Source organism: Pseudomonas sp. FP818, assembly GCF_030687335.1.
Lineage (GTDB): Bacteria > Pseudomonadota > Gammaproteobacteria > Pseudomonadales > Pseudomonadaceae > Aquipseudomonas > Aquipseudomonas shahriarae.
In genome coordinates this window covers 4,155,073-4,212,743 of record NZ_CP117427.1, presented here as the reverse complement: position 1 = coordinate 4,212,743, position 57,671 = coordinate 4,155,073, and the positions used below count along the sequence as shown (strand labels likewise).

The following is a 57,671-nucleotide window of genomic DNA, read 5'->3' as shown; positions in this document are numbered from 1 at the left end:
AAGGCGATCAAGGCCGGCGATGTGGATCTGCTGGTGCGCGCGCTGTCCATGGGCAAGTTGCACCACGCGATGATGGGGACGGCGGCGGTGGCGATTGGCACGGCGGCGGCGATTTCCGGAACCCTGGTCAACCTCGCGGCGGGCGGTGTGGAACGCAACGCCGTGCGCTTCGGGCATCCGTCCGGCACCTTGCGCGTGGGCGCCGAAGCCAGCCAGGTCAACGGCGAATGGGTGGTAAAGAAAGCCATCATGAGCCGCAGTGCGCGGGTCTTGATGGAAGGCTACGTGCGCGTGCCCGGCGACGCATTCTAAAGCTCTGCGCCGGCCCCGATATGTGAGCGGGCTTGTGTGGGAGCGGGCTTGCCCGCGAGAGCGGCGTGTCAGTCACGCAGATACCAACTGATCCAGCGCTATCGCGGGCAAGCCCGCTCCCACAAGGGGGCGGCGGCCTCTGGATTTATGTACGAGAGCAGGCATTCAGACCTGCCACAAACCACCCACCCTGAGCCTGAGGAAGGAACACACCCAACCCATTTTGGAGTACTGCCATGAGCGCCAACGTCGACCAGAACAACCGCCCCGACTACGACCCGGTTTTGCAGGACATTGCCGATTACGTCCTCAACTACCGCATCGACTCCCCGGATGCCCTGGACACCGCCCGCAACTGCCTGATGGACACCCTCGGTTGTGGCCTGCTGGCCCTGCGTTTTCCCGAGTGCACCAAGCATTTGGGACCGATTGTCGAAGGCACAGTGGTGCCGTTCGGTGCGCGGGTGCCGGGTACGTCCTATCGCCTGGACCCGGTCAAGGCCGCGTGGGACATCGGCTGCATCGTGCGTTGGCTCGATTACAACGACACCTGGCTCGCCGCCGAATGGGGCCATCCTTCGGATAACCTCGGTGGCATTCTCGCCGTCGCTGATCACCTGTCGCAAAAACGCGTGGCCCATGGCGAGGCGCCGCTGACCGTGCGCGCGGTGCTGGAAGCGATGATCATGGCCCACGAAATCCAGGGTGTGATTGCCCTGGAAAACTCCTTCAACCGCGTCGGTCTTGACCATGTGCTGTTGGTGAAAGTGGCCTCCACTGCGGTCTGTGCCAAGTTGATGGGGGCCAACCGCGAACAGATGCTGTCGGCACTGTCTCATGCCTTTGTCGATGGTCAGGCCTTGCGGACCTACCGGCATGCGCCAAACGCCGGGTCACGCAAATCCTGGGCGGCGGGGGATGCATCCAGTCGTGGTGTACGTCTGGCGGATATCGCTCTGCGTGGCGAGATGGGCATCCCCGGCGTGCTGAGCGCACCGCAGTGGGGCTTCTACGACGTGTTGTTCAGTCACACCAACAAGGACCTGGCCCTCAAGCCTGAGGACAAGCGCGCATTCAGTTTGCCCCAGCCCTATGGCACTTATGTGATGGAAAACGTGCTGTTCAAGATCAGCTTTCCTGCAGAGTTCCACGCCCAGACCGCCTGTGAAGCTGCTGTCACCTTGCACCCGCAGGTCAGGCACCGCTTGCACGAGATCGAGCGCATCGTGATCACCACCCACGAGTCGGCCATTCGCATCATTTCCAAGGTCGGCCCACTGGCCAATGCGGCCGACCGCGACCATTGCCTGCAATACATGACAGCCGTGCCCCTGGCGTTTGGCAACCTGGTCGCCGAGCAGTACGAAGATGAGTTCCATACAGCGCACCCGATCATTGATGAGTTGCGCGGCAAAATGGAAATCGTCGAAGATCCACGCTACAGCCGCGAGTACCTGGAAGCGGACAAGCGTTCCATTGCCAACGCGGTGCAGGTGTTCTTCACCGATGGTTCGAGCACCGAGCAGGTCGCGGTGGAATACCCGATTGGCCATCGTCGGCGCCGGGCGGATGGCATTCCTTTGCTGGAAGACAAGTTCAAGGCCAACCTGGGGACACGCTTCCCCGCGCAGCGCAGCGCCGAGATTTTTGCACTGTGCAAGGATCAGGCACGGCTTGAAGCGACGCCGGTGAACCGGTTTGTGGATTTGTGGGTGATATGAGGGCGTCGGGCGGCGAGTTGTGAAGTGGACATACTTTGCTATTCGTACGCCCGACATCGCCGGAACCTTATTCCGATAATGACCAATCAGATAGCCAGATGACCTGTTTTTGCCGGGGCATCCGGGATGCAATGCCCGTGAATCAACTACCTGAATCTGAGAGGTCCACTATGACGAGCGTAAGTCATTCGCAGTACGCACCCAGCCAGCCCTATGAAATGCCTCCCAAACCAGCGTCCGTGCAGAACGAAGGCCGTGCTGAAACGGATGCCCCGCCCGGCGCGCAAGCAGATTCAACTCCACCCCGCCCACCGATGACTGCGCAGCAGCGTGGGCAGTTTGCGGCACATAAAGGCCTGGTCAATGCACCGTCATCCAATGCCAGTACTAACTCGCCTCAACTGGCGCAGCTCTCCCAGGAAAACAACCAGCTGCGTGACAGTCTTAACCAGTTGGTTGCCCACTTCACGCCGATAATCACTGAGCTTGAACAGCAGATAGCAAACCTGGGGCAGCAAGCCGGCATGATGGAGAGCCCTGCAAAAGGGGGCGCCCCATCGAAACAAGATGCCAGTGGCCGCGCAGAAGCAGGGCAGGGCAAAGTGCCGCCTGAAGCCAGTGCTCGCGCAGACAACAACACGCCGGTGTCGGGGTCGGAGGCACCTCGTAGCCTCGAGCAGCTGACTGCTGAAAATGACCAACTGCGCGAGACGATTGAGCGCCTGCAAACCCAGTTCACGGCGGTGGTAACTAAGCTGCAAGAGCAGATCCAGGCGTTGACCCAGAAAATGGGGGGGGCAGATGCCTCCGCAAACGAAGCCCCTGCCGCAGGTCCGAAGACTGACAGCAATGCCCCGTCGGCCCCCACATCGGCTGAGCAAGCGCCCGGTGCCAAGGACGCTCCAGCAGCGGCTCAGCCCCATGAGCCAACGCCACCGGCGAACCGCAGCGCTGACGATCTCATGCGCGACAACCAGCAACTGCGCGCACGTATAGATCAAATGATGACTGAGTTCACCCAGGTGATTACCCAACTGCAACAGCAAGTCCAGCAATTGAGTGCCCAGATCAAAGCCCAGGCGAAGTAAAGGCAAGCGTGCCAATAGGGGCGTTTACCCCCCCCCGTTGGCAGCTTGACGCTTCACTCGAACCGCAAGATCACCCGCCGGTTGTGCTTGCTTTTTTTCTCGATTTTCTCGCAGAACACCCGGCCGATTTCTTCGGTGTTGACCACATGGGTGCCGCCACACGGCTGGATATCAATGCCGGCAATTTCAATCACCCGCACCGCGCCCTGGATCACCGGGGGCGCGACCGCCTGGGTGCGGGTGATCTGCAACAGGGTGGAGTATTCGGACGCCGGCATCGACAGCGACTTGACCTCATGGGCCTGCTCGATCAAGGCATTGAGGTCGCGGGTGATGCTCTCCTTGTCCAGGGTCATTTCCGGTAGGTCGAAATCCAGGCGGCCCTTGTCGGCGCTGATGCTGCAACCGGTCACCGGCGCGTCGATGATCGAGCACAGCAGATGCAGGCAGGTGTGCATCTTCATGTGCTGGTAGCGCCGTTCCCAGTCCAGGCCGGCGTCTACCTGTGCGCCTGCGCGCAATGACTCGGGGCAGTGGTCCACTTGATGCCAGATGATCGAGCGCAGTACCGGGTCGCGCACAGTCCCGGTCACGTTGACTCGGCTGCCGTCCGCCAGAGTGAAGTAACCGGTGTCTCCGGGCTGGCCACCCCCGGTGGGGTAGAACAGGGTGTGCTCCAGGGCCACGCCCTGTTCGCTGACGGCAATCACGCGGGCGCTGAAGGCGTTCTGGTAAGGCGCGCTGTCAAACAGCGCCAGGGTTTCCATAGTGTGTACGGACATGTTCATCCTCCAACGATCAGTGGGCTGGTTTGCAGCAGGCGCCGCACCATTGCGCTCAACCCGGGTGGGGAGAGCAGGGTGACTTCGAACTTCGCCCCGCACACCTTCAGGTTCAGGGGCAGGCGCGGGGGATAGGTGGGGGCCTGCAGCGTACGCAGGCGAAACTGCAGGTGATGACGCTCCTTGACCGTGGGCTCCAGCACCACGCCGGACAATGGATGGAAGTCGGCATCCAGCAGCGTGACCCGGTGGCTGATGTCGACTTCACCGACCACATGCAGGCGCTCGTCGAGGGCAAAGGCTCCGAGGTAGTTGCTGGCGTCCGATTCGTCGTTTTTCTGCAACTGGATCTGGTTGACCACCTTGACCTTGGTGCCTGCGGGCACGTCCTGGGTGATGACACAGGAGGGGCTGATAAACACGTTGTCGCCGATCAGCACATACCCGAGCACCCTGGCGCCTGCGCCGACTTCCACGTTATTGCCCAGGCGCGGGTGGCGCTTGCCGTCCGGGTTGTTGGCGATGCCCCGGGCGCCCAGGGTCACGCCACACAGGATGTAGCAGTCATTGCCGATCTCGCAGGTTTCGCCGATTACCGTGCCAAAGCCATGATCCAGCACAAAGCGCCGGCCAATGCGGGCGGCCGGGTGGATTTCGGCGCCGGACAGGAGCTTGCCCTGGTTGCTCAAAGTCAGCGCAATGGCGCAGAACTGGCCGTGGGCCGGGTCGGGAAGGTTCCAGACACAATGCGCCAGCCGGTAATACAGCACGGCCTTGAACGAGGCGTAGGACTCCAGGATCAGTTCACCCCGGCCGCGGGACGCCGGATCGCGCCAGGCGTAGGCGATCAGGTCCTCGGCCACTTCCTGCGCCGCTGGCTGGATCAACTCCGCCAGGTGTGGCTGCAACTGTGCCATCTGCGCTGGCGACAGGGTGGCGATGAGGTGGGTCAGCAACTCATCGTGCAGCTGTTGCATGTCGATAAAGCCTCCCATGGAAGGCACCCCCGTAATTGTCGTTATTCGAAACAGGGCAGATAACTGTCGGCGCTGTCGTACACCATGGTCAGGACGACGGTGTCGGTGGGCAGTTCCGGGGCGAGCTTGGCGATGGCCACCATATTGGCGGCCGACGACAGTCCCAGGCTGATGGCGTCGGTACGCATGATGCGCTTCATCATTTCCAGGCAGTCGAGGCGCGAGACCTTGAGCATGCCGTCCAGCACATTCAGGTTGAGAATGCTCGGGATCAAGCCGATGGACAGGCCCTGGATATGGTGCGGCGCATGGCGGTCGCTGAGCAGGTCGCACTCCTCGGGTTCTACACCCATCACGCGGATCTGCGGCCAGGCGGCCTTGAGGGTTTCACCGATCCCGGTGATATGGCCCCCGGTGCCGATACCGCTGACGAAGTAGTCGACCTGGCGCTCGCCAAAGGCGCGGATGATTTCCGGGGCGGTGGTGTCGCGATGGGTCTGGGGGTTGGCGCCGTTGCGTTGCTGGTTGAGCATGACGAAGCTGGGGTTTTCCAGCTGCAGCTCCATGCACTTTTCGCCATGGGAGTTATTGCCCAGGCGGCTGTCCGACAGCACCACCTTGGCCCCATACAGGCGCAGCAGCTTTTGCTTTTCGGGGCTGTAGTTGTCGGGAATCACCAGCACCACTTTGTAGCCCAGCACATTGCCGGCCATCACCAGGCCGATGCCAGTGTTGCCCCCGCTGGGTTCGATGATGGTTTGCCCTGAGTTACGAATCAGGATGCCCCGGCGCTCGGCGTCGAGGATCATGCCCAGGGCAATCCGTGCCTTGTGGCTACCGCCCGGGTTCAGGGATTCAAGCTTGGCGAAGACCTCGATGCCGAGGTCTTCGGAGAATTGTTCCAGGCGCACGATGGGCGTTTGGCCGATGGCGTCGAGTATGGAGTTGTGCAGCATCAGATAAGTACCCCCAGGCCTGTGATCAGTACAAAGGCATGTCGGGTTCGACGTCGCGCACCCAATGTTTCATGCCGCCTTCAAGCACCCGGGTGTTGGCAAAGCCAGCGGCTAGCAAGGTGCTGGCGGCCTGCTCGGCGCGGATGCCGGCGTAGCAGATCAGGTAGTGGGTGTTGTCACGGCTGAGCGTGTCGAGGTGCTCGTCGAGCTGGGCCAGGGGGATGTGCACCACGCCGGGCAGTTGGCATACCTCCAGCTCGCTGGCGTCGCGCACATCCAGCAGGATGTCGGCGCTGCTGCGCTGCTCCAGCAACTGCTTGAGCATCTGGGGCTTGATGTAGTGCTCTGCGGCCAGGCTTGGAGCGCTGCGGATGGCATCGGCACAGACGGTGGCTGGGGGCTGATGTTCTTCACGCAGGTCGGAGCAGCACGGGCAGTCGGCGCGGCGCTTGAAACGGATTTCACTGAACTTCATGGCCAGGGCATCAAAGCGCATCAACCGGCCGGACAAGGATTCGCCCAGGCCAATCAATAGCTTGATCGCCTCGGTGGCCTGGATCATCCCGACCACGCCGGGCAGTACACCGATGACCCCGCCAGCACTGCAATTGGGCGCCAGTTCCGCCGGCGGGGCGTGGGGGTACAGGCAGCGGTAGCAGGGCCCGCCCTGGTAATTGAACACGCTGATCTGGCCGTCGAAACGGTAGATCGCGCCATACACCAGCGGCTTGCCCAATTGTACGCAGGCATCATTGACCCGGTAGCGGGTCTCGAAGTTGTCCGTGCCGTCGATCACCAGATCGTAGTCGCCGACCAGTTCCAGGGCATTGTCGGCGTTCAGCGCGGTGTCGTAGGTGTTGATCCGGATGTGCGCGTTGAGGTCCTGCAGCCGGCGCTTGGCGGATTCGACCTTGGGCAGGCCCAGGGTGCTGTTGCCATGCACCACCTGGCGTTGCAGGTTGCTGCTTTCCACCACATCGAAGTCCACCAGCCCCAGGGTGCCGATGCCGGCAGCGGCCAGGTACAGGCTGATGGGCGAGCCCAGGCCGCCGGTGCCGATGATCAGCACCCTGGCTTTCTTCAGGCTCAGCTGCCCTTCGCGGCCGACACCGGGCAGGGTGATATGGCGCACATAGCGCTGCACTTCCTCGTTGCTCAAGGACTCGATGTCCATGCCGCCGGAGGTGGCGAGCAATACTTCGATTTTTGCTTTTTCGGGCAGCGGCTCGTCGGGGCCGATCAGTTCTTCCCCGGCCGTGAACAGGAAGTGTTCCTTGAGCCGGCCGTTGTTCTCGTGGAACAGGTGCGCCCGCAGCTGCGGGTAGCGGGCACAGAGGCCTTCAATGACTTCGCGCAATGTCGATCCGGCACCCTCGAGGGTCGATTCTGGCAACTTGGCCACACGGGCCAGGATGTCGGGGAAAGAGACAGCGTTCATGTACAACTCCGTTTGCAGGTCGTTGAAGGGGTTGAGGGCGAAGTGCGTGCCATCCCAGGCAAACAGCTTCGACCCAAGGGCCTTGCCCTGGCGGACATCCACCACCAGGTAACTGACGGGGTAGATCGGTTCCCCCATGTAGAGGGCCTTGTCCTGATCCTCGTCGCTGAAGTAGGCACCGACATCCGGGTGGGAGTGGTAAATCACCACCACCGGGTTGTCCGTGCGAAAGGCCTTGTTCATCAGCAGCGTGTCGGTCACCGAGAAGGTGTAGCCGTTGGCCGCGCTGCGGGGGTAGGCCTCGGGGTTCTTGCGGTGCAACTCGTTCTGGATATTGCTGCCCAGGTACACGCTGCCGTCGGCAAAGACAAAGCCGCAGCACTCTTCGGGATAGGTGCGGCAGGCGTGGGCGTAGATCTGCTCCAGGGCGGTTTGGCGGAGGACTTCCATGTTTCTCTCGCGTGGTGGGGAAAGGGTCAATTGGGTTTTGCCAGCAGCTTTTCGATCGGCAGCTTGGTGATTGCAAAGCCGGCCAGCAGGATCGCCGAGTACAGCATCAGGTCCCGGGACAGTTCCAGGCCTTCGTACCAGGCACCGATGATCACGGCGAACACCGGGAAAATAATGAAGACGAACGACAGGATGATCGGGCTCAGGCGCTTGAGCAGCATGAAGTACACGATAAAACCTCCCACCGACGCTACCAGACCCAGGTAGAACAGGGCGCTCCAGGACCGCAGGGTGATGGCCTCGAAGGTCGGCGATTCAAACCAGAGGCCGGCGACGAACAGCATCAGCCCGGCAATCCCGATGGGCAGGGTGTTGTAGGTGATCACGCTGATGGCGCTGCCTTTTTGCTTGGTAATGACATAGCACAAGGCATGCATGATCGCGGCGGTCAGAATCGCCAGTACGCCGAAGAACTCGGCATGGTCAAGGTGCAGTCCCTGACTCTTGAGGATCATGTACAGGCTGCCGAAACCGATGCCGATCCCGATGACCTGGGAAAAGTAGATGCGCTCGCGTAGGAACAATGCCGAGAAGATCAGGATAAACACTGGCATACAGCTGAACAGCAGGGCGGTCAGGCCGGACGAGACGTGCATCTCGCCGTAGTTGAGCAGGTAGTACGGCACGCTGAAATAGCACAGGGTCACGAACACAAAGAACCAGCGGCTCTCCCGTGGAAACAGGATCGGCTCGCGCCGCACCAGGGCAAAACACAGGAACAGCGGAAAGGCGATGAGGAAGCGCAGGCCCGCCGAGGTCAGTGGCGGCACGCTTTCCACCGCGATCTTGATCCCCAGCCAGGTGGTGCCCCAGCTCAGGCAGACAATCAGAAACATCACACTGGTGATCAGGCCAGCCAGCCATTGTTTGTGGTTTTTGGTTTTTTCGGCATTTTCGATGACGGCGGACATTGGCATTGTTTATTGCTTCCCTGAGCCGGAATTGAACTCTATATTGAACTTGTAATTAGAGGTTTCACCCGGTGAATGAACCCGTAAAAGCACACTATTAGGGCGAATGATGGCTGTCAAAACAAATATTGACATGGTGTCAATCATGCGAGAGGGACTGTCCAATGGGCAGGGTGTGAAGTACAAGCGCCTGTCAGATGTCATGGAGCGGGGCATCCTCGAAGGCTTGATCGAACCGGGGCGCAAACTGCCCCCTCATCGGGTGCTTTCCGACAATCTGGGGGTGACCATCGGGACCATCAGCCGTGCCTACGGTGAACTGGAACGCCTGGGCCTGGTGGTGGCACGGGTGGGCGACGGAACATTCGTGCGCAAGCGTGGGATGGAGCGCCAGCGTGACGAAGGCTTTCGCAACGTCAGCGAGGAGCCGCGGCAGTACTTCGATATGAGCCGCAATATGCATATCCCTGGGCAGGAGACCACGTTCCTGGCCCAGAGCTTTGAAACCCTGGCCACCAATGCCAAGTTCCTGCAGGACATCAGTGCCTACACCCCGGACGCCGGCTTGCCCCGCTACCGCGCGGCAGGTGCGCAATGGTTGGTGCAGCGCGACTTTCACCCGATTCCCGAGCAGGTCATCTGTGTCAATGGAGGCCAGCATGGGTTGCTGTGCGCCTTGATGGCGTTGGTGCGCGCGGGCGACACGGTGGTGACCGAGCAGTTGACCTACCCCGGCCTGATCACCGCCGCGCGGATGCTGGGCATTCGCCTGATCGGCCTGGAAATGGATGAGGAAGGCGTGTTGCCAGCAGCCCTGGAGGAAGTCTGTCGCAATCACCGGGTGGCCGCCCTGTACTGCACGCCGACCATCCAGAACCCGACGACGGCGGTGTTGTCGGTCGCCCGCCGTGAGGCACTGGTCAGGGTGTGTCGCGAGCACAACCTGCTAATCCTCGAAGACGAGGCCCACGGTGTGCTGGTGCAAGATCGCCCGCCACCCCTGAGTCACTTTGCCCCGGAGCGCACGATTCTGATCAGCAGCCTGAGCAAGGCCGTGTCGGCCGGCTTGCGGGTGGGTTATGTGCATGCGCCACCGGCGCTGGTCAGCCGTATTTCTGCGGCCCTGCGTTCAACCTGCTGGATGGCCACGCCGGTGACCCTGGAGCTGGCCACGCAGTGGATTGAAAATGGCACGGCAGAGCATCTGCTGCGTCAACAGGTCAGTGAAATCAGCCGCCGCAAGGCGTTGGTCGAAGACCTGCTGAGCGGCCTGGAGTACCGGACTCACCTCAACAGCCCGCACTTCTGGATTGAAGTCCCGGAGCCTTGGCGGGCGTCGGAAATCGAGGCTGAACTCAAGCAGAACAATTACCTGATCGCCACGGCAGAAGCGTTTGCCGTAGGGCAGACGGCGGTGCCGCAGTTTATTCGGGCGAGTATCTGCAATACGTCTGAGGATGATCAGTTGCTGAGGGCCGGATTTGATGCGCTGGCTACGGCGCTGGGGCAGGGGGGGGACCGGTTCCACCTGTAAATGTTGTGGCGAGCGGGCTTGCCCGCGTTGGGCTGCGCAGCAGCCCCAAAACCAGGCCCCGATGAGTGTCTGGTGTACCGTGTTCTTCTCTATTTAGGGCTGCTTCGCAGCCCAACGCGGGCAAGCCCGCTCGCCACAGGTTATTTGAAGCGCCGCTCAACACCCTTTTCCACAAGGATCTTTGCCGAAATCTCTTCCACCGAAAAGTGCGTGGAATTGATGTGCGCAATGTTTTCCCGGCGGAACAGATTTTCCACTTCCCGCACCTCGAACTCGCACTGGGCATAGCTCGAATAACGGCTGTTGGGCTTGCGTTCGTTACGGATCGCCGTCAGCCGGTCCGGGTCGATGGTCAGGCCAAACAGCTTGTGCTGATGGGTGCGCAGCACCGCCGGCAGTTGCAGGCGTTCCATATCGTCTTCGGTCAGCGGGTAGTTGGCCGCACGGATGCCGAATTGCATGGCCATGTACAGGCAGGTCGGGGTCTTGCCGCAGCGCGACACGCCGACCAGGATCAGGTCGGCCTTGTCGTAGTAGTGGGTGCGGGCGCCGTCGTCGTTGTCCAGGGCGAAGTTGACCGCCTCGATCCGCTCCATATAGTTGGAGTTATGGCCAATGGAATGGGACTTGCCCACGGAGTATGAGGAATGTTCACTCAGCTCCTGTTCCAGGGGCGCGAGGAAGGTCGAGAAGATGTCGATCATGAAACCATTGGAGGTCGCGAGGATCTCACGGATGTCCTGATTGACGATGGTGTCGAAAATGATCGGGCGCATACCGTCTTTTTCGGCGGCCAGATTGATTTGTTGTACCATGGCCCGCGCTTTATCCACGTTATCGATATAAGGCCGGGTGAATTTGGCGAAGGTGATGCTTTCGAACTGCGCGAGCAGGCTTTGACCCAGGGTTTCGGCGGTAATGCCGGTGCCGTCGGAGATAAAGAAAGCAGATCGTTTCATTTGAGCCTTGGGCCTTAAGCTGATGACGAATCTTGGATATGATAGGCGCGGTTTTGCCGCCCCACAGTGGGCTGCATTCTCACTTATTTTCCAGGTCCAGGCCACAAACGCCGGTAAATGCTCCTACTGAGCCACCGGCGCCCTGAGCTTTTCCAACACAGTTAGTGGAGAGATCACCTTGGTAGAGTACGTAGTTTCCCTCGATAAGCTCGGCGTCCATGATGTAGAGCATGTGGGGGGCAAGAACGCATCCCTCGGCGAGATGATCAGTAATCTTGCGGGCGCTGGTGTTTCGGTGCCCGGTGGTTTCGCCACCACCGCCCAGGCATACCGCGATTTCCTCGAACTGAGCGGCCTCAACGACCAGATCCACGCTGCCCTGGACGCGCTCGACGTCGATGACGTCAACGCCCTGGCCAAGACCGGCGCACAGATCCGTCAGTGGATCATGGAAGCCGAGTTCCCCGAGAAGCTCAACGCAGAAATTCGCACCGCCTTCGCCACCCTGTCGGCCGGCAACCCGGACATGGCTGTCGCCGTGCGCTCCTCGGCCACCGCCGAAGACTTGCCCGACGCCTCCTTCGCCGGCCAGCAGGAAACCTTCCTGAATATCCGTGGCGTGGAAAACGTCATCCGTGCAGCCAAGGAAGTATTTGCCTCGCTGTTCAACGATCGCGCTATTTCCTACCGTGTGCACCAGGGTTTCGACCACAAACTGGTGGCCCTGTCTGCCGGCGTGCAGCGCATGGTGCGTTCGGAAACCGGGACGGCCGGCGTGATGTTCACCCTGGACACCGAATCGGGCTTCCGTGACGTGGTATTTATTACCGGCGCCTACGGCCTGGGCGAAACCGTCGTACAAGGCGCGGTCAACCCGGACGAGTTCTACGTGCACAAGCACACCCTTGAAGCCGGCCGCCCGGCGATCCTGCGCCGCAACCTGGGCAGCAAGGCTATCAAGATGATCTACGGCGACGAGGCCAAGGCCGGTCGCTCGGTGAAAACCGTTGATGTCGACAAGGCCGAGCGCGCGCGTTTCTGCCTCAGCGATGCCGAAGTCAGCGAATTGGCCAAGCAGGCGATGATCATCGAGAAGCACTACAAGTGCCCGATGGACATCGAATGGGCCAAGGATGGCGACGACGGCAAGCTGTACATCGTCCAGGCCCGCCCGGAAACCGTGAAAAGCCGTACTTCGGCCAATGTCATGGAACGCTACCTGTTGAAAGAAACCGGCACCGTGCTGGTGGAAGGCCGTGCCATCGGCCAGCGCATCGGCGCGGGCAAGGTGCGGATCATCAAGGACGTGTCCGAGATGGACAAGGTCCAGCCAGGTGACGTGCTGGTCTCCGACATGACCGACCCGGACTGGGAACCGGTGATGAAGCGCGCCAGCGCCATCGTCACCAACCGTGGCGGGCGTACCTGCCACGCGGCGATCATCGCCCGTGAACTGGGGATCCCAGCGGTTGTCGGTTGTGGCAACGCCACCCAATTGCTCAAGGACGGCCAGGGCGTTACCGTTTCCTGCGCCGAAGGCGATACCGGCTTCATCTTTGAAGGTGAGCTGGGCTTCGATATCAAGCAAAACTCCATCGACGCCATGCCCGACCTGCCGTTCAAGATCATGATGAACGTCGGCAACCCCGACCGCGCCTTTGATTTTGCGCAGTTGCCGAACGCCGGTGTGGGCCTGGCCCGCCTGGAATTCATCATCAACCGCATGATCGGCGTGCACCCCAAGGCCCTGTTGAACTACGACGGCCTGCCGGTGGAAATCAAGGACAGCGTCGACAAGCGCATTGCCGGCTACAACGATCCGGTAGGTTTCTACGTCGAGAAGCTGGTGGAAGGCATCAGCACCCTGGCGGCGGCGTTCTGGCCGAAGAAAGTCATCGTGCGCCTGTCGGACTTCAAGTCCAACGAATACGCGAACCTGATCGGCGGCAAGCTTTACGAGCCGGAAGAAGAGAACCCGATGCTGGGCTTCCGTGGCGCCTCGCGTTATATCAGCGAAGCATTCCGCGATTGCTTCGAGCTTGAGTGCCGCGCCCTCAAGCGTGTGCGCAACGAGATGGGCCTGACCAACGTCGAGATAATGGTGCCCTTTGTGCGCACCCTGGGCGAAGCGAGCCAGGTCGTTGACCTGCTGGCCGAGAACGGTCTGACCCGTGGTGAAAACGGCCTGCGCGTGATCATGATGTGCGAGCTGCCGTCCAACGCCATCCTCGCCGAAGAGTTCCTGGAGTTCTTCGACGGTTTCTCCATCGGCTCCAACGACCTGACCCAGTTGACCCTGGGCCTGGATCGCGACTCCGGGATCATCGCGCACCTGTTTGACGAGCGTAACCCTGCGGTCAAGAAGCTGCTGGCCAACGCCATCCAGGCCTGTAACAAGGCCGGCAAGTACATCGGGATCTGCGGCCAAGGCCCTTCCGATCACCCGGACCTGGCCAAATGGCTGATGGAACAGGGCATCGAAAGCGTCTCGCTGAACCCCGATTCCGTGCTGGAAACCTGGTTCTTCCTGGCTGAAGGTCAAGCCTCGGCGTAATTGCCATTTGCCGGCCAGCCAGTGTGGCAGGCCGGCATTTCTCATTCTGTACAGGGCGGAACTCCTACCGGACGCCGCCCTTTTTTGTGCAAGAACATTATGCAAAGCAGCAGCAACCTGTTTCCCGTCGCCTTGATCAGCGCTGAGCGTCGTGGCGACCTGAGTGAAGATGTCTATCGCCTCAAGCCTGGCAACAGCCCGGATGGCACCGTAGAACTGGCGGTGACACGCCTGGGCCTGGCCGATGTCGCGCAAAGCCGTGGCATACCGGTGGTGTTGGTGCATGGCAGCTTTTCCAATCGGCGGTTCTGGTATTCGCCCAAAGGTATTGGCCTGGGGGCGTACCTGGCGCGCCAGGGCTTTGATGTGTGGATCCCGGAGATGCGCGGCCACGGGCTTTCCCGACGTAACCACGACTACGCCAAGAATCGCGTCGCCGACTATGCTCGTTACGACTTGCCAGCCATCGCTGCTTTTGTGCGTGAGCAAAGCGCGCAGATTCCGCACTGGATCGGCCACTCGCTGGGTGGTACGACTTTGGCGGCAGCCTTGGGTGGCCAGTATCTGGGCGCGCCGGCTGTCGCGTCGGTGGCGCTGTTTGGCTGCCAGGTCAGTCGTACTTACTGGCCGTTGAAAATTCCGCCGGTGGAGTGGGGAGGGCGCTTGATTTTGAAGCGTTTTGCCCAACTCTCCGGTTCGCGGCTCAAGCGTGGGCCGGAAGATGAGCCCATCGGCCTGGCCTTGGAAAGCATGCGCTGGCACGGTTTGTTCGGGCGTTTTGGCGATGCCGAGCGCGACTGGTGGAAAGGCCTGGCTGAGGTCGATGTGCCGCTGCTGGCAGTGAGTGCCGCAGGCGATCATCAAGACCCGGACTGGGCCTGCCGCAAGCTGTTTGATCAGGTCGGCAGCGAGCACCGCCAATACCTGTGCCTGGGGCGCAAGCAGGGGTTCAGCGGTGATTTCGGGCATGTCGAAATGCTGGTCAGCAAAGCCGCCCAGGCCGAAGTATGGCCATTGGTGCAGCGTTGGTTGAATGATCCACTGACACCTTTGGTCGGCTCGCAGGCGCCTGTGCTCGGGAGCATCTGAGAAAAGGCTCTGCCAAGGGCGTTTCACTCGCGGTGGCTTGCGGCTAAGATATGACGCTTCGGGATGTTTTGGTCATATTCAGTCGCGCAGTGGCTATTGCGTTACGGTCTGGTGGGTCTGATCATGGTCGCCCGCGCAGTGGCAGGGCTTAAAGAATGCCCCTTGCGATGCGTTTTCCTGATGTAGCTGTGGATGTTCGACACCTTCTTTCACCGACAGGAGCTTCTCGATGAACCATTACGTTACCCCCGACCTGTGTGACGCCTACCCGGACCTGGTGCAGGTGCTGGAGCCGATGTTCGCCAACTTTGGTGGCCGGGACTCCTTCGGCGGCCAGATCGTGACCGTCAAGTGTTTTGAAGACAACTCACGGGTCAAGGAACAGGCTGAGCTGGACGGCACCGGCAAAGTGCTGGTGGTCGACGGTGGTGGTTCGCTGCGCTGCGCCTTGCTCGGCGACATGATTGCTGATCGAGCGGCGAAAAATGGCTGGGAAGGCTTGGTGATCTACGGTTGTGTGCGTGACGTTGACGTGTTGGCGCAGACCGACCTGGGCGTGCAGGCCCTGGCCAGCCACCCGAAAAAGAGTCATCGCCAGGGTGTGGGCGACCTGGGCGGGGCCGTGACTTTTGCTGGCGTGACATTCCGTCCGGGCGAATACGTCTACGCCGACAATAACGGCGTGATTGTTTCGCCCAGCCCGCTGAAAATGCCGGAATAACCGCAGTAGTCGATGGGGTGAGGATGTTCGAGGAAGAAAACGCGCAGTGGGGGCTGGTGCATGCCCTGGTGCTGGACGGTAAAGGTGGTGCGCGTTCGATTGCCCGGACCGAGCTTGACGACCTGCAACTGCAGCCCCAGGAAAGCCTGTGGCTGCATTGGGACCGCAGTCATCCCCAGACCCAGACCTGGTTGCGCAAATCCAGTGGCCTGAGCGAGTTCGCCTGTGACCTGCTGCTGGAGGAGAACACCCGCCCGCGGCTGTTGCCGTTGCCGGACGACGAATTGCTGCTGTTTCTGCGCGGGATCAACCTCAATCCGGGGGCTGAGCCGGAAGACATGGTGTCGGTGCGTATCTTCGCCGCGGCTGAACGGGTCATCTCCCTGCGTCTACGACCCTTGCGCGCCACCGACGAGTTGCTGGTGCAGTTGGCGGATGGAAAAGGCCCCAAGAGCGCTTCCGAGCTGATCTTGTACATGGCGCAGTACCTGACTCATAAAGTGCAGGATCTGGTCAGCGACCTGTCTGAAATCGTCGATATTGAAGAAGAAAAACTGGATGCCGACGAACGGTATACACCGGAACATGGCAACGTCCTGCAGATCCGTCGGCGTGCTGCTGCGCTCAAGCGTTTTCTGGCTCCGCAGCGGGATATTTTTGCGCAACTGACACGTATAAAATTGCCCTGGTTTGTCGATGACGATGCCGACTATTGGAATGAATTGAATAACAGCCTGACCCGTTACCTGGAAGAGCTGGAACTGAGCCGGGAGCGCGTGGGGCTGGTGCTGGAGGCCGAGGATCGGCGTTTGAGCGTGCGTATGAACCGCACCATGTACCGCTTCGGGATCATCACCGGGATCTTTTTGCCGATGAGTTTCCTGACCGGTTTGCTGGGGATCAACGTCGGGGGGATTCCGTTCTCCGAGAGTCCTTATGGATTCGTGGTGGCCTGCCTGTTGATGCTGTCGGTGGCCCTTGGACAATGGTGGTTGTTTCGACGTTTACGCTGGGTTTGACCTGAACGTGACCTGAACGGTCGGAGGGGTCATGTGACCCGACGAATTTTGCCCTCGTCTTTTAATTCACTTGCGAGAGGTCCCTATGCACGATCCGTTTGAACAGTCTTTGCGTGACATGCTTAACGCTTCGCCGTCCAACCGTGACGACGATGCTTGCCTGGGCCGCGTGCTGAAAACCGCCAACCGCCAGGTAGGCGCGGGCGACCTGTTTGGTCTGCTCGGCCGCTGGGTGCCGGCACTGATGATGGCGCTGAACAATGGTTCGGCCCATGTATCACCTGTTTCTCGTCGTAAACCTATTGCTCGCACTGCTGATAAGGCTGATTGAATATGGAACTTGATCTCTGGACACAGAGTCTGGTCACTGCAATGACTGCGTTGTGGACCAAGGTGGCGAATTTCATTCCCAACCTGTTTGGTGCGCTGGTGCTGGTATTGCTGGGTTTTGTCGTGGCCAAGCTGCTCGACACCCTGCTCTCCAAATTACTCGCCAAGCTGGGCCTCGATCGCCTGATGGCTGGCACCGGGTTGACCAAGCTGCTGGGGCGCGCCGGGCTGCAAGTGCCGATCTCTACGCTGATCGGCAAGATCGTCTATTGGTTTGTTTTGCTGATTTTTCTGGTTTCTGCGGCGCAATCACTTGGACTTGAGCGAGTTTCAGCTACGCTCGACATGCTTGCGCTGTATTTGCCGAAAGTATTCGGCGGCGCGCTGGTGTTGCTGGTGGGTGTGTTGCTGGCGCAACTGGCCAATGGGCTGGTGCGCGGCGCTGCCGAGGGTGTAGGCCTGGACTATGCCGGCGGCCTGGGGCGAATTGCCCAGGGCCTGGTGATCATCATCAGTATTTCGGTGGCGATCAGTCAACTGGAGGTCAAGACTGACCTGCTTAACCATGTGATTGTGATCGTTTTGATTACCGTTGGTCTGGCCGTTGCGCTGGCCATGGGGTTGGGAAGCCGGGGAATTGCCGGGCAGATTCTTGCGGGAATTTATGTGCGTGAGTTGTATCAGGTGGGGCAACACGTGCGTGTTGGCGAGGTCGAAGGGCAGATTGAAGAGATCGGTACGGTGAAAACCACGGTGCTGACCGATGATGGCGAACTAGTGTCGCTGTCCAATCGGGTTCTGCTGGAACAGCAGGTCAATAGCCGCTAACCCGGTAACCCTGCTAATGTACGCCGCCGCAAACCTGGGTATCCAGGCTGTGGCGGACATTGACCTGACTGTCGGCACGACTTGTTTTGAATAAAGCCCAAACGCTGTCCACGCGCTATGACCCCCGTGAGCTCTCTGATGAGGAGTTGGTCGCGCGCGCGCACACGGAGCTGTTTCACGTAACACGCGCGTACGAAGAATTGATGCGCAGGTATCAACGCACTCTGTTCAACGTTTGTTCAAGGTATTTAGGGAACGATCGTGATGCGGATGATGTCTGTCAGGAAGTGATGCTCAAGGTGTTGTATGGCCTGAAGAACTTCGAGGGTAAATCGAAGTTCAAAACCTGGCTCTACAGCATCACGTACAACGAGTGCATCACGCAGTATCGTAAGGAACGGCGAAAGCGTCGCTTGATGGACGCGTTGAGCCTTGACCCCCTTGAGGAGGCGTCTGAAGAAAAGACGCCGGCACCCGAGGAGAAGGGCGGGCTTGATCGCTGGTTGGTGCATGTGAACCCAATTGACCGGGAAATTCTGGTGCTACGATTTGTCGCGGAACTGGAATTTCAGGAAATTGCTGACATTATGCATATGGGTTTGAGTGCTACAAAAATGCGTTACAAACGTGCTCTTGATAAATTACGTGAGAAATTTGCGGACAGTACTGAAACTTAGTTCGGTGCAAATATCTCTTACGTGTAGGCAAGTTCTGTTAGACTTGTCGCCGAGTTGTCCCCCGGTATGTGGGACTGCTTTACAATCACCAGATGGGGATTTAACGGATGAAACTGAAAAACACCTTGGGCTTGGCCATTGGTTCTCTTATTGCCGCTACTTCTTTCGGCGTTCTGGCACAAGGCCAAGGCGCAGTTGAAGGCGAGCTGTTCTACAAGAAGCAGTACAACGATAGCGTCAAGCACATCGAAGACGGCTTCAATCCTGGCGCTCGCATCGGTTACTTCCTGACCGACGACCTGTCCTTGAACTTGTCCTACGACAAGACCAACCACACCCGTTCGACTGACGGTACTGGCAACCAGAAGATCAAAGGTGATACCGGCAGCCTCGTTGCTCAGTACCACTTCGGTCAAGCTGGCGTCGACTCCCTGCGTCCATACGTAGAAGGTGGTTTCGGTCACCAGAGCCGTGGCAACGTACGTGCTGACGGCCACACCGGTCGCGATCAGACTACTTTCGCTACCGTTGGTACCGGCGTTAAGTACTACTTCACCAACAACCTGTACGCTCGTGCCGGTGTTGAAGCTGACTACGGTCTGGACAACGGCAAGTGGGACTACTCCGCACTGGTCGGCCTGGGCGTAAACTTCGGCGGTAACGCTGGCGCAGCTGCTCCAGCTCCTACCCCAGCACCAGCTCCAGAGCCAGTTCCAGAGCCAGAAGCTCCGGTTGCTCAGGTTGTTCGTGTTGAGCTGGACGTGAAGTTCGACTTCGACAAGGCCGTTGTTAAGCCTAACAGCTACGGCGACGTGAAAAACCTGGCCGACTTCATGGCTCAGTACCCAGCTACCAACGTAGAAGTTGCTGGTCACACTGACTCCGTCGGTCCAGACGCCTACAACCAGAAGCTGTCCCAGCGTCGTGCTGACGCTGTTAAGCAAGTCCTGGTTAAAGATGGCGTAGCTCCTAGCCGTATCACTTCGGTTGGTTACGGCGAATCCCGCCCAGTTGCTGACAACGCAACTGAAGCTGGTCGCGCTGTTAACCGTCGTGTAGAAGCGTCGGTTGAAGCTCAAGCTCAGTAATTACTGAGTGCTAGAAAAAAGCCCGGCTTAGGCCGGGCTTTTTTTCGCCTGCCATTTGCTTCAGGCGCTTGCCAGCAAGGCGGCTTCCACGGCTGTGGCTGCTACCGCGCCGATCACCAGGATGGCTGGGCTCTTCAAGGCAAACCCCTGGGCATCCTCCTGCATGCGCGCCAGGGAACTGCGGCATTCGCGCTGCTGGGGCATCGAGGCGTTCTCGATCATGGCCACCGGCATATCTGCGGCCATGCCTCCTTCCAGTAACTGCTGGGCAATCTCTGCAAGCTTCGCCACACCCATGTAGACCACCAGTGTCGTGCCACCCTCGGCCAGTGCCCGCCAATTAAGGCTGCTGTCGTCCTGGGTATGGGCGGTGACAAGCGTCACGCCACGACTGATTCCCCGCAGTGTCAGCGGTATGTCACAGTTTGTTGCACCCGCCAGCCCGGCCGTGATGCCATTGACCAACTCCACGCTGACTCCTCGCTCCTTCAGCCAACTGGCCTCTTCGCCGCCGCGTCCGAAAATGCACGGATCGCCGCCCTTCAGGCGCACCACGCATTTACCCTGGCGCGCATAACGCAGCATCAAGCGATGAATGAAATCCTGGGGTGTGGAACGGCACCCCCCGCGTTTGCCGACGGTAATCACCCGCGTACCGGGGCAATGCTCAAGTACCGCCGGGTTGACCAGATCATCAATCAGCACCACATCGGCCTCGTGCAGGGCCCGTACTGCCTTGAGGGTCAACAACTCCGGATCACCCGGGCCTGCGCCCACCAGCCAGACTTTTGCATTCATAGGTATTGCCCTCACACACTGATAGCGATTGGCTGCGAGGTGCTTGCCAATAGCCGTTTGATTTCGGGGACGCAGGAGCCACATTGCGTGCCGCAGCCCAATGCTTGTTTCAGCCCGTCCAGGTTCAGGCCGCGGCCGATGCCGGCGCATATCGCGCTTTCACTGACGTTTTTGCAGTTGCAGAGAATTCTATTGCTGGTCGTTCCACCACCGGGCGGCGCGCTTAGCGGTGCCAGCAGCCAGCGGCGTAACTGTTCGTCGGCGCGGCCTTCCAGCCACACAGGCTTTGCAGCCAGTGGCGGGCGAGGGTTTCGCCGGCCAGGCGGATCGCGGTGATCCGGCCTTTCTCGATCCTTACCCGTTTACCGATGGAACGGCGCGGGTCGTCATAGGCCATGACCGGGCCGTCATTGAGGCCCAGCAATCGGTCGATGCTGTTGAGCAGTTGCAGATCCGGTGCTTCGGTATGGGCAGCCCGCACCAGCAGGGCCGGCCGCTCACGCCCGGTCAGGCTCAGGCTGACGTAGGCAAACTGCTCACAAAGGGGGCGCAAGGCTTCGAAGTGTTGCTGCACATCGCCCTCGATCAGCGCGAACAAGTGCCAGGGCAATTGCACGGCTTCCAGGCGTACGCCGCTGTGTTTGAGTTCCGGCTGTTTCGACAGTGGGTCGAACGCCGGCTGGGTCAGCGCATTGACGCCACCCTTAAGGAAGCGATCGCCCCAATGCATCGGCAGGAATGCCTGGCCGGGTCGCACGCTGTCATCACTGGTCACCGCCACAATCACGTTGCCGCGACGGCTTTTGAGATTGACCAGGTCGCCTTCTTTGAAACGGTGCCGGCGCAGTTCGTCCGGGTGCAGGCTGAGCGATGCTTCGCTGACATGGCCAAAGAGTTGCGCCGCCGTGCCAGTACGGCTCATGCCGTGCCATTGGTCACGCAGGCGGCCGGTGATCAGGGTCAGTGGAAAGCGCGCGTCCCGCTGCTCTTTGGCGGCGCGATAAGGATCAGCGACAAACTGCGCACGACCACTGGCGGTCGGGAAGACGCCATCGGTGTACAGCCGTGGCGTGCCGGCCTGGGCCTTTGCGGGAAACGGCCATTGCTGCGGGCCGATGCGGTCGAGCAGGGCGTGGCTGAGGCCCGACAGGTCCAGGTCCTGACCACGGGTCAGCTGTTTGTATTCATCAAACACCTGCGCGGGCGTTTCAAAGGCAAACAGGCCGGTTTTTTGAGGACGCAAGCGGCGCTCCAGGCGCTGTGCGAAATCCACGGTAATCGCCCAGTCTGGTCGCGCTTCACCCGGTGGGGCGATGGCCTGGCGCACGTGGGAAATGCGCCGTTCGGAGTTGGTCACGGTGCCTTCTTTCTCGCCCCAACTGGCGGCGGGCAACAACAGGTCGGCAAAGGCGGCGGTTTCTGTGGTGCGGAAGGCCTCCTGCAACACCACGAACGGGCACGCGGCCAGGGCCTGGCGCACGTTGTTCTGGTCTGGCAACGATTGCGCGGGGTTGGTGCAAGCGATCCACAACGCTTTGATCTTGCCAGCCTGTACCTGCTCGAACAGTTCAATGGCAGTCAAGCCGGTGCTGCAGGGCAGTTGTTCAACCCCCCAGTAGGCGGCCACTTCGGCGCGATGCTCAGCGTTGCCGGCGTCGCGATGGCCTGGCAGCAGGTTCGACAGGCTTCCGGTCTCCCGGCCGCCCATGGCGTTGGGCTGGCCGGTCAGGGAAAAGGGCCCGCAACCCGGGCGGCCAATGGTGCCGGTGGCCAGGTGCAGGTTGATCAGCGCACTGTTTTTTGCGCTGCCGGCGGTGGACTGGTTCAACCCCATGCACCACAGCGACAGGAAGCTGGGCGAGGTGCCCACCCACTGTGCGCACTGGCGCAGTTGTTCGACACTGATCCCACATAATTGCGTGACCATCTGTGGCGTGTAGTCATGGACCAACCGCTTCAACTCGACCAGACCCTCGGTATGAGCCTGGATAAAGTCGCGGTCGATCCAGTCTTCCCACAACAACAGATGCAAAATCCCATGGAACAACGCCACATCAGTACCGGGCAGGATTGCCAGGTGCATATCCGCCAAGTCGCAGGTGTCGGTGCGCCGGGGGTCGATGACCAGCACTTTCATCTCGGGTCGACGTGCCTTGGCCTCTTCCAGCCGGCGAAACAGTACGGGATGGGCGTAGGCCATGTTACTGCCGACGATCATCACGCAATCGCTGGCCTCCAGGTCCTCGTAGCTGCACGGCGGCGCATCGGCGCCCAGGCTGCGCTTGTAGCCGACCACTGCCGAAGACATGCACAGCCGGGAATTGCTGTCGATATTGTTGGTGCCCACCAGGGCCCGCGCGAGTTTGTTGAAACTGTAGTAGTCCTCGGTCAACAGTTGCCCGGAGATATAGAACGCCACGCTGTCGGGGCCATGCTCGGCGATGGTGTCGGCGAATACATTGGCCGCGTGTTCCAGGGCCGTGTCCCAATCGGTGCGGCCGCGGGCCAGTTCTTTGCCCAGGCGCAGCTGCGGGTACAACGCCCGCGCCGTCAGATCGCCGGTCAGGTGCAGGCTGGAACCCTTGCTGCACAACTTGCCGAAGTTGGCCGGGTGTGCCGGATCGCCGCTGACCCCGAAGATCTGCGTGCCATCGTGCTCGATCAGCACGCCGCAGCCGACCCCGCAGTAGCAGCAGGTCGATGCCGTGACCTGGCGGTTCATCAACCGGCGTCCCGCAGGGCCAGCATCACCCGGCCGTTTTCCACCCGGGCGTGGTGATGGTGGGCGCAGCCGATATCCGGGGCCTGGGCTTCGCCGGACGCCAGGTCGATCTGCCAGTTGTGCAGCGGGCAGGCCACGCGTTTGCCATAGATCAGCCCCTGGGACAGCGGCCCGCCCTTGTGCGGGCAGCGGTCATCGAGGGCGAACACTTCATCGTCACTGGTGCGAAAAATCGCGATTTCCCCTTTCGGGCCACTGACAATGCGCGAGCCCAGGGAGTTGATTTCTTCGAGGGCGCAGATATCCAGCCAGTTCATAGCACTACCTCCAGCTGTTTGACGGCGATGGTGTCGAATTCCTTCTTCAGCAGCGGCTGCTCCAGGCGCTCTTTCCACGGGTCTTGTTCAAACGACAGGGAGAATTGCAGGCGCTCATTGAGGGCCTGGCGCCGCGCCGGGTCTTCCAGCACGGCCTTCTTGATGTGGTCCATGCCCACCCGTTGCAGGTAGTGCACGGTGCGCTCCAGGTAGAAGGCTTCTTCGCGGTACAGCTGTAGGAAAGCGCCGTTGTACTCACGTACTTCTTCGGCGGTCTTGAGCTTGACGAAAAACTCCGCGACCTCAGTCTTGATCCCGCCATTGCCGCCGATGTACATCTCCCAGCCCGAGTCGACGCCGATAATGCCCACATCCTTGATTCCGGCTTCCGAGCAATTGCGCGGGCACCCGGACACCGCCAGCTTGACCTTGTGGGGCGACCACATATTGAACAGGTCATGTTCTAGCTCAATGCCCAGTTGCGTGGAGTTCTGCGTGCCAAACCGGCAGAACTCGCTGCCAACACAGGTCTTCACGGTGCGGATGGATTTGCCGTAGGCATGCCCGGACGGCATATCGAGGTCTTTCCACACCCCGGGCAGGTCCTGTTTCCTGATGCCCAGCAAGTCGATGCGCTGGCCGCCGGTGACCTTGACCATCGGCACGTTGTACTTGTCGGCCACATCGGCAATCCGGCGCAGCTCGGAAGGATTGGTCACACCGCCCCACATCCGTGGGACTACCGAGTAGGTGCCGTCTTTCTGAATATTGGCGTGGGCCCGTTCGTTGATCAGGCGCGATTGCGGGTCGTCCTTGGCTTCGCCCGGCCAGGTGGAAATCAGGTAGTAGTTGAGTGCCGGGCGGCAGGTGGCGCAACCGTTGGGCGTACGCCAGTTCAGGTAGCTCATGGTGTCGGCGATGGTCAGCAAGTGCTGGTCGCGAATGGCCTGGCGGATTTGCCCGTGATTGAGGTCGCTGCAGCCGCAGATGGCTTTTTCGCTTTTGGGTTTGACGTCGGCGGCGCCGCCCACAGTGTTGATCAGGATCTGCTCCACCAGCCCGGCACAGGAGCCGCAGGAGCTGGCGGCCTTGGTGTGTTTTTTCACCTCATCGACACTGAACAGGCCCTGTTCCTGGATCGCCTTGACGATGGTGCCCTTGCACACCCCGTTGCAGCCGCAGACTTCGGCGTTGTCGGCCATGCTCATGGCTTTGTCCTGGCCTTGGTGGCCTACATCGCCCAGGGCGTTTTCGCCGAACATCAGGTGATCGCGGATCTCACTAATGCCATGGTTCTCACGGATCTGCCGGAAATACCAACCGCCGTCGGCGGTATCGCCGTACAGGCAGGCGCCGACCAGTATGTCGTCCTTGATCACCAGCTTCTTATAGACGCCACCGATAGGGTCGGAAAGGGTGATGGTCTCGGTGCCTTCGCCGCCCATGAAGTCGCCAGCAGAAAACAGGTCGATGCCGGTGACTTTGAGTTTGGTCGAGGTCACCGAGCCTTTGTAAGTGGCGAAGCCCAACTGCGCCAGGTGGTTGGCACAGACCTTGGCCTGCTCGAACAGCGGCGCCACCAGGCCGTAGGCAATCCCACGATGGCTGGCGCACTCGCCGATGGCATAGATGCGCGGGTCGTAGGTTTGCATCGTGTCGTTGACCAGAATCCCACGGTTGCACGGGATGCCGGACTGTTCCGCCAGCTCGGTGTTGGGGCGGATACCGGCAGCCATCACCACCAGGTCAGCCGGAATCACCTCGCCATTTTTGAACTGCACCGAGCCCACGCGACCATTGCCGGCGTCATGCAGGGCCTGGGTCTGCTCGCACAGGCGAAACACCAGGCCCCGGCTTTCCAGTTCGGTTTGCAGCAACTGGCCGCTGGTCTTGTCCAACTGGCGTTCCAGCAGCCATTCGCCGATATGCACCACGGTCACGTGCATGCCGCGCAACATAAGGCCATTGGCCGCTTCCAGGCCCAGCAAGCCGCCACCGATGACCACCGCGTGCTTGTGGGTGCGGGCGGTGTCGATCATGGCCTGGGTGTCGGCGATATCGCGGTAGCCAATTACACCCTGCAAGGTATTGCCGGGGATCGGCAGGATAAACGGGGTCGAGCCGGTGGCGATCAGCAGGCGATCGTATTCGGCTTCCGTGCCGTCTTCGGCGATGACTTTGCGCTTGACCCGGTCGATCTGCACCACCTTGCGGTTGAGCAGCAGCTTGATGTTGTTTTGCAGGTACCAGTCCAGGTCGTTGAGCACGATCTCTTCGAACGTCTGCTCACCGGCCAGCACCGGTGACAGCAGGATGCGGTTGTAGTTGGTATGGGGCTCGGCGCCAAAGACCGTAATGTCATACAGCTCGGTGCTCAGCTTCAGCAGTTCTTCAAGGGTGCGAACCCCGGCCATGCCGTTGCCGATCATCACCAGTTTGAGTTTCTTCATGTCGTTCTCCGCAGTGGCTCGACAAATCACGCGCAAACAAAAAAGGCGTCCCGCTAGTTGCCTAGCGAGGACGCCTTTGTCCTGGTCCCGTTCTCTCGGGAAAGCCCCACCTTCGTCGTTGAAGGGTGGGCTGTATGTGGGGGTGTTGCAGAAGCTAATGCAGTGGTTGTGCCAAGTCGCGCAACGCCGGGTTTACTGGGGTTTTAGTGGATGCTCCAAGGCCTTTACGCACCATTTGAAGGCGGAACGCCCACAACTGGCGCACCTGCCTCCTATAGGGATAACAGATACAGCAACAGCAGATTGATCAGCAACGACACCAACGCCAGGGTTTGCCAGACCTTCAGCGGCTCGCGCTCCAGCAGTGGCCGCGGGCGCAGGCTCAGTTCGCGGCGGTCGGCCTGTTCCAGCACCAGCAGCCATTCCTCGGCGGTTTCGTAACGTTGGGCCGCTTGTGCCGCCACCGAGCGCTCCAGGCTCTGTTGCAACCAGTCGGGCAGGTCGGGTCGATAACGGCTGGCACTGACAGGCGTGTTGAAGCGCGGCCGCTGGAACGCTTCGATTTCACCGTAGGGATAATGCCCGGTCAGCAGGTAATAAAGGCTCACGCCGACGCTGTACAAATCCTGCTGCGGTGTCGGACGTTCGCCGTTGAAGGCTTCGGGGGCGATAAAGCTGGGGGTGCCCGGCAACAGGTGAGCGCGGTCTTCGGATAAGCCGGGGCAATAGGCCAGGCCAAAATCCAGCACCCGCAGTTCGCCGTCTTCCCCCAACAGCAGGTTTTCCGGCTTGATGTCACGGTGCAGGATTTGCCGGCGATGCAGCATGCCCACCGCCCGCAGCAAGCGCTCGGCGATGGACTGCCATTGCGCCAGCGGCAAGGGGCCTTGCTGCTGGAACAGTTCGGCCAGGGTCTGCCCGCTGTATTCACGCATCACATAGTACAAATGCTGACGCCCGCTGCCCGGATGGACTTCAGGAAATGCCCGTCCCGCCACCCGGCGCAAAAACCATTCTTCCGCGAGCAGGGCCTGGGCCGCATCGTTGTCATCGTCGCGACCCGGGGCCAGGGTTTTCAGCAGCCAGGCTTGCTGCTGGGTATCACGTACCCGATACAGCAACGACTGCCGACTGTGCACCAGCACGCACTCCACCTGCCAGCCTTCAAAGGCTTGCCCGGCCTTCAACGGCGGCGGTAGCGGCCACTGCTGCAACTGCACCAGCGCATCACCCAGGGTCGCGGCGCCAAGCTGGTCGATGCGCACCAGCAGGGCGCTGGCATTGTCCTGGCTACCCGCCAGGTGCGCCGCATTGACCAGGGTGTTCACGGCCAGATCCAGATCGGCCTGTTCGCGCAGGATCGCGCGGATGCTGTGATCGGCCAGGGTCGCCCATACCCCATCGCTGAGCAGCAGGAAGCACTCGCCCTGGCGCAGTTCACCGTCGAGAAAATCCACCACCAGATGCTGGTCCAGGCCCAGGGCGCGCTTGAGCACATGCTGCATGCCCGGTTGCTCCCAGACATGTTCTTCAGTGATGCGCTGCAACTCGCCCGCGAACCAGCGATACACCCGGCAGTCACCGACATGGGCCAAGGTAAAACGCTGGCCGCGAAACACCAGGGCGCTGAGGGTGGTCAGCAACGGCTGGCCGCCGCCATTGGCCTGCAGCCAGCGATTTTGTGCGAGCAACAGGCGATCCAGGGCCTGGGCCACGCCCCAGGTTTGCGGCGTGGCGTAGTAGTCCAGGGCCAGGGCCTGCAAGGTCGAGCGCGCGGCCAGGCCGCCGTCGGCGCATTGGCTGACACCATCGGCGATGGCACACAGATAGCCCTTGCTCGCGGCCAGCTCCGGGGCCGGGGTGACCAGGCGCAGGGCGTCCTGGTTTTCCGCGCGCGGCCCAATGGCGCTGGCCTGGGCCACGCTCAGTTGCAGGCTCATCAGACCCGCGCTGCGGTGACGGCAGCCGAACCCCAGGTGGTCCTCCAGCGCCGCTTCACGCCATACAGGCCGAACCACGCCAGCACGCCCAGGCTGGCGAATAGCCACAACGCCAACTGATAGCTGCCGGTGCTTTGCTTGATTGCACCCATACCCGCCGCCAGGGCGAAACCGCCGATACCGCCGGCCATGCCGATCAACCCGGTCATCACGCCGATCTCCCGGCGAAAGCGCTGGGGCACCAACTGGAAGACCGCGCCGTTACCGGCCCCCAGGCCGAGCATGGTGCATACGAACAGGGCCAGTGCAGCGTAGGAACTCGGTAGGTTGAAGCCCACTGCCGCGATGCACACCACCGCCACGCCGTACATACCCAGCAGGGTGCGGATCCCGCCGAAGCGGTCGGCCAGGGCACCGCCCAGGGGCCGCATCAGGCTGCCGCCGAACACACAGGCGGCGGTGTAGTAGCCGGCAGTGACCGGGCTCAAGCCATATTGGTCGTTGAAGTAGCCGGGCAGGGCGCTGGCCAGGCCGATAAAGCCACCGAAGGTCACGCTGTAGAAGAACATGAACCACCAACTGTCGCGGTCGCCCAGGGCCTTGAAGTAGTCGGCCATGGATTTGGCTTTCGGTCGCTCAGGGGCATTGCGCGCCAGCCAGGCGAATACGATCAAGGTCAGGACCAGCGGGATCAGGGCAAAGCCAAACACGTTGCTCCAGCCAAAGGCGGCGGCGATCAGCGGCGCCAGCAGTGCGGCGAACACCGTGCCGGAATTGCCCGCGCCGGCGATGCCCATGGCCTTGCCCTGGTGCTCGGCGGGGTACCACTGGGAGGCCAACGGCAGGGCCACGGCAAACGACGCCCCGGCCATGCCGAGAAACAGCCCCAGCAGCAGCGCCTGTTCATAGCTGTGGATCCCCAGTTTCCAGGCACAGAACAGCGCCACAATCACGATCACCTGGCCGATCAGGCCGGCGGTCTTGGGCGACAACTTGTCTGCCAGCATGCCCATCAAGAAGCGCAGGATCGCGCCCGCCAGGATCGGTGTGGCAACCATCAGCCCGCGTTGCTGGGTGGTCAGTTGCAGGTCGGCGGCGATCTGCACCGCCAGCGGGCCCAATAGATACCAGACCATGAAACTCAGGTCGAAATACAGGAACGCGGCAAACAAGGTCGGGGTGTGCCCGGATTTCCAGAAGCTTGATTTCATCACGCACCTCAGATTGGGGATCTTGTAGAAGGCCTGGTGATGGAACGGCCAGCGAAGGCCGCCCCACCCAAACGAAAAAACGCCGCCACCGGGTTCGCCTGGGCAAACCGGATGTGCGACGTCTTTGTCGTGGAGGGGCAACCGCCGTTGGTTACCTGGGATGTTTGGTTTGCAAGTCTTGCGCCAATCGGGACACTGCCATCGCGGGCAAGCCCGTTTCCACAGTGGGCGAGGGTAGTTGTGTGTCTCAGCCTAACAATTCACTCATGGCAATAATCTGCTCGGCCACCTGGATCAACTTCTGCTGGCGGCTCATGGCTTGGCGGCGCATCAGGGTGTAGGCCTGTTCTTCATTGCAGTCCTTCATTTTCATCAGCAAACCCTTGGCCAGCTCGATGCGCTTGCGTTCCGCCAGTTGCTGGTCGCGGGCCTGCAGCTGCGCACGCAGGGCCTGATCGCTCTCGAAGCGTGCCATGGCCACATCGAGGATCGGCTGCAGGCGCTGGGCCTGGATGCCCTCGACGATGTAGGCACTGACCCCGGACTTGATCGCCTGGCGCATCACGTTGGGGTCATGTTCGTCGGTAAACATCACGATGGGGCGGGGCTGGTCACGGCTGACCAGCACCACTTGCTCCATCACATCGCGGCCGGGTGACTCGGTATCGATCAGAATCACATCCGGGCGCACCGTTTCGACGCGCGCCGGCAGGTCGATGGTCAGGCCGGACTCGTCGATCACCTCAAAACCGGCCTCGGTCAGTGCACTTTTGAGGCGCCCGACTTTGCGTGGGGTGTCATTGATCAGCAGGATTCGCAACATGGGTGGCCTCCCATCAGCGCAAGGCGTGGCGGACGACATCGTCGGCCAGGGCATGCAGGCGGAAGCTACGGGCGTAGGCGGCTGGGTCCGAGCCATCCCAGACCTTGCCGTCGATCAATTGGCTGCTGCGCATGTCCGCGCCCCAGGCTGCCACACCCACTGCCGTTGCGGCCTGGCGGTAGAGGTCCAGTTGCTGCACCTGCCGGGCAACGGCGAGGTAGTCAGGGTCGTCACGCAGCAGGCCCCAGCGGCGGAACTGGGTCATGAACCACATGCCGTCGGACAGGTACGGCAGGTTGACCTCGCCACCGCCATGGAAGCGCAGCGCGTGCACGTCTTGCCAGTGGTTGCCCAGGCCATCGTCATAAGCCCCCAGCAGGCGCGGTTCGATGCAGTCGAGTGGGGCGTCCAGATATTCCCTGGCGCTGAGCAGTTGCGCGGTGGAGCGGCGGTTCTCCAGGCTGTCGTCGATAAAACGGCTGGCCTCCAGAATCGCCATTACCAGCACGCGGGCGGTGTTGGGGTATTGCTCGACAAACGCCTGGGTGCAGCCCAGGACTTTTTCCGGGTGATCCGGCCAGATCGCCTGGCTGGTGGCCAGGGTAAAGCCCTGGTTCTGCTGCACCGCGCTGGCGCACCAGGGTTCGCCCACACACAGGCCGTCAATCCGCCCGGCCTGCAAGTGCGCGACCATCTGCGGCGGCGGCACCACCACACTCTCGACATCGCGCAGCGGATGAATGCCTTGGCTGGCCAGCCAGTAATACAACCACATGGCGTGGGTGCCGGTGGGAAACGTCTGGGCGAAGGTGAGTTTTGTCCGGCTTTGGTGCACCTTGCGCGCCAGTGCCTCAGGACTGGTCACGCCCTGGTGCTGCAGGCCCTGGGACAAGTTGATGCCCTGGCCGTTCTGGTTCAGGCCCATCAGCACCGCCATGTCGGTTGGCGCCACGCCGCCGATGCCCAGGTGCACCGCATAGATCAGGCCATACAGGCTGTGGGCGGCGTCCAGTTCGCCGCTGACCAGCTTGTCGCGCAGGCCGGCCCAGGATGACTGGCGCTTGAGGTTCAGCGTCAGCCCGTACGGCTGGGCAAACCCCTGGGTCGCCGCGACCACCAGCGAGGCGCAATCGCTCAAGGCCATGAAGCCCAGGTCGAGGCTGCTCTTTTCCGGGGCATCGCTGCCGTTGACCCAGGCCAGGGGGTTATTGGCCTGGCTGTTGCCCACCTGATCACTCATCAACACCTACCTTCTGTGTGAAAAAAGGCGTCGTTCCGTAGGGCGGCTTGCAAGCCTCCTGCAGGTAACGACGCCTTTGTGCTTGAGCCCGTTCCGTCGTTGGTGCGGGCCGCGATACACAAGACAAAGCAAGGCACATGCCACGGCGCAGGGCGTTCCGTGGTTGATCAGGTTTTCATCAAGATTGCATTGCGCGGGCCTTTCACTATGGCGCTCCTTCGGGCAACACCCTTCAGGAAACCCCGCGTGCTTCTTGATCAATCTATCGCAGCGACCTGCGCTGCCTTTTTGCAGCGCTGGCTGCTGGGCGGGCTGTTGATGCTCGCTGCCCTGCCAGCCATGGGCGCGACCTACCTGGCGTTGGATGAAAGCCTTTCGGGCTTCTTCGCCCGGCTTGCGGTGCCCTTGGGGCAGCCCATCGTGGTCAGCAAGCGGGCGGCGGGCAAGCGCATCACCGGGCAATTTGATTTTGCCGACGCGCAAGCGGTCCTCGAGACGGTAGCGTTGCAGCACGAATTGATCTGGTACAGCGACGGCCAGGTGCTACATCTCTACGACGCCAGCGAGGCCAAGAGTTCCGGGGTGATTCTGCGGCACATGAGCGTCGACAGATTGCGTGTGGTCATGCGGCGCGCGGGGCTCGACGAGGCGCGCTACCCGCTGCGCAAGGCCGGTGCGCGATTGTTTTATGTGTCCGGGCCCGCCAATTATGTCGATCACGTATTGCGCCTGGCCCAACTGATGGACCGCCAACGCCCGGCACGGCGCCAGGCGTTACCGGAAGTCGGTGTCGTGCAGGTGCTGAATCATGACGTGGCAGACCACCAGTACGACATGGGGCTGCAAAAAATCACCGTGCCCGGCATGGCAACGCTGGTCGAGCGTCGGCTTGCCGAGCTTGGGCGCAAGGCCGGCACTGGCGCAGCGGTAATCGCCTACCCACAGGTCAACAGCCTGTTGATCAAGGGAAGCGCGCAGCAGTTGCGGTTTATCAAAGAACTGGTGGCTGAATTGGATATACCCACGCCTCCCGTGATGGGCTCTGTTTCGACCCCCCTGAGCTCTGATCAATACGAGCGCGTCCGGCGTGCATTTGCTCGCATCGCCGAGCAATGAAAGCAGGCATTACCTATGGCGAACGGGGGCTGTTGACCTCGAAAGTTCCTACGAAACACTCCCGGAAAACTTCGAAGCACAGGGTTTTTTCCTAACGTGCAATTGGCTGCGGGTTTCTATAGTCGCGATATCTCCAGGCGGTGCGATATCAATATTCAAGGCGCCGCGTATGTCAGACAGGAACAGAGGTTTGCATGGTTGCTGCAGTTGAGGGCTTGGTCAGGGGCTCCCTCGCCTTTGGTCATTGGAAGTTGCAGGGTGATGGCCGGCTGACCGCCGAAGGTCGCGACATTCAGTTACCCCCCAAGGAATGTCATGTGTTGCGCTTGTTGCTGGCCACGCCCGGCGTATTGGTGACCAAGGACTACCTGCTGGAGCAGGTCTGGCCCCATATCGACATCGCCGAAGAGTCCCTGACCCGTTGTATCTACTCATTGCGCAAGCAATTGGAGGGCGACAGGCGGTTGATCGCGACAGTGTATGGCCGCGGTTATCGCTTCAATGGCCGGGTAAGGGTGCTCGAGCGGCCTGGCCAGGCAGCGCAAGGTGCGGGTGCTCCACGGCGTGCTTGCCCGGCCTGTGGCTGGTACGCCGAAGCGGCTGTCGAGCAGGCATGAAACGAGCCTGCAGGCTGGGGCTGCTGTTACTTACCCTGGGCAAGGCGAGTGAGGCCGGGGCTTATTGTTGGGCCGAGGCCGCCCGCCAATACGATATCGAGCCGGAGTTACTGCAAGCCATTGCCGCCGTGGAGTCGGGCTATCGCGCCGAGGCCATGAACTACAGCAATAACAATGGCAGCCGTGACATCGGCCTGATGCAGATCAACAGCATTCATCTGCCGCGCCTGCTCAAGCAGGGGATTACCGAGCAGCGTCTGTTGGATGAGCCGTGCCTGTCGGTGGAGGTGGGGGCGTCGATTCTGGCCGACTTCATCAAGCAGTTTGGTTACAACTGGACCGCCGTGGGCGCCTACAACGTCGGGCCTGGGGCAGGGGGCGAGCGTGATGCGCTGCGCCTGCGTTATGCGCAGAAGATCTGGGCGCGCTACGAAGAGTTGATGCAGCATCGAAGCGGATGATCGACCGGCGGTGTGCCATGCCTCGCACGTACCCGCCACCCCGGCTATAATCGCCGCCACCTTTCGCCGCCATCCGAGTCAAGCCCGCCCATGTATACCCTGGCCCGCCAGCTGTTGTTCAAACTCTCCCCGGAAACTTCCCACGATCTGTCCCTGGACCTGATCGGCGCGGGTGGCCGCCTGGGGCTCAATGGCCTGGTGTGCAAGGCGCCGGCAAAGATGCCGGTCTCGGTGATGGGGCTCGATTTCCCCAACCCGGTGGGCCTGGCAGCGGGCCTGGACAAGAACGGCGCTGCCATCGACGGCTTTGCGCAGTTGGGTTTCGGTTTTGTCGAGATCGGCACCGTCACGCCGCGCCCGCAGCCGGGCAATCCCAAGCCGCGCATTTTCCGCCTGCCGGAGGCCGAGGCGATCATCAATCGCATGGGGTTCAACAACCTGGGCGTCGATCACCTGCTGGCGCGGGTCCAGGCCGCCAAGTACAAGGGCATCCTCGGGATCAATATCGGCAAGAATTTCGACACCCCGGTGGAACGTGCGGTAGATGACTACCTGCTCTGCCTGGACAAGGTCTACGCCCACGCCAGCTATGTGACCGTCAACGTCAGCTCGCCCAACACCCCGGGCCTGCGCAGCCTGCAGTTTGGCGACTCGCTCAAGCAACTGCTCGAAGCCCTGCGCCAGCGCCAGGAAGACCTGGCGGTACGCCATGGCAAGCGCGTGCCCTTGGCGATCAAGATCGCCCCGGACATGAACGACGAAGAAACCGTGCTGGTGGCCCAGGCCCTGGTGGATGCGGGGATGGATGCGGTGATTGCCACCAACACCACCCTCAGCCGTGCGGGCGTTGAAGGCCTGGCTTTCGGTGACGAGGCGGGTGGGCTTTCCGGCGCGCCGGTGCGTGACCAGAGCACCCATATCGTCAAGGTGCTGGCGGCCGAGTTGGCCGGGCGTTTGCCGATCATCGCCGTGGGCGGTATCACCGAAGGCAAGCACGCCGCCGAGAAAATCGCCGCGGGTGCCAGCCCTGGTGCAGTTGTATTCCGGGTTTATCTACAAGGGTCCAGCGTTGATTCGCCAATCGGTGGACGCCATTGCGGCGAGCGGGCTTGCCCCGCGTGGGACTGCAAAGCAGCCCTGAAGCTGCTGCTGCGCAGGGGTTTCAAGCCCATAAAAAAGGGCTCCTCGAAGGAGCCCCTGGGCCGAAGCCCGCCGCCCGGATGGGGCGTGCGTGGTTAAGTTGTTACATTCTTCAAGGTGGTTGTCGGAATTACGTGCCCTGATTAGCCGACGGCGTGAAGTTCGTTGAGTCTGTGGATCCCCGCAGTGCCGGTCATACCGTCCCAGTTGTCGCCGCGTCCTTCGCGCCAGCCGTTAATCCAGGCTTGGCGTACTGACGGTAGAGTAAATGGGCAAAGCTCACGGGATTTGCCATGAACGCCATACTGATATCCGGCGTAAAAATGCTCTTTCCAACGGATCACGCTTAAGTCTTCTCATAGGGTGTTTCCCTCACTTGTTGACTGTCTTGATATCCTTCGGCCTCGTCCGAGGCCGGGCAGAGTTTTTCTGCCGTTGGTGTGGCTCGCTGCCGGCGTGGCGAGCCTCTGTGTCAGCGTCGTTGTGGCGCTAACCTGTGTTGAGTTCTAACCAATAGGTCACATGGTTTCAATGATCGTTTTGTCATAAGCACGTAACGATAACGATGCTATAGCCATAAGCTGGGATGGCTTTTCGCCCCATTTATTGGGCAAAGCCAGCTATGATGTGCCCTGTATAGAGGATGGGTTTAATCCTTTAGTGAGAATACCCGCCGCTTGCAGTCGGTTATTATTCGACGAAGGGTCAGAATATTTCCTTTTGTTGCTCAAATTATCTCTCTGCCCCGGCAATCAAGGCCCTGCAGGTCTGGACACCGGGGTGGAACGGCACACATTCGTGCCACGCGAGCGCTCTTCAAGAAAAGCGCTTGATTGAAAACCGAACGCGCGATGCGTCGCCCGTTCACTTATTGCTGAAAAGCCTGGAATCCCCATGTCGGACCGTTACGAACTCTTCCTCACTTGCCCCAAGGGCCTCGAAGGCCTGCTGATCGAGGAAGCCGTCGGGCTTGGCCTTGAAGACGCCCGCGAGCACACCTCGGCTGTGCGCGGCATGGCCGACATGGAAACCGCCTACCGCCTGTGCCTCTGGTCGCGCCTGGCCAACCGTGTACTGCTGGTGCTCAAGCGCTTCCCGATGAAGGATGCCGAAGACCTGTACCACGGGGTGCTGGATATCGAATGGCAAGACCATATGGTCCCTGACGGCACCCTGGCGGTGGAGTTCAGCGGCCACGGTTCGGGCATCGACAACACCCACTTCGGCGCGCTGAAGGTCAAGGATGCGATTGTCGACAAGCTGCGCACCCCGACCGGTGAACGCCCGTCCATCGACAAGATCAACCCCGACCTGCGCATTCACCTGCGCCTGGACCGTGGCGAAGCGATCCTCTCCCTCGACCTGTCCGGCCACAGCCTGCACCAGCGCGGTTACCGCCTGCAGCAGGGCGCGGCACCGTTGAAGGAAAACCTCGCGTCGGCAATTTTGATTCGTGCCGGCTGGCCGCGCATTGCTGCTGAAAACGGCGCGTTGACTGACCCGATGTGCGGCGTCGGTACCTTCCTGGTGGAAGGTGCGATGATCGCCGCCGACATGGCCCCCAACCTTAATCGCGAGCAGTGGGGCTTCACCGCCTGGCTTGGCCACGTGCCGGCCCTGTGGAAAAAACTCCACACCGAGGCCAGCGAGCGTGCGGCCATCGGCATGAACAAGCCGCCATTGTGGATCCGCGGTTACGAAGCCGATCCGCGCCTGATCCAGCCTGCGCGCAACAACATCGAGCGTGCCGGCCTGAGCCACTGGATCAAGATTTACCAGGGCGAAGTCGGCACCTTCGAGCCGCGCCCGGACCAGAACCAGAAAGGCCTGGTGATCTGCAACCCGCCGTACGGCGAGCGCCTGGGTGACGAAGCCAGCCTGTTGTACCTCTACCAGAATCTCGGTGAGCGTCTGCGCCAGGCGTGCATGGGCTGGGAGGCGGCGGTGTTCACCGGCGCCCCGGACCTGGGCAAGCGCATGGGCATTCGTAGCCACAAGCAGTATTCGTTCTGGAACGGCGCGTTGCCGTGCAAGCTGCTGCTGATCAAGGTCAACCCGGACCAGTTCGTCACCGGCGAGCGCCGCACCCCGGAGCAGCGCCAGGCCGAACGTGAGCAGGCCGCCTACGACCAGGCCCCGACCGAGCCGCAAGAGCGCCAGTACAACAAGAACGGTAACCCGATCAAACCTGCGCCTGCACCGGCGCCAGTGGTTGAGCAGGCGCGCTTGAGCGAAGGCGGGCAGATGTTTGCCAACCGCCTGCAAAAGAATCTCAAGCTGCTGGGCAAGTGGGCCAAGCGCGAGGGTGTCGATTGCTACCGCGTGTACGATGCCGATATGCCGGAATACTCCATGGCCATCGACCTGTACCACGACTGGGTGCACGTCCAGGAATACGTGGCACCAAAGTCCATCGACCCGGAAAAAGCCTCGGCGCGCATGTTCGATGCCCTGGCCGCCATTCCCCAGGCGCTGAACATCGACAAGAGCCGTGTGGTGGTCAAGCGCCGCGAGCGTCAGAGCGGCACCAAGCAGTACGAGCGCCAGAGCGCCCAGGGCAAGTTCACCGAAGTCAGCGAAGGCGGGGTGAAGCTGCTGGTCAACCTCACTGACTACCTGGACACCGGTCTGTTTCTCGACCACCGCCCGATGCGCATGCGCATCCAGAAAGAAGCTGCCGGCAAGCGCTTCCTCAACCTGTATTGCTACACCGCCACCGCCAGCGTGCACGCAGCCAAGGGCGGCGCGCGCAGCACCACCAGCGTCGACCTGTCGAAAACCTATCTGGACTGGGCGCGCCGCAACCTGTCCCTCAATGGCTTCTCCGACAAGAACCGCCTGGAGCAGGGCGATGTGATGGCGTGGCTGGAAGCCAGCCGTGATGAGTTCGACCTGATCTTCATCGACCCGCCGACCTTCTCCAACTCCAAGCGCATGGAAGGTGTGTTCGACGTCCAGCGTGACCACGTGCAATTGCTCGACCTGGCCATGGCCCGCCTGGCGCCGGGCGGGGTGCTGTATTTCTCCAACAACTTCCGCAAGTTCCAGTTGGAAGACAACCTGGGCGAGCGCTATGCCGTCGAGGAAATCAGCGATAAAACCATTGATCCGGATTTTGCCCGTAACCCGAAAATCCATCGTGCCTGGAAAATCACCGCACGCTGATCGACCTTGAAGCCGCAAGCCTGGATTTTTCCGGGCTCGCGGTTTTTTTACGCTGGTCAAAAGAGGGCTCGATGGCTATAACTAACCTCTTAGCCGAAGTAGCGCTCCTGCACGCTGGTGTTTCGAGTTTTGCCTATGCCGTTGCAAGCCGTCCGCCCGAAAATACTGGGATTTATCAGCGAGCAGGCATCCGCTTGGCTGGTGGCATTGGTGGTCTTGCTGGTGGGGGTGGCGCTCACCGCCGTGCTGGCGCTGACCACGGCCGATCGGCATCACCAGCAGGTCCGCCAGCGTTTCCAGTTATTGGTCAACGAGCGCTATAGCCGCCTGGAAGAGCGTTTCGAAGACCAGGAGCAGCGCCTGGGCAGCCTGCAGCGTTTTTTCGTCAACTCCCATGATGTTTCCCGCGAAGATTTCGATGGGTTCGCCCAGCCGTTGCTGTTGCGCGCCCGTGCCTATGCCTGGGCGCCCCGGGTAGCGCGTGATCAGCGCCGGGCGTTCGAACAACAGGTGTCACGCCAGCGTGGCGCGCCTTTCTCCATTCGTGAGTTGAATGAAGCCGGGGCGCTGGTACCGGCGCACGAGCGTGACGAGTACGTGCCGGGTGTTGTACAGCCAGACCCAGAGCATCCTCGGCTCGCCCTTGGGGTTTGACCTGCTGGCCCAGCCGTTGCGCCGCTCGACGATCGAGCGGGCGTACCGTTCCGCAACCATTGCCGTATCCCAACCGATGTCGCTGGTGGGGGTGGAGCCGGCGTATACCATGGGCGTGTTGCTGGTAGCACCGGTCACTCGGCCGCCCACCGCGCAAATGCCCTACAACGAACCCTACGGTTTCGTCATGGCGGTGATCAGCATGCGCCAATTGGTAGCCGACGGTTTGCCCAAGCCCGCGCGGGATAACCTGGTGATGCAGATTGTCGACACCTCCGATACTCAACAGCAGGTGCTGTATGAGTCGGACAATCCCGTGGGCGATAGCAGCCTGGAGTCGATCCGCCGGCTGACCCTGGGCGATCATGTCTACGCCTTGAGCCTGCGTCCCAGCCAGGTGTTCGTGCAGGCCAATCACTCTTCGACGAGCAGTATCCTGGCCATGGGCGGTTTGCTCAGCCTGTTGCTCAGTGCCTTGCTCTATGTGCTGGTCAGCCAGCGGCAGCGGGCGCTGAGGCTGGTCCAGCAGCGTACGGGGCAATTGCACCAGCGCGAGTATGAGTTGCGTGGCGCCCATGGCCAGTTGCGCAGCGTGCTCAACGCCGCGACCCAGGTGGCGATCATTGCCACGGACTTGCGGGGCGTGATCAGCACGTTCAATGCCGGCGCCGAGAAGATGCTGGGTTATCAGGCCGACCAGGTGCTCGGTCACATGACCCTCGAAAGCCTGCACCTGGCGCCCGAACTGGAAGCCCGTGCGGTGCAGTTGAGCCAGGCGCTGGGCAAACGGATCATGCCCGGCCAGGCGATGCTGGTGGAGGGCAGCGACAGCCTGCATGAGGCCCGGGAGTGGACGTTGGTGCGCCAGGACGGCAGCCAGTTGACCGTGAATATGCTGGCCACGGCACTGCTTGACGAGCATGGCTTGTGGATCGGGCACCTGGCGATCTGCCTGGATGTCACCGAGCAGAAACGCGCGTATGAGGCCCTGGCGGCGCGGGATCGTTTGCTGAAAAAACTCAGTGCCCACGTGCCGGGCGGGATCTTCCAGTTCACCCTCGAACCCAATGACAACTGGCGGTTTATCTACGCCAGCGATGGTATTCGCGATATCTACGAAATCGACCCGGGGTTGCTGCAACAGGATGCCAAGCAAGTCTTCGAGCGTATTCATCCCCAGGACGCAGAGCGCATCCGCGCCTCTATCCGCCTGTCCGCGCTGCAGTTGAGTCACTGGCGCGAAGAATATCGGGTACAACTGCCGGGCCGGGGCCTGCGTTGGATCCGTGGCGAGGCGACGCCGGAAGAGTTACCCGGTGGCGGTACGCTATGGCATGGCTATGTGTCGGATATCTCCGATCTCAAGCGGGTGGAAGAAGAGTTGCGGGCACTGTCCATCACCGATTCGTTGACGGGTATCCATAACCGTCGCTACTTCCAGGATCGGCTGAAGGCCGAGATGAGTCGGGTGCGGCGTACGTCGGGGTCGCTGGCGGTGATCATGCTGGATATTGATCACTTCAAGCGCATCAATGACCAGCATGGGCACGCGGCGGGGGATGGTGTGCTGCAGGAGCTGTGCCGGCGTATCAGCCTGCGCCTGCGCCGCAGCGATGTGTTCTGCCGCCTCGGCGGCGAGGAATTCATGGTGCTGTGTCCCAATACCGATGGTGTCCAGGCCTACAGCCTGGCCGTTGAGTTGTGGGAAGTGCTGCGCAGTACGCCAATGGACGGCGTCGGCACGGTGACGGCGAGTTTTGGCGTAGCCAGTTGGCGGGTCGATGAGGGCGTGGATGGCTTGTTGCTGCGCGCGGATTCGGCGGTGTATGCGGCCAAGCAGGCGGGCAGGGATCGGGTCGAGGCGCAGCGGTTGCCTGCCTGAGCACCGTATACCTAATGTGGGAGCGGGCTTGCTCGCGATGACGGTGTATCAGTCGCCAGATGTATTGACTGACACACCGTCATCGCGAGCAAGCCCGCTCCCACATTTAGTCCGCAGTGGTTGCAAAAGGTTGGTAAGCCAACCGCTCTATAGGCCCGGCGCAGCCGCCGCCAGCTTCGGCTGGCGATACAGATCCAGCAGCACCTGGTCCAGCACCGACGATGCACCCCACGGCTTCGGATCGTTGAGAATCGCCACCACCGCCCAGGTATTGCCATTGTTGTCACGGCTGAAGCCGGCAATCGCACGTACTGTGTTCAGGGTGCCGGTCTTGACGTGGGCTTCGCCGCGCAGGGCTGTGGTTCTCAGGCGCTTGCGCATGGTGCCGTCACTGCCGGCAATCGGCATCGAGCTGATGAACTCGGCCGCATACGGGCTTCTCCAGGCGGCCTGCAGCATAGTCGCCATTTCCCGGGCGCTGACCCGTTCGGCACGGGACAGGCCGGAACCGTTCTCCATTACCAAGTGCGGAGCCGTGATGCCTTTTTTCGCCAGCCACTGGCGGATCACGCGCTGTGCTGCCCTGGCGTCGTCGCCGTCGGCATCGGTGCGGTATTGCGCGCCGAGGCTGAGGAACAGCTGCTGGGCCATGGTGTTGTTACTGTATTTATTGATGTCGCGGATGATCTCGGCCAAGTCCGGGGAGAACGTCCGGGCCAGGACCTTGGCGGTTTTCGGCACCGGGGCCAGCACATCGCGGCCCTGGATCGTGCCGCCCAACTCTTTCCAGATCGCGCGCACGGCGCCGGCGGTGTAGGTGGCATGGTCGAGCAGCGACAGATACGTCTGCGAGCTGCAGCCATCGCCCAACTGGCCGCTGACGGTCACGGTGACACTGCCGTCGGCGGCGGTGACCGGGTTGTAGCGCACATCACCGGTGCACTGCTTGGCGTTGCTGGCCTTGACCTGATTGTCGATCTGGATGCTGGCAATCGGCGGTTCCACCGAGACCAACACCTTTCCCGAATCATTGCGGGTCACAAAGCGCAGGGCCTTGAGGTTGACCAGCAGGGCGTCCGGCTTGACCAGGAACGGCTTGTTGGCATCGTTGCCGTCGTCGTTGAACTCCGGCAGTTGGGGCTGGATAAAGAAGCCGCGGTCCAGCACCAGGTCGCCGGTGACTTGCTGTACACCATTGGCGCGCAGGTCGCGCATCAGCAGCCAGAGCTTTTCCATGTTCAGCTTGGGATCGCCGCCGCCCTTGAGGTACAGGTTGCCCCGCAGGATGCCGCCACTGAGGGTGCCGTCGGTGTAGAACTCGGTTTTCCACTGATGGTTGGGGCCGAGCATTTCCAGGGCCGCGTAGGTGGTGACCAGTTTCATGGTCGACGCCGGGTTGACCGACACGTCAGCGTTGAACACCGTGGCGCTGCCGGGGCCATTGAGCGGAATCATTACCAGGGACAGGGCATTGTTCTGCAGTTTGGCTTTCTTCAGGGCTTCCTGGACTTTGGGTGGCAGGGTGGTATTGATCGGGGCGGCGGTGACCGAGAGCGCCAGGGGCAAAAGGAAACTGGCGAGTAATATTGGACGCAAGGATTTGATCATAAGAAGTAAGACCCTACTGCAGAGGAGGGTGAATATAGCGGGGGCTATGTAAGAAAATCCCCCAGTGGTCATGAAAGTGTCGGCATTATGCCCCAAGGTGGGGCTACTTGTGCCTCAACCATAGCTGCAAATGATGGATTTTTTTCGCGCTATCGTGCCACCCGTCTTGGATTGCCGGGCAATTCGCGCCTTAAACTGGTAGAGTGCCGGCCGTTAATACTTAAGAGGATTGTTCCAATGGCGACTAACCGTTCCCGGCGTCTGCGCAAAAAACTGTGCGTTGATGAATTTCAAGAGCTGGGTTTCGAACTGAACCTGGATTTCAAAGAAGGTTTGGACGACGAAGCGGTTGACGCTTTCCTCGACGCCTTCCTGACCGAAGCGATGGATGGCAATGGCCTGGACTACGTGGGCGGCGATGACTTCGGTCTGGTCTGCAAAGCCACCCGTGGTTCGGTCAACGAAGAACAGCGTGCAGCGGTTGAAGCGTGGCTCAAGGCTCGCCCAGAGCTGACCCGCGTTGAAGTCAGCGAACTGCTGGACGCCTGGCATCCAGAGACACCGGTTAACCCGGCTGTCTGATGTCATGAAAAAGCGACCCGCCCGGGTCGCTTTTTCGTTTCAAGGTATTAAATTCAGGCCTTGCGCCAGTTCAGAATCACCAGCGTCAACACCCCCGCCACAATCCCCCAGAATGCCGAACCGATGGAAAACAGCGTCAACCCCGACGCCGTGACCATAAAGGTGATCAGTGCTGCTTCCCGTTCCTTGGGCTCATTCATGGCAATGCTCAGGCCATTGATGATCGAGCCGAACAACGCCAATGCGGCAATCGACAGCACCAACTCCTTGGGCAATGCGGCGAACAACGCCGCCAAGGTCGCGCCAAATACCCCGGCAACCCCGTAGAAAATCCCGCACCACACGGCGGCGGTGTAGCGCTTGTTGCGGTCCTCATGGGCATGGGGGCCGGTGCAGATGGCCGCGCTGATGGCGGCCAGGTTGATGCCGTGGGAGCCAAACGGCGCGAGCACCAGTGAGGCCAGGCCGGTGGCGGTGATCAGCGGTGAGGCGGGCACGTCGTAGCCATCGGCGCGCAATACCGCGACCCCGGGCATGTTCTGCGAGGTCATCGCCACCACAAACAACGGAATGCCGATGCTGATGGTCGCCGCCAGGGAAAAGTGCGGCGTGGTCCACACCGGTGTCGCCACTTCCAGGCTGAACCCGCTGAAGTCCAGGAGCCCCATCAGCCCGGACAAGGCAGTACCGATCAGCAGCGCCGCCAGTACGGCATATCGGGGCGACAGGCGCTTGATGATCAGGTAGGTAAAGAACATGCCCAATACCAGGGCGGTACGGTGCTGCGCGGCGACGAAAATCTCGCTGCCGATCTTGAACAGGATCCCGGCCAGCAGCGCGGCGGCCAGTGAGGCAGGGATTTTCTTCACCAGTTTTTCAAAGCTGCCGGTGAGGCCACAGATCGTCACCAGTACCGCGCAGGTGATGTAGGCGCCAATGGCCTCGCCATAGCTGACCCCGCCCAGGCTGGTAATCAACAGCGCCGCGCCGGGGGTCGACCAGGCAATGGTGATGGGCGTGCGGTAGCGCAGGGACAGGCCGATGCTGCACACCGCCATGCCGATGGAAATCGCCCAGATCCACGAGGAAATTTGCCCGGTGGTCAGGCCGGCAGCCTGGCCGGCCTGGAACATCAGCACCAGGGAGCTGGTGTAACCGGTCATCATGGCGATAAAGCCGGCGACAATGGCCGAAGGCGAAGTGTCGGCCAGTGGGCGCAGCGGCGCCTGGGTCGCGTCGGTCATGGGGCGGTGTTCCTTGTACCTGGGAAATCGTGGAATCAAGCCTAAACTCAAACGTAACTGACTGTTGCAATACAGCCGGTGGCGCAAACAGCCGTACAGTGTGTTGGCGCAACGGGTTGTGTACAATGTGCGCTGTTTTTACGCGATACTTGCCAGCGACCGCTGTACTCTTATTACAGTCAACGTCAATTCGCCGCCGTTCTCCCGACCCGAGTGCCCATGAACGAACAGTTGCAGCCCCTCAAGAAACAGCCGCGAGCCGGTAAGGCCGGTCGCAGTGGAACCCAGGACGATATCGTCTACGCGCATATCTTCGAGGCCATCCTCGAGCAACGCCTGGCGCCCGGTACCAAATTGAGTGAAGAAGCACTGGGCGAGATCTTTGGCGTCAGCCGCACCATCATCCGTCGCGCACTGTCGCGCCTGGCCCATGAAGGCGTGGTGTTGTTGCGCCCCAATCGGGGTGCGGTGGTGGCCAGCCCAAGCGTCGAGGAAGCCCGCCAGGTGTTCCTGGCCCGGCGCCTGGTCGAGCGGGCGATCACCGAATTGGCGGTGCAGCATGCCTCGACCGAAGAGCTGGCCGAACTGCGGCAGATGGTCAATGACGAGCGCGACAGCTTCTCCCGTGGCGATCGCGGCGCGGGTATCCGGCTCTCTGGCGAGTTCCACCTGAAACTGGCCGAAGCGGCAAAAAATGCCCCGCTGATCAGTTTCCAGCGCAGCCTGGTGTCCCAGACCTCGCTGATCATCGCCCAGTATGAAAGCGGCAACCGCTCACACTGTTCCTATGACGAGCACACCCAGTTGATCGATGCCATCGAGGCTCGGGATGTGGGGTTGGCGGTGAACCTGATGATGCACCACATGGATCACATCGACAGCAAGCTCAACCTCGATGAGGAAAGTGCGTCGGATGATCTGCATGCGGTGTTCTCACATTTGCTGCAGACCAAGAAGCCGGGTCGCTCCTCTATAAAACTGTAAACCCCGTTCAAACTGTGGGAGCTGGCTTGCCTTAATGCCAGTCAGTCAAGCGCAGATCCCCTGTGGGAGCGGGCTTGCTCGCGAAAGCAGTGGGTCAGTCAACATCAATGTTGGCTGGGCCGAGGTCTTCGCGAGCAAGCCCGCTCCCGCATTGGTTTGTGGTGCCCTTCAAAATCAGCGTTGATGCACCAGTTGGCCCGCTGCATACGTCTGCATCACCGCCCGATCATCCCCCAGCGTTATCAGCACAAACAACGTCTCGGCAATGTCCTTGGCCTGCTTCAAGCGATAGCTGAGCAGTGGCGTGGCGTTGTAGTCCAGTACCAGGAAGTCGGCATCGGTGCCCGGCTGCAGGGTGCCGATCTTGTCTTCCAGGCGCAGCGCTTTGGCGCCGCCCAGGGTCGCCAGGTACAGCGATTTGAACGGGCTCAGGCGTGCGCCCTGCAATTGCATGACCTTGTAGGCCTCGTTCAGCGTCTGCAGCAGCGAGAAACTGGTACCGCCCCCCACATCCGTGCCCAGGCCCACGTTGAGCTGGTGCTTCTCGGCCATCGGCAGGTTGAACAAGCCGCTGCCGAGGAAGAAGTTCGATGTCGGGCAGAACGCGACCGCTGAACCGGCTTCGGCCAGGCGCGCGCATTCGTCGTCGCACAGGTGTACGCCATGGGCGAATACCGAACGTTCCCCCAGCAGCTTGTAGTGGTCGTACACGTCCAGGTAGCCGCTGCGCTCCGGGAACAGCTCCTTGACCCATTGCACTTCCTGCAGGTTTTCACTGATGTGCGTCTGCATGTACAGGTCCGGGTATTCCCCCAGCAACTGCCCGGCGAGGGTCAACTGTTCCGGTGTGCTGGTAGGCGCGAAGCGCGGCGTAACGGCGTAGTGCAAACGGCCTTTGCCGTGCCAGCGTTCGATCAGCGCCTTGCTCTCCTGGTAGCCGGATTCGGCGGTGTCGGTCAGGTAGTCCGGCGCATTGCGGTCCATCATCACCTTGCCGGCGATCATGCGCAGGTCGAGCTTCTCGGCAGCCTCAAAAAATGAGTTCACCGATTGCGGGTGCACACTGCCGAACACCAGGGCGGTGGTGGTGCCATTGCGCAGCAGTTCCTTGATAAAGATATCCGCCACTTCTTCGGCGTGGGCTTTATCGGCGAACTGGCTTTCACAAGGGAAGGTGTAGGTGTTCAGCCAATCCAGCAGTTGTTCGCCGTAGGCCCCGACCATGCCGGTTTGCGGCAGGTGGATATGAGTGTCGATCAGGCCGGGGGTGATCAGCGCGTCCTGGTAATGGGTGATTTCGATATCGGCCGCCAGCGTCGGCAGCAATTCGCTGGCATGCCCGAGGGCGCTGATCTGGCCGTTGTCGATCACCAGCAGGCCGTCCTCGAAATACTCATAGGAGGCGTCAATCCCGACGATGGCGGGGTCGGCGAGGCTGTGCAGAATGGCGGCACGGTAGGCTTTACGAGTCAAAGGCATGGTCGTCTCAATTCATAGCTTGGCTGCGGCGAGATACCGGCAGCAGTTTGGCAATGGGTTCGGCGCTCGCGGTGTGCTGGCCGAAGTTGGCGTTATAGGTGGCGATGATCTCGCCGGCGATGGAGATGGCGATTTCCACCGGCAATTTGCCCTTCACCTCGGTGAGGCCCATGGGGCAGCGCATGCGTTGCAACTGCGCAGCCTCGAAGCCGCGCTCACGCAGGCGGTGTTCAAACTTGACGCGTTTGGTCTGCGAGCCGATCAGGCCGAAGTAGGCAAAGTCATTGCGCTTGAGCAGGGCGGCGGTCAGTTCCAGATCCAGTTGGTGATTATGGGTCATGACGATGCAGTAACTGCCCGCAGGCAGGTCGGCAATTTCATCGACCGGCTCTTCGCTGACGATTTTACGCACGCCCTGGGGGATATGCTCCGGGAATTCCTGTTCCCGCGAGTCGATCCAGCGCACCCGGCACGGCAGGCTGGCCAGCAGCGGCACCAGGGCGCGACCGACATGGCCGGCGCCGAACACGGCAATCTGCGCCTGCACCTGGCCCATGGGTTCGAACAGCAGCACGGTGACGCCGCCACAGCACTGGCCGAGGCTGGCACCGAGGCTGAAGCGCTCCAGATGGGTATTGTGCTGACCGCTGGCGAGCATGTCGCGGGCGATCTGCATGGCCTTGTATTCCAGGTGGCCGCCGCCGATGGTGTCGAAGGTTTGCGCGGCGCTGACTACCATCTTCGAACCGGCATTGCGCGGCGTGGAGCCGAGCTCTTCGATAATGGTCACCAGCACGCAGGGTTCACCCTGGTGTTGCAGGTCGGCGAGGGCGCTGATCCAGTTGTTCATGTCTACCTCAACATTGCTGTTGTCAGTCAGGCCGTCATCGCGGGCAAGCCCGCTCCCACAAGGGAATGCATTCCAAATGTGGGAGCGGGCTTGCCCGCGATGGCAGCACCTCGGTCTAGAGCGAAGCCATCTCGGTCTCAGCCTCAACCACCGTCGCCGCCTGCAATTGACGCATCTGCTCACAGCCCCACAACACCCGCTCCGGGGTCGCCGGCGCATCAATCTTCGGTTGATGGCGATAGTCACCCAGGCTCGCCACCGCATCCTTGATCGCGCACCACGAAGCAATCCCGAGCATAAATGGCGGTTCGCCCACGGCCTTGGAATGGAACACCGTGTCCTCCGGGTTCTTGCGGTTTTCTACCAGTTTGACCCGCAAATCCAGGGGCATGTCCGCCACGGCCGGAATCTTGTAGCTGGCCGGGCCATTGGTCATCAGCTTGCCCTTGTTGTTCCACACCAGCTCTTCCATGGTCAGCCAGCCCATGCCCTGGATAAAGCCGCCTTCGACCTGGCCAATGTCGATGGCCGGGTTCAGCGAGGCGCCCACGTCGTGGAGGATGTCGGTGCGCAGCATCTTGTACTCGCCGGTCAGGGTGTCGACGATCACTTCGCAGCAGGCTGCGCCGAAGGCGAAGTAGTAGAACGGCCGGCCCCGCGCCAGGCTGCGGTCGTAGAAAATTTTCGGGGTCTTGTAGAAGCCGGTACTCGACAGCGACACCTGGGCGAAATACGCCTGCTGGATCAGCTCCTCGAACGTCAGGATCAGCTCACGCACCCGCACATGGCCGTTGTGGAACTCCACGTCCGCCTCGCTGACGTCGTACTTGCGCGCAGCGAACTCCACCAGGCGTTGCTTGATGGTTTCGGCGGCGTTCTGCGCGGCCTTGCCGTTCAGGTCGGCGCCGCTGGAGGCGGCGGTCGGCGAGGTGTTGGGCACCTTGTCGGTGTTGGTCGCGGTGATCTGCACCCGGTCGATTTCCACCTGAAAGATCTCGGCCACCACTTGCGCGACCTTGATGTTCAGGCCCTGGCCCATCTCGGTGCCGCCATGGTTCAAGTGGATGCTGCCGTCGGTGTAGATATGGATCAACGCGCCGGCCTGGTTGAGGAAGCTGGCGGTAAACGAAATACCGAACTTCACCGGCGTCAGCGCCAGGCCCTTTTTCAGGATCGGGCTGTGGGCGTTGTACAGGCGGATCGCTTCGCGGCGTTCGGCGTACTGGCTGCTGGCCTCAAGCTCGGCGGTCATTTCTTCGAGCATGTTGTGCTCGACGGTCTGGTAGTAGTGGGTGACGTTGCGCTCGGTCTTGCCATAGTAGTTGGCCTTGCGCACGGCCAGCGGGTCCAGGGCCAGATGGCGGGCGATGGCGTCCATCACTTCCTCGATGGCGACCATGCCTTGCGGGCCGCCGAAACCACGGTAGGCGGTGTTGGAGGCGGTGTTGGTCTTGCAGCGATGACCGTTGACGGTGGCATCGCCCAGGTAATACGCGTTGTCGGAGTGGAACATCGCCCGGTCGACAATCGAGTTCGACAGGTCCGGCGAGCAGCCGCAGTTACCCGCCAGGTCCAGATTGATCCCGTGCAGGCGGCCGTTGTCGTCGAAGCCCACGTCGTATTCGATGTAGAACGGGTGGCGCTTGCCGGTCATCAGCATGTCTTCGACCCGTGGCAGACGCATCTTGGTCGGCTGGCCGGTCAGGCGCGCCACCACTGCGCACAGGCATGCCGGGCTGGCGGCCTGGGTTTCCTTGCCGCCAAAACCACCGCCCATGCGGCGCATATCCACCACGATTTTGTTCATCGACACGTCCAGTACTTCGGCCACCAGTTTCTGCACTTCGGTGGGGTTCTGGGTGGAGCAGTAGACGATCATGCCGCCGTCTTCGGTGGGCATCACCGAGGAGATCTGGGTCTCCAGGTAGAAGTGTTCCTGGCCGCCGATATGCAGGGTGCCCTGGATACGGTTTTTCGCGCTCGCCAGGGCGCTCGCCGAATCACCGCGCTGGTGGGTGTGGCTGTCCAGCACGAAATGTTTATTGCGGAAGGCCTCGACCACATCCAGCACCGGCTCCAGGTCTTCGTATTCGATCACCGCGGCCATGGCCGCCTTGCGTGCGGTTTCCAGGTCGCGGGCGGCGACGGCCAGGACTACCTGGCCGACGAACTGCACGGTGTCGATGGCCAGCAACGGGTCGCCGGGCATCAGCGGGCCGATGTCTTTCAGGCCCGGTACGTCTTCGTGGGTGATGACAATGCGCACACCGTCAAAGGCGTAGCAGGGTGCGGTGTCGATACTGAGGATTCGGGCGTGGGCGCGGTCGGACATGCGCGCATACAGGTGCAACTGGTTGGGGAATTCCAGGCGATCATCAATGTACTGCGCTTCGCCCGACACATGCTTGGCGGCGCTGTCATGCTTGACGCTACGCCCGACCCCGGACGTCAGGTCCTGGGCAAACAGCGCGGCCATTTCGGCTTGGGTTTTTACCACGGCGTGATGGTTAGACATAAGCGGTCACCCGAGTCTCGATGTGCGGCGTTTGCAGTTCGATGAAGTATTTGCGCAGCAGGTTCTGGGCGCTGAGCAGGCGGTATTCCTTGCTCGCACGGAAGTCCGACAGCGGGGTGAAATCCTCGGCCAGGGCCGCGCAGGCTTTCTCCACGGTGGCGCTGTTCCAGGTGGCGCCGATCAGCAGGGCCTCGCAGTGTTGTGCGCGTTTGGGGGTGGCGGCCATGCCACCGAAGGCGACGCGGGCATCGCTGATCACCCCATTGTCGAACTTCAGATTGAAGGCTGCGCAGACTGCCGAGATGTCATCGTCCAGGCGCTTGGAAACCTTGTAGGCGCGAAACAGCGCGTGGCCCTTGGGCACGATGATCTTCTCGATGAACTCACTGTCCTGACGGGCAGTGACGCGGTAGTCGATAAAGTAGTCTTCCAGGGCCAGGGTGCGGCGCACGTTGCCCTTGCACAGCACGATCTGCGCGCCGAGGGCGATCAGCAGCGGCGGCGAGTCACCGATGGGCGAGGCGTTGCCGATATTGCCGCCGAGGGTGCCCTGGTTGCGGATTTGCAGGGAGGCGAAGCGGTGCAGCAGGTCGCCGAAGTCCGGGTACTCGTGGTGCAGCGCGCTGTAGCAGTCGGAGAGGGCGGTAGCGGCGCCGATTTCCAGGCGGTCGTCAAAGGTCTCGATGCGCTTCATGGCTTCAATGTTGCCGACGTAGATCATCACCGGCAGCACGCGGTGGAACTGGGTGACCTCCAGCGCCAGGTCGGTACCGCCGGCCAGCAGCCGGGCTTGGGGGTAGGCGTCGTAGAGGTCGGCCAGGTCGGCGACGGTCAGGGGCACCAGGCAGCGTTTGTCGCCGCTGTTCAGTTCGCCGGTTTGCGTCGGCGCGATGGCCTTGAGGCGGGCGATGGTCTGCGCCTCGCGGCTGTCGAACTGGTCCTGGGGCTTGTTGCAGCAGGCTTGCTCGGCAGCGGCCAGGATCGGCCGGTAGCCGGTGCAGCGGCACAGGTTGCCGGCCAGGGCTTCGTGGGCCTTGGCGCTGTCGGGGGCGTCGCTGTTTTTTTGCAGGGCGAACAGCGACATTACAAAACCGGGGGTGCAGAAACCGCATTGGGAACCATGGCACTCGACCATGGCCTGTTGCACGCTGTGCAGTTGGCCCTGGTGCTTGAGGTCTTCCACGGTGATCAGTTGTTTGCCGTGCAGGGATGAGACAAACGTCAGGCACGAATTGAGGCTGCGATAGCGAATCTGCTCGGCACCTTGCTCGTCGGTATGCAGCTCGCCGACTACCACGGTGCAGGCACCACAGTCGCCGCTGGCGCAGCCTTCCTTGGTTCCGGATTTGCCCAGGTGCTCACGCAGGTAGTTGAGCACAGTCAGGTTCGGGTCCAGGTCATGCTCGCTACGGAGCTCCTGGTTGATTAAAAACTGGATCACGGAAGGCCTCGCAGACTCATTATTGTTGTTAACCGCTTTGCGCCGAATCTAGTCATGTCTGACTTTTCGGTCAACGATTTTCTGACCAGAAGGTCAAGAAAATGCGATTGCAACACCTTTGATTATGGTTCAGATCCCTGTAACCGCCGTTTTCAGGGGCGCCTGGGCTTTATCGTCTGCTTATTTCATGCCAAATTCGGCGTTGCTGGCTCAGTGATTGCGCTACACTGCCGCCCTTGTACCGATAGCAGATTTTGAAGGGAAAACATGACGTTCAAGGCGCCGGATAGTCTTGCCGAGCAAATCGCTCACCACCTCGCCGAACGCATCATTCGCGGCGATCTCAAGCCTGGGGAGCGGATCCAGGAACAGAAAGTCACGCTGGCGCTGAATGTCAGCCGTGGCTCCGTGCGCGAAGCCTTGCTGATCCTCGAGCGACGGCACCTGATCGCCATCCTGCCGCGCCGTGGCGCCCACGTCACCGAGCTCACCGCGCACAAGGTGCAGAGCCTGTGCACGCTGATGAGCGAGCTGTACATCCTGCTGGGCAATGCGGTCGCCGAAGGCTGGCAGACCCAGGCCGACATGGCGCCCTTCGTGCAGATCCAGCAACGGCTGGTGAGCAATTTCGAGCGCCAGGACATCCGCGCTTTTGTCGAAGAATGCTTCAATGTCATGCGCGCCGCGTACCCCTTTGCCAATAACCCGTACCTGCAGGAAACCGTCGAAAACCTGCAACCGGCGATGAACCGCGCCTATTACCTGGCCCTGGATCAACGCAAGGCGTCGATGAGCGAGTACCTGGCGCTGTTCGAGCAACTGCTCGCCGCTGTACTGGCCCGTGATCTGCCGCAGATCCGCCAAGTGCTCTCGGCCTATGGCCAGCGCAGTTGTTCACTGGTTATCGCAGCCCTGGCGGACGCCTAAGCGTGCGGCTCAAATGCATCAAACTGGCGGGGTTCAAATCCTTCGTCGACCCGACCACGGTGAACTTCCCCAGTAACATGGCGGCAGTGGTCGGGCCCAATGGCTGCGGCAAGTCGAACATCATCGACGCCGTGCGCTGGGTGATGGGCGAGAGCTCGGCGAAAAACCTGCGTGGCGAGTCGATGACCGACGTCATCTTCAATGGCTCCACCAGCCGCAAGCCGGTCAGCCAGGCCAGCATCGAACTGGTGTTCGACAACTCCGACGGTACCCTGGTGGGTGAATACGCCGCCTACGCGGAAATCTCCATCCGCCGCAAAGTGACGCGCGACAGCCAGAACAGTTACTTCCTCAACGGCACCAAGTGCCGGCGCCGCGACATTACCGACATCTTCCTCGGCACCGGCCTGGGCCCGCGCAGCTACTCGATTATCGAGCAGGGCATGATCTCCAAGCTGATCGAAGCCAAGCCCGAGGACCTGCGCAACTTTATCGAGGAAGCGGCCGGTATCTCCAAGTACAAGGAGCGCCGCCGCGAGACCGAAAACCGCATCCGCCGCACCCACGAAAACCTCGCGCGCCTGACCGACCTGCGTGAAGAGCTGGAGCGCCAGCTGGAGCGCCTGCACCGCCAGGCCCAGGCCGCCGAGAAATACCAGGAATACAAAGGCGAAGAACGCCAGCTCAAGGCGCAACTCTCGGCGCTGCGCTGGCAGGCCTTGAATGACCAGGTGGGCCAGCGCGAAGCGATTATCGGCACCCAGGAAATCAGCTTCGAAGCCCTGGTGGCTGAGCAGCGCAATGCCGACGCCAGCATCGAACGCCTGCGTGACGGTCACCATGACTTGTCCGAGCGCTTCAACCTGGTGCAGGGCCGCTTCTATTCGGTGGGCGGCGATATTGCGCGGGTCGAGCAGAGCATCCAGCACGGCCAGCAGCGCTTGCGCCAGTTGCAGGATGACCTGAAGGAAGCGGAGCGAGCGCGCCTGGAAACCGAGTCGCACCTGGGCCACGACCGCACCTTGCTGCTGACCCTCGGCGAAGAGCTGGACATGCTCATCCCCGAGCAGGAAATCACCAGCGCCGCCGCCGAAGAGGCCGCCGCCGCCCTGGAAGAATCCGAAACCACCATGCACGGTTGGCAGGAACAGTGGGATGCGTTCAACCTGCGCTCCGCCGAGCCGCGGCGCCAGGCTGAGGTGCAGCAGTCGCGCATCCAGCAACTGGAAACCAGTATGGAACGCCTGGCCGAGCGCCAGCGCCGGGTCCTGGAGGAGCGCGCCTTGCTGGCCGCTGCCCCGGAAGACGCGGCGATCATGGCGCTGAGCGAGCAGTTGGCCGAAAGCGAAATGACGCTCGAAGAGCTGGAAGCCAGCGAAGAACAGCAAGTGGAGCGCCTGGAGCAATTGCGCCAGGAACTGCAGCAGGCGACCCAGGCGCAGCAGCAGGCCCAGGGTGATTTGCAGCGCCTCAACGGGCGCCTGGCCTCCCTTGAAGCCTTGCAGCAGGCGGCACTGGATCCCGGCACGGGCACCGCAGAATGGCTGCGTGACCAGCACCTGGCCGAGCGTCCGCGCCTGGCCGAAGGCTTGAAGGTCGAAGCCGGTTGGGAACTGGCCGTGGAGACCGTGCTTGGCGCGGATCTGCAGGCGGTGCTGGTGGATGACTTTGGCGGGTTTGACCTGGCCGGTTTCACCCAGGGCGACTTGCGTCTGCTCAGCCCGGCAGCCGATGGCACCCGCGTGCCGGGCAGCCTGTTGGATAAAGTCGAGGCGCCGATTGATCTGTCGCCCTGGCTGGGCCAGGTCAAACCGGTGGATTCCCTGGAGCAGGCCCTGGCGTTGCGTGGCCAATTGGCCTCTGGCGAAAGCCTGATCAGCCGCGACGGCTACTGGGTCGGCCGGCACTTTTTGCGGGTGCGCCGCGCCAGTGAAGCCGAAAGCGGCGTATTGGCCCGTGGCCAGGAAATCGTCAACCTGAGTGCCGAGCGCGAAGAGCGCGAGGCGACCCTGGAGTCCCTGGAAACCCAACTGCAAACCCTGCGCGCCACCCAGCGCCAGCAAGAGACCGGCCGCGAACATTTGCGCCGCCTGTTGCAGGACGAAGCGCGCCAGCAGGGCGAACTGAAAGCCCAGCTCTCGGCCAGCAAGGCCAAGGCCGAGCAGTTGACCCTGCGCCGTACCCGTCTCGATGAAGAAGTGGCCGAGATGGGCGAACAGCGCGCCCTCGAACATGAACAAGTCGGCGAAGCGCGCCTGCAGTTGCAGGACGCCCTCGACAGCATGGCCCTCGACACCGAGCAGCGTGAACTGCTGCTGGCCCAGCGTGACAGCCTGCGCGAACGCCTCGATCGGGTACGCCAGGAAGCGCGCCAGCACAAGGATCACGCCCACCAGTTGGCGGTGCGCCTGGGCTCGTTGCGCGCTCAGCACGATTCCACGCGCCAAGCCCTGGAGCGCTTGGAGATGCAGTCCGAGCGCCTGACGGAAAAGCGCGAGCAACTGAGTCTCAACCTGGAGGAGGGCGAGGCGCCCCTGGAAGAGCTGCGCTTGAAGCTCGAAGAGTTGCTCGATAAACGCATGAGCGTCGACGAAGAACTCAAGACCGCGCAGATCGCTCTGGAAGACGCCGACCGCGAACTGCGCGACGCAGAAAAGCGCCGGACTCAGGCCGAGCAGCAATCACAATTGATCCGCAGCCAGCTCGAACAGCAGCGCATGGAATGGCAGGCCCTGACGGTGCGCCGCAAAACCTTGCAGGATCAGTTGCTGGAAGATGGCTACGACCTGCACGGCGTGCTCAATACCTTGACCGCCGAAGCCAACGAGAAAGAAGCCGAAGAAGAACTTGAGCGCATTGCCGCGCGCATTCAGCGACTCGGCGCGATCAACCTCGCCGCCATCGACGAATACCAGCAGCAGTCCGAGCGTAAACGTTACCTGGATGCCCAGAACGCCGATCTGGTGGAAGCCCTGGACACCCTGGAAAACGTCATTCGCAAGATCGACAAGGAAACCCGTAACCGTTTCAAAGATACCTTTGATCAGATTAATGGCGGTTTACAGGCCTTATTCCCAAAAGTTTTTGGCGGTGGCAGCGCTTACTTGGAACTGACGGGCGAAGATCTACTCGATACAGGGGTAACGATCATGGCGCGGCCTCCGGGCAAGAAGAACAGCACCATCCATTTGTTGTCCGGCGGCGAGAAGGCCCTGACCGCATTGGCCCTGGTGTTTGCCATCTTCAAGTTGAACCCGGCGCCGTTCTGCATGCTCGATGAAGTTGACGCGCCGCTGGATGACGCTAACGTTGGACGCTATGCCCGCCTGGTTAAAGAGATGTCCCAGACGGTGCAGTTCATCTATATCACCCACAACAAGATCGCCATGGAAATGGCGGATCAATTGATGGGGGTGACCATGCATGAACCGGGCTGTTCGCGACTGGTGGCGGTGGATGTGGAAGAGGCGATGGCAATGGTGGAAAGTTAGCGCCAAGTTGCTAGCTTCAAGGGGCATGAGTGTCGGCTTGAAGCTTATGATTTGTAGCTTAATTCCTGCGTCAGCCGACACATTTTGCGCCAACTGTGTAAAGTTATCTTTGGTCGTGCTAGTTTAATGTCAATTTTTCGTATGCGTGGGCAAAACGTCAGTCAGAACATAGAGTTGGCGCCACGTTTTAAAGCGGTTTGCACGGTGCTAAACCCCTTATTTTTCAGCATTTTTTATAGAGGCAAGGGATTACATGGAAATCGGTCTGCGCGAGTGGCTGATCGTCATCGGCATTATTGTAATAGCCGGTATTCTTTTTGATGGCTGGCGCCGTATGCGCGGCGGCAAGGGCAAGCTGAAATTCCGTCTGGACCGTAACCTGTCCAATCTGCCCGACGACGACGGCGCTGCCGAGCTGCTGGGGCCGCCCCGTGTCCTGGACACCCATAAAGAGCCGCAGCTGGACGAGCACGACCTGCCGTCGATGAGCGCCCCGGTGCGTGAAGCCCGCGAACCGTCGTCCAAACGTGGCAAGCGCGGCAGCGCTGCTGTGGCCGAGCCGCATCAGGGCGACCTGAACCTCGACGTGGACGAAGGCCCGAGCTTCAGCAGCCGCGATGGTGATTTCCCGGATGAAAGCCCGGCCAAGAGCGCGCCACGTGAGTCCACCAAGGACCAGCCGGCAGCTGAAGAAGTGCTGGTGATCAGCGTGATCTGCCGCGACGCGGCCGGTTTCAAGGGCCCGGCGCTGTTGCAGAACATCCTGGAAAGCGGCCTGCGTTTCGGCGAGATGGATATTTTCCACCGTCACGAAAGCATGGCCGGCAACGGTGAAGTACTGTTCTCCATGGCCAACGCGGTCAAGCCGGGCACCTTCGATCTGGACGATATCGACCTGTTCAGCACCCCTGCCGTGAGCTTCTTCCTCGGCCTGCCAGGCCCGCGTCACCCGAAACAGGCGTTCGACGTCATGGTGGCCGCAGCCCGCAAGCTGTCCCAGGAGCTCAATGGCGAGCTCAAGGACGACCAGCGCAGCGTGCTGACCGCCCAGACCATCGAACACTACCGTCAGCGCATCGTCGAGTTCGAGCGTCGCGCCCTGACACAGAAACGCTGAGGACGGGTCTTCAGCGTTGTCAGTAGAATTAAGCGCACTAACATATTGAGCAGCTTCGGCTGCTCTTTTGCTTTATGAGAGAACACCCATGACCGCCGCCCACACCCGCATTCTCGAGCTGCGCGCTGAACTGGATCAGCACAACTACCGTTACCACGTACTCGACGAGCCGAGCATTCCGGACGCCGAATACGACCGGCTGTTCCACGAACTCAAGGCGCTGGAAGCCGAGCACCCGGACCTGGTGACTCGCGACTCACCGACGCAGCGGGTCGGCAGTGCGGCGCTGTCGGCCTTTACCCAGGTGCGTCACGAGATCCCGATGCTCAGCCTGGGCAACGCCTTTGATGAAACCACCATGCTGGAGTTTGATCGCCGCGTTACCGAGGGTCTCGACCTGCCGGTGGGCGATCTGTTTGGCGGTGGTGCGGCGGTGGAATACAGCTGCGAACCCAAGCTCGATGGCCTGGCGGTCAGCCTGCTGTATCAGGATGGCGAGTTGGTGCGCGGCGCGACCCGTGGCGACGGCACCACGGGCGAAGACATCAGCGTGAATGTGCGCACCGTGCGCAATATCCCGCTGAAACTGCATGGCGCGGGCTGGCCGGCGACGCTGGAAGTGCGCGGTGAAGTGTTCATGTCCAAGGCCGGTTTCGAGCGTTTGAACGCCACGCAACTGGAAGTCGGCGGCAAGACCTTCGCCAACCCGCGTAACGCGGCGGCGGGCAGCCTGCGCCAACTCGACTCGAAGATCACCGCCAGTCGCCCCCTGGAGTTCTGCTGCTACGGCGTGACCACGGACATCAGCGACACCCATATCGGCAACCTCCAGCAGTTGCAGAAGTGGGGTATGCCCATCAGCCACGAGTTGAAGCTGGCCAAGGGGATTGAGGATTGCCTGGCGTACTACCGCGACATCGGTGAGCGGCGTAACAGCCTGCCCTATGAAATCGACGGTGTGGTGTTCAAGGTCAACAGCATCGCCTACCAGCGCGAATTGGGCTTTCGCGCCCGCGAGCCGCGCTGGGCCATCGCCCATAAGTTTCCGGCGATGGAAGAACTGACTGAATTGCTCGACGTTGAATTCCAGGTCGGCCGCACCGGCGCGGTGACGCCGGTGGCGCGCTTGAAGCCGGTCAAGGTGGCGGGAGTCACCGTATCCAATGCGACATTGCACAACATGGACGAAGTGGCGCGCCTGGGCTTGATGATCGGTGACACCGTGATCATCCGCCGTGCCGGTGATGTGATCCCACAGGTCGTGTCGGTGGTTACCGAGCGTCGCCCGGAAAATGCCCGCGCCGTGCAGATCCCGGAAAGCTGCCCGGTGTGCGGTTCCCATGTGGAGCGCACGCAACTGGTCAAGCGCAGCAAGGGCAAGGAAACCGTCAGCGAAGGCGCGG

41 protein-coding genes and 4 pseudogenes (2 of these 45 only partly in view) are annotated in these 57,671 nt (G+C 61.3%); 24 read left to right on the top strand and 21 right to left on the bottom strand.

The annotated features are described in order from the left end of the window. The 3 genes from prpF to PSH80_RS18970 form a co-directional block, all read left to right on the top strand. Positions 1-312: the 3' portion of a 2-methylaconitate cis-trans isomerase PrpF gene (gene prpF, locus PSH80_RS18980; RefSeq protein WP_305417923.1), read on the top strand. Its footprint begins 879 nt before the window's first position; the window shows 312 of its 1,191 coding nt (coding positions 880-1,191); the start codon falls outside the window, past its left edge; it ends in the stop codon at positions 310-312. Positions 313-548: 236 nt separating this feature from the next. Then, on the top strand, positions 549-2,033 hold the full coding sequence (prpD, locus tag PSH80_RS18975) for a 2-methylcitrate dehydratase (protein ID WP_169989633.1): 1,485 nt from the start codon (positions 549-551) through the stop codon (positions 2,031-2,033). A 239-nt stretch (positions 2,034-2,272) separates the two neighbouring features. Continuing rightward, positions 2,273-3,121 carry a hypothetical protein gene (locus PSH80_RS18970; RefSeq protein WP_128592852.1) on the top strand — a complete coding sequence of 283 codons (849 nt, stop codon included), beginning with the start codon at positions 2,273-2,275 and terminating at the stop codon, positions 3,119-3,121. A 53-nt stretch (positions 3,122-3,174) separates the two neighbouring features. On the opposite strand, the gene PSH80_RS18965 is transcribed toward PSH80_RS18970, so the two are convergent. Genes PSH80_RS18965 through PSH80_RS18945 form a run of 5 tightly spaced genes read right to left on the bottom strand, consistent with a single transcriptional unit; the run spans position 3,175 to position 8,644 of the window. After that, a complete protein-coding gene (locus PSH80_RS18965) occupies positions 3,175-3,903 on the bottom strand; it encodes an alanyl-tRNA editing protein (protein WP_057960346.1) in 729 nt (242 codons plus the stop codon). 2 nt (positions 3,904-3,905) lie between these two features. After that, on the bottom strand, positions 3,906-4,898 hold the full coding sequence (locus PSH80_RS18960; RefSeq protein WP_120733866.1) for a serine O-acetyltransferase: 993 nt from the start codon (positions 4,896-4,898) through the stop codon (positions 3,906-3,908). Between the two features lie 23 nt (positions 4,899-4,921). Next, entirely contained in the window at positions 4,922-5,836 is a 915-nt protein-coding gene (locus tag PSH80_RS18955) for a PLP-dependent cysteine synthase family protein (protein WP_057439531.1), read from the bottom strand. 25 nt (positions 5,837-5,861) lie between these two features. Continuing rightward, positions 5,862-7,724 carry a molybdopterin-synthase adenylyltransferase MoeB gene (gene moeB, locus PSH80_RS18950; protein ID WP_305417918.1) on the bottom strand — a complete coding sequence of 621 codons (1,863 nt, stop codon included), beginning with the start codon at positions 7,722-7,724 and terminating at the stop codon, positions 5,862-5,864. 26 nt (positions 7,725-7,750) lie between these two features. After that, on the bottom strand, positions 7,751-8,644 hold the full coding sequence (locus tag PSH80_RS18945) for a DMT family transporter (protein ID WP_162947804.1): 894 nt from the start codon (positions 8,642-8,644) through the stop codon (positions 7,751-7,753). Between the two features lie 160 nt (positions 8,645-8,804). Between PSH80_RS18945 and PSH80_RS18940 the strand changes: the two genes are divergently transcribed. Beyond that, a complete protein-coding gene (locus PSH80_RS18940; protein ID WP_115129428.1) occupies positions 8,805-10,229 on the top strand; it encodes a PLP-dependent aminotransferase family protein in 1,425 nt (474 codons plus the stop codon). A gap of 140 nt (positions 10,230-10,369) precedes the next feature. Here the strand turns inward: PSH80_RS18940 and PSH80_RS18935 are convergent, their stop codons facing one another. Then, the gene (locus PSH80_RS18935; protein WP_032863389.1) at positions 10,370-11,188 is read right to left on the bottom strand and encodes a pyruvate, water dikinase regulatory protein; all 819 of its coding nucleotides are present in this window, start codon (positions 11,186-11,188) and stop codon (positions 10,370-10,372) included. Between the two features lie 178 nt (positions 11,189-11,366). Here PSH80_RS18935 and ppsA point away from each other — a divergent pair, with 178 nt between their 5' ends. From ppsA to PSH80_RS18895, 8 genes are all read left to right on the top strand, one after another. Continuing rightward, the gene (ppsA, locus tag PSH80_RS18930) at positions 11,367-13,742 is read left to right on the top strand and encodes a phosphoenolpyruvate synthase (protein WP_029298284.1); all 2,376 of its coding nucleotides are present in this window, start codon (positions 11,367-11,369) and stop codon (positions 13,740-13,742) included. A gap of 99 nt (positions 13,743-13,841) precedes the next feature. Continuing rightward, entirely contained in the window at positions 13,842-14,831 is a 990-nt protein-coding gene (locus tag PSH80_RS18925; RefSeq protein WP_120733862.1) for an alpha/beta fold hydrolase, read from the top strand. A gap of 229 nt (positions 14,832-15,060) precedes the next feature. Further along, the gene (gene rraA / locus PSH80_RS18920) at positions 15,061-15,552 is read left to right on the top strand and encodes a ribonuclease E activity regulator RraA (protein WP_029298280.1); all 492 of its coding nucleotides are present in this window, start codon (positions 15,061-15,063) and stop codon (positions 15,550-15,552) included. Between the two features lie 23 nt (positions 15,553-15,575). Beyond that, positions 15,576-16,571: a zinc transporter ZntB gene (locus PSH80_RS18915; RefSeq protein ID WP_057439526.1), complete on the top strand. Its 996-nt coding sequence runs from the start codon at positions 15,576-15,578 to the stop codon at positions 16,569-16,571. 85 nt (positions 16,572-16,656) lie between these two features. After that, on the top strand, positions 16,657-16,902 hold the full coding sequence (locus tag PSH80_RS18910) for a hypothetical protein (protein WP_038442312.1): 246 nt from the start codon (positions 16,657-16,659) through the stop codon (positions 16,900-16,902). A 2-nt stretch (positions 16,903-16,904) separates the two neighbouring features. Next, positions 16,905-17,729: a mechanosensitive ion channel domain-containing protein gene (locus tag PSH80_RS18905; RefSeq protein ID WP_057439525.1), complete on the top strand. Its 825-nt coding sequence runs from the start codon at positions 16,905-16,907 to the stop codon at positions 17,727-17,729. Between the two features lie 86 nt (positions 17,730-17,815). Continuing rightward, positions 17,816-18,406, top strand: a complete 591-nt coding sequence (gene sigX, locus PSH80_RS18900) for an RNA polymerase sigma factor SigX (protein WP_057439524.1) — start codon at positions 17,816-17,818, stop codon at positions 18,404-18,406. Positions 18,407-18,513: 107 nt separating this feature from the next. Next, complete coding sequence (locus PSH80_RS18895) at positions 18,514-19,494, top strand: OmpA family protein (protein ID WP_057444927.1); 981 nt, start codon at positions 18,514-18,516, stop codon at positions 19,492-19,494. 60 nt (positions 19,495-19,554) lie between these two features. Here PSH80_RS18895 and cobA read toward each other — a convergent pair whose 3' ends face one another. From cobA to PSH80_RS18855, 8 genes and pseudogenes are all read right to left on the bottom strand, one after another. Then, a complete protein-coding gene (cobA, locus tag PSH80_RS18890; RefSeq protein WP_057960343.1) occupies positions 19,555-20,292 on the bottom strand; it encodes a uroporphyrinogen-III C-methyltransferase in 738 nt (245 codons plus the stop codon). 11 nt (positions 20,293-20,303) lie between these two features. Then, positions 20,304-23,014: pseudogene (locus PSH80_RS18885) on the bottom strand (molybdopterin-dependent oxidoreductase). Beyond that, a complete protein-coding gene (nirD, locus tag PSH80_RS18880) occupies positions 23,014-23,331 on the bottom strand; it encodes a nitrite reductase small subunit NirD (RefSeq protein ID WP_057439522.1) in 318 nt (105 codons plus the stop codon). Before nirD ends, PSH80_RS18885 begins: the two are co-directional and overlap by 1 nt. Then, entirely contained in the window at positions 23,328-25,781 is a 2,454-nt protein-coding gene (nirB, locus tag PSH80_RS18875; RefSeq protein ID WP_120733858.1) for a nitrite reductase large subunit NirB, read from the bottom strand. Before nirB ends, nirD begins: the two co-directional genes overlap by 4 nt. Positions 25,782-26,053: 272 nt before the next feature. Next, the gene (locus tag PSH80_RS18870; protein WP_305420628.1) at positions 26,054-27,721 is read right to left on the bottom strand and encodes a bifunctional protein-serine/threonine kinase/phosphatase; all 1,668 of its coding nucleotides are present in this window, start codon (positions 27,719-27,721) and stop codon (positions 26,054-26,056) included. Next, positions 27,721-28,932, bottom strand: a complete 1,212-nt coding sequence (locus PSH80_RS18865; RefSeq protein WP_057960340.1) for a NarK/NasA family nitrate transporter — start codon at positions 28,930-28,932, stop codon at positions 27,721-27,723. Before PSH80_RS18865 ends, PSH80_RS18870 begins: the two co-directional genes overlap by 1 nt. Positions 28,933-29,179: 247 nt before the next feature. Further along, positions 29,180-29,755, bottom strand: coding sequence for an ANTAR domain-containing response regulator (locus tag PSH80_RS18860; RefSeq protein ID WP_057439520.1), 576 nt, complete (start codon positions 29,753-29,755; stop codon positions 29,180-29,182). Positions 29,756-29,768: 13 nt separating this feature from the next. After that, positions 29,769-30,995, bottom strand: coding sequence for a CmpA/NrtA family ABC transporter substrate-binding protein (locus PSH80_RS18855; RefSeq protein ID WP_120733854.1), 1,227 nt, complete (start codon positions 30,993-30,995; stop codon positions 29,769-29,771). 246 nt (positions 30,996-31,241) lie between these two features. On the opposite strand from PSH80_RS18855, the gene PSH80_RS18850 reads away from it, so the two are divergent. From PSH80_RS18850 to PSH80_RS18835, 4 genes and pseudogenes are all read left to right on the top strand, one after another. Further along, positions 31,242-32,111 (top strand): secretin N-terminal domain-containing protein, encoded by an 870-nt coding sequence (locus PSH80_RS18850; protein ID WP_305417907.1) that lies wholly within the window; start codon positions 31,242-31,244, stop codon positions 32,109-32,111. 194 nt (positions 32,112-32,305) lie between these two features. Beyond that, entirely contained in the window at positions 32,306-32,728 is a 423-nt protein-coding gene (locus PSH80_RS18845) for a winged helix-turn-helix domain-containing protein (protein ID WP_081044293.1), read from the top strand. Further along, positions 32,725-33,189: a transglycosylase SLT domain-containing protein gene (locus tag PSH80_RS18840; RefSeq protein ID WP_216312455.1), complete on the top strand. Its 465-nt coding sequence runs from the start codon at positions 32,725-32,727 to the stop codon at positions 33,187-33,189. Before PSH80_RS18845 ends, PSH80_RS18840 begins: the two co-directional genes overlap by 4 nt. 90 nt (positions 33,190-33,279) lie before the next feature. Continuing rightward, positions 33,280-34,330, top strand: a pseudogene (locus tag PSH80_RS18835) (quinone-dependent dihydroorotate dehydrogenase). Positions 34,331-34,472: 142 nt separating this feature from the next. On the opposite strand, the pseudogene rmf reads toward PSH80_RS18835, so the two are convergent. Continuing rightward, positions 34,473-34,689: pseudogene (rmf, locus tag PSH80_RS18830) on the bottom strand (ribosome modulation factor). A gap of 534 nt (positions 34,690-35,223) precedes the next feature. Between rmf and rlmKL the strand changes: the two are divergent. Next, positions 35,224-37,494 carry a bifunctional 23S rRNA (guanine(2069)-N(7))-methyltransferase RlmK/23S rRNA (guanine(2445)-N(2))-methyltransferase RlmL gene (rlmKL, locus tag PSH80_RS18825; protein ID WP_305417903.1) on the top strand — a complete coding sequence of 757 codons (2,271 nt, stop codon included), beginning with the start codon at positions 35,224-35,226 and terminating at the stop codon, positions 37,492-37,494. 135 nt (positions 37,495-37,629) lie between these two features. After that, positions 37,630-40,030: pseudogene (locus PSH80_RS18820) on the top strand (diguanylate cyclase). Positions 40,031-40,177: 147 nt separating this feature from the next. Here PSH80_RS18820 and dacB read toward each other — a convergent pair. Then, a complete protein-coding gene (gene dacB, locus PSH80_RS18815; RefSeq protein ID WP_186625625.1) occupies positions 40,178-41,638 on the bottom strand; it encodes a D-alanyl-D-alanine carboxypeptidase/D-alanyl-D-alanine-endopeptidase in 1,461 nt (486 codons plus the stop codon). A 237-nt stretch (positions 41,639-41,875) separates the two neighbouring features. Here dacB and PSH80_RS18810 point away from each other — a divergent pair, with 237 nt between their 5' ends. Then, complete coding sequence (locus PSH80_RS18810; protein WP_038442289.1) at positions 41,876-42,220, top strand: YggL family protein; 345 nt, start codon at positions 41,876-41,878, stop codon at positions 42,218-42,220. A 53-nt stretch (positions 42,221-42,273) separates the two neighbouring features. On the opposite strand, the gene PSH80_RS18805 is transcribed toward PSH80_RS18810, so the two are convergent. Then, entirely contained in the window at positions 42,274-43,464 is a 1,191-nt protein-coding gene (locus tag PSH80_RS18805) for a benzoate/H(+) symporter BenE family transporter (RefSeq protein ID WP_057439514.1), read from the bottom strand. A gap of 219 nt (positions 43,465-43,683) precedes the next feature. Here PSH80_RS18805 and PSH80_RS18800 point away from each other — a divergent pair, with 219 nt between their 5' ends. Then, positions 43,684-44,448: a GntR family transcriptional regulator gene (locus PSH80_RS18800; protein WP_057439513.1), complete on the top strand. Its 765-nt coding sequence runs from the start codon at positions 43,684-43,686 to the stop codon at positions 44,446-44,448. Positions 44,449-44,622: 174 nt separating this feature from the next. On the opposite strand, the gene guaD is transcribed toward PSH80_RS18800, so the two are convergent. The 4 genes from guaD to xdhA form a co-directional block, all read right to left on the bottom strand. After that, entirely contained in the window at positions 44,623-45,927 is a 1,305-nt protein-coding gene (gene guaD / locus PSH80_RS18795; protein WP_305417900.1) for a guanine deaminase, read from the bottom strand. Between the two features lie 7 nt (positions 45,928-45,934). Beyond that, positions 45,935-46,777: a xanthine dehydrogenase accessory protein XdhC gene (gene xdhC / locus PSH80_RS18790; RefSeq protein WP_057439511.1), complete on the bottom strand. Its 843-nt coding sequence runs from the start codon at positions 46,775-46,777 to the stop codon at positions 45,935-45,937. A 115-nt stretch (positions 46,778-46,892) separates the two neighbouring features. Continuing rightward, the gene (xdhB, locus tag PSH80_RS18785) at positions 46,893-49,292 is read right to left on the bottom strand and encodes a xanthine dehydrogenase molybdopterin binding subunit (RefSeq protein ID WP_305417898.1); all 2,400 of its coding nucleotides are present in this window, start codon (positions 49,290-49,292) and stop codon (positions 46,893-46,895) included. Then, a complete protein-coding gene (xdhA, locus tag PSH80_RS18780) occupies positions 49,285-50,733 on the bottom strand; it encodes a xanthine dehydrogenase small subunit (RefSeq protein ID WP_186625619.1) in 1,449 nt (482 codons plus the stop codon). Before xdhA ends, xdhB begins: the two co-directional genes overlap by 8 nt. Before the next feature lie 267 nt (positions 50,734-51,000). Here xdhA and PSH80_RS18775 point away from each other — a divergent pair, with 267 nt between their 5' ends. From PSH80_RS18775 to ligA, 4 genes are all read left to right on the top strand, one after another. Next, positions 51,001-51,660 (top strand): GntR family transcriptional regulator, encoded by a 660-nt coding sequence (locus tag PSH80_RS18775; protein WP_057439508.1) that lies wholly within the window; start codon positions 51,001-51,003, stop codon positions 51,658-51,660. A 2-nt stretch (positions 51,661-51,662) separates the two neighbouring features. Further along, entirely contained in the window at positions 51,663-55,151 is a 3,489-nt protein-coding gene (gene smc, locus PSH80_RS18770; protein WP_057960330.1) for a chromosome segregation protein SMC, read from the top strand. Between the two features lie 253 nt (positions 55,152-55,404). After that, positions 55,405-56,268, top strand: coding sequence for a cell division protein ZipA (zipA, locus tag PSH80_RS18765; protein WP_057444921.1), 864 nt, complete (start codon positions 55,405-55,407; stop codon positions 56,266-56,268). An 88-nt stretch (positions 56,269-56,356) separates the two neighbouring features. Beyond that, a protein-coding gene (gene ligA / locus PSH80_RS18760) for an NAD-dependent DNA ligase LigA (protein ID WP_305417892.1) crosses the window boundary here: on the top strand, positions 56,357-57,671 show its 5' portion. It continues 1,043 nt past the right edge of the window; only the first 1,315 of its 2,358 coding nucleotides appear in the window; its start codon is at positions 56,357-56,359; its stop codon lies off the right edge, out of view.

What these genes read in the sequence shown, in the direction of transcription:
- prpD (WP_169989633.1), top strand. Translation starts at nt 549, where the DNA reads ATGAGCGCCAACGTCGACCAGAACAACCGCCCCGACTACGACCCGGTT.
- PSH80_RS18965 (WP_057960346.1), bottom strand. Translation starts at nt 3,903, where the DNA reads ATGTCCGTACACACTATGGAAACCCTGGCGCTGTTTGACAGCGCGCCT.
- PSH80_RS18960 (WP_120733866.1), bottom strand. Translation starts at nt 4,898, where the DNA reads ATGGGAGGCTTTATCGACATGCAACAGCTGCACGATGAGTTGCTGACC.
- PSH80_RS18955 (WP_057439531.1), bottom strand. Translation starts at nt 5,836, where the DNA reads ATGCTGCACAACTCCATACTCGACGCCATCGGCCAAACGCCCATCGTG.
- moeB (WP_305417918.1), bottom strand. Translation starts at nt 7,724, where the DNA reads ATGGAAGTCCTCCGCCAAACCGCCCTGGAGCAGATCTACGCCCACGCC.
- PSH80_RS18940 (WP_115129428.1), top strand. Translation starts at nt 8,805, where the DNA reads ATGGCTGTCAAAACAAATATTGACATGGTGTCAATCATGCGAGAGGGA.
- PSH80_RS18935 (WP_032863389.1), bottom strand. Translation starts at nt 11,188, where the DNA reads ATGAAACGATCTGCTTTCTTTATCTCCGACGGCACCGGCATTACCGCC.
- PSH80_RS18925 (WP_120733862.1), top strand. Translation starts at nt 13,842, where the DNA reads ATGCAAAGCAGCAGCAACCTGTTTCCCGTCGCCTTGATCAGCGCTGAG.
- rraA (WP_029298280.1), top strand. Translation starts at nt 15,061, where the DNA reads ATGAACCATTACGTTACCCCCGACCTGTGTGACGCCTACCCGGACCTG.
- PSH80_RS18915 (WP_057439526.1), top strand. Translation starts at nt 15,576, where the DNA reads ATGTTCGAGGAAGAAAACGCGCAGTGGGGGCTGGTGCATGCCCTGGTG.
- PSH80_RS18910 (WP_038442312.1), top strand. Translation starts at nt 16,657, where the DNA reads ATGCACGATCCGTTTGAACAGTCTTTGCGTGACATGCTTAACGCTTCG.
- PSH80_RS18905 (WP_057439525.1), top strand. Translation starts at nt 16,905, where the DNA reads ATGGAACTTGATCTCTGGACACAGAGTCTGGTCACTGCAATGACTGCG.
- PSH80_RS18895 (WP_057444927.1), top strand. Translation starts at nt 18,514, where the DNA reads ATGAAACTGAAAAACACCTTGGGCTTGGCCATTGGTTCTCTTATTGCC.
- cobA (WP_057960343.1), bottom strand. Translation starts at nt 20,292, where the DNA reads ATGAATGCAAAAGTCTGGCTGGTGGGCGCAGGCCCGGGTGATCCGGAG.
- nirD (WP_057439522.1), bottom strand. Translation starts at nt 23,331, where the DNA reads ATGAACTGGCTGGATATCTGCGCCCTCGAAGAAATCAACTCCCTGGGC.
- nirB (WP_120733858.1), bottom strand. Translation starts at nt 25,781, where the DNA reads ATGAAGAAACTCAAACTGGTGATGATCGGCAACGGCATGGCCGGGGTT.
- PSH80_RS18870 (WP_305420628.1), bottom strand. Translation starts at nt 27,721, where the DNA reads ATGAGCCTGCAACTGAGCGTGGCCCAGGCCAGCGCCATTGGGCCGCGC.
- PSH80_RS18865 (WP_057960340.1), bottom strand. Translation starts at nt 28,932, where the DNA reads ATGAAATCAAGCTTCTGGAAATCCGGGCACACCCCGACCTTGTTTGCC.
- PSH80_RS18860 (WP_057439520.1), bottom strand. Translation starts at nt 29,755, where the DNA reads ATGTTGCGAATCCTGCTGATCAATGACACCCCACGCAAAGTCGGGCGC.
- PSH80_RS18855 (WP_120733854.1), bottom strand. Translation starts at nt 30,995, where the DNA reads ATGAGTGATCAGGTGGGCAACAGCCAGGCCAATAACCCCCTGGCCTGG.
- PSH80_RS18845 (WP_081044293.1), top strand. Translation starts at nt 32,306, where the DNA reads ATGGTTGCTGCAGTTGAGGGCTTGGTCAGGGGCTCCCTCGCCTTTGGT.
- PSH80_RS18840 (WP_216312455.1), top strand. Translation starts at nt 32,725, where the DNA reads ATGAAACGAGCCTGCAGGCTGGGGCTGCTGTTACTTACCCTGGGCAAG.
- rlmKL (WP_305417903.1), top strand. Translation starts at nt 35,224, where the DNA reads ATGTCGGACCGTTACGAACTCTTCCTCACTTGCCCCAAGGGCCTCGAA.
- dacB (WP_186625625.1), bottom strand. Translation starts at nt 41,638, where the DNA reads ATGATCAAATCCTTGCGTCCAATATTACTCGCCAGTTTCCTTTTGCCC.
- PSH80_RS18810 (WP_038442289.1), top strand. Translation starts at nt 41,876, where the DNA reads ATGGCGACTAACCGTTCCCGGCGTCTGCGCAAAAAACTGTGCGTTGAT.
- PSH80_RS18805 (WP_057439514.1), bottom strand. Translation starts at nt 43,464, where the DNA reads ATGACCGACGCGACCCAGGCGCCGCTGCGCCCACTGGCCGACACTTCG.
- PSH80_RS18800 (WP_057439513.1), top strand. Translation starts at nt 43,684, where the DNA reads ATGAACGAACAGTTGCAGCCCCTCAAGAAACAGCCGCGAGCCGGTAAG.
- guaD (WP_305417900.1), bottom strand. Translation starts at nt 45,927, where the DNA reads ATGCCTTTGACTCGTAAAGCCTACCGTGCCGCCATTCTGCACAGCCTC.
- xdhC (WP_057439511.1), bottom strand. Translation starts at nt 46,777, where the DNA reads ATGAACAACTGGATCAGCGCCCTCGCCGACCTGCAACACCAGGGTGAA.
- xdhB (WP_305417898.1), bottom strand. Translation starts at nt 49,292, where the DNA reads ATGTCTAACCATCACGCCGTGGTAAAAACCCAAGCCGAAATGGCCGCG.
- PSH80_RS18775 (WP_057439508.1), top strand. Translation starts at nt 51,001, where the DNA reads ATGACGTTCAAGGCGCCGGATAGTCTTGCCGAGCAAATCGCTCACCAC.
- zipA (WP_057444921.1), top strand. Translation starts at nt 55,405, where the DNA reads ATGGAAATCGGTCTGCGCGAGTGGCTGATCGTCATCGGCATTATTGTA.